General features: G+C 54.7%; 57 protein-coding genes and 1 tRNA gene. 20 read left to right on the top strand and 38 right to left on the bottom strand.

The features are described from left to right. The coding region (locus BM029_RS26130; RefSeq protein ID WP_211482512.1) for a hypothetical protein at nucleotides 1-342 on the top strand (342 nt) is incomplete at its 5' end. 31 nt (nucleotides 343-373) lie between these two features. Here BM029_RS26130 and BM029_RS19305 read toward each other — a convergent pair. Continuing rightward, entirely contained in the window at nucleotides 374-1,150 is a 777-nt protein-coding gene (locus BM029_RS19305; RefSeq protein WP_092438798.1) for an enoyl-CoA hydratase, read from the bottom strand. Between the two features lie 231 nt (nucleotides 1,151-1,381). Here BM029_RS19305 and BM029_RS19300 point away from each other — a divergent pair, with 231 nt between their 5' ends. Next, nucleotides 1,382-1,819 carry a universal stress protein gene (locus tag BM029_RS19300; RefSeq protein WP_092438796.1) on the top strand — a complete coding sequence of 146 codons (438 nt, stop codon included), beginning with the start codon at nucleotides 1,382-1,384 and terminating at the stop codon, nucleotides 1,817-1,819. A 66-nt stretch (nucleotides 1,820-1,885) separates the two neighbouring features. On the opposite strand, the gene BM029_RS19295 is transcribed toward BM029_RS19300, so the two are convergent. Continuing rightward, a complete protein-coding gene (locus BM029_RS19295; RefSeq protein ID WP_092438794.1) occupies nucleotides 1,886-3,100 on the bottom strand; it encodes a murein transglycosylase A in 1,215 nt (404 codons plus the stop codon). Between the two features lie 217 nt (nucleotides 3,101-3,317). Further along, nucleotides 3,318-3,692, bottom strand: a complete 375-nt coding sequence (gene apaG / locus BM029_RS19290; RefSeq protein ID WP_092438792.1) for a Co2+/Mg2+ efflux protein ApaG — start codon at nucleotides 3,690-3,692, stop codon at nucleotides 3,318-3,320. Between the two features lie 162 nt (nucleotides 3,693-3,854). On the opposite strand from apaG, the gene rpe reads away from it, so the two are divergent. The 3 genes from rpe to trpE all read left to right on the top strand — a co-directional run bounded on the left by rpe (nucleotide 3,855) and on the right by trpE (nucleotide 6,962). After that, nucleotides 3,855-4,520: a ribulose-phosphate 3-epimerase gene (rpe, locus tag BM029_RS19285; RefSeq protein WP_092438790.1), complete on the top strand. Its 666-nt coding sequence runs from the start codon at nucleotides 3,855-3,857 to the stop codon at nucleotides 4,518-4,520. Between the two features lie 20 nt (nucleotides 4,521-4,540). After that, nucleotides 4,541-5,227, top strand: a complete 687-nt coding sequence (locus tag BM029_RS19280; RefSeq protein WP_371329143.1) for a phosphoglycolate phosphatase — start codon at nucleotides 4,541-4,543, stop codon at nucleotides 5,225-5,227. A gap of 220 nt (nucleotides 5,228-5,447) precedes the next feature. Continuing rightward, nucleotides 5,448-6,962, top strand: coding sequence for an anthranilate synthase component I (trpE, locus tag BM029_RS19275; protein WP_092438786.1), 1,515 nt, complete (start codon nucleotides 5,448-5,450; stop codon nucleotides 6,960-6,962). A 24-nt stretch (nucleotides 6,963-6,986) separates the two neighbouring features. On the opposite strand, the gene BM029_RS19270 is transcribed toward trpE, so the two are convergent. Then, nucleotides 6,987-7,187 carry a DUF1059 domain-containing protein gene (locus BM029_RS19270; RefSeq protein WP_092417043.1) on the bottom strand — a complete coding sequence of 67 codons (201 nt, stop codon included), beginning with the start codon at nucleotides 7,185-7,187 and terminating at the stop codon, nucleotides 6,987-6,989. Between the two features lie 494 nt (nucleotides 7,188-7,681). Here BM029_RS19270 and BM029_RS19265 point away from each other — a divergent pair, with 494 nt between their 5' ends. The 3 genes from BM029_RS19265 (at nucleotide 7,682) to trpC (ending at nucleotide 10,214) form a co-directional block, all read left to right on the top strand. After that, nucleotides 7,682-8,251: an anthranilate synthase component II gene (locus tag BM029_RS19265; protein ID WP_092417044.1), complete on the top strand. Its 570-nt coding sequence runs from the start codon at nucleotides 7,682-7,684 to the stop codon at nucleotides 8,249-8,251. A 79-nt stretch (nucleotides 8,252-8,330) separates the two neighbouring features. After that, nucleotides 8,331-9,374, top strand: coding sequence for an anthranilate phosphoribosyltransferase (gene trpD, locus BM029_RS19260; protein ID WP_092438784.1), 1,044 nt, complete (start codon nucleotides 8,331-8,333; stop codon nucleotides 9,372-9,374). Between the two features lie 36 nt (nucleotides 9,375-9,410). Then, nucleotides 9,411-10,214: an indole-3-glycerol phosphate synthase TrpC gene (gene trpC / locus BM029_RS19255; protein ID WP_092438782.1), complete on the top strand. Its 804-nt coding sequence runs from the start codon at nucleotides 9,411-9,413 to the stop codon at nucleotides 10,212-10,214. A gap of 12 nt (nucleotides 10,215-10,226) precedes the next feature. On the opposite strand, the gene BM029_RS19250 is transcribed toward trpC, so the two are convergent. After that, complete coding sequence (locus tag BM029_RS19250) at nucleotides 10,227-11,030, bottom strand: MetQ/NlpA family ABC transporter substrate-binding protein (RefSeq protein WP_092438781.1); 804 nt, start codon at nucleotides 11,028-11,030, stop codon at nucleotides 10,227-10,229. A 232-nt stretch (nucleotides 11,031-11,262) separates the two neighbouring features. On the opposite strand from BM029_RS19250, the gene BM029_RS19245 reads away from it, so the two are divergent. Together BM029_RS19245 and BM029_RS19240 are read left to right on the top strand one after the other, a co-directional pair. Then, nucleotides 11,263-13,152, top strand: a complete 1,890-nt coding sequence (locus BM029_RS19245) for a S9 family peptidase (protein WP_371329142.1) — start codon at nucleotides 11,263-11,265, stop codon at nucleotides 13,150-13,152. A 325-nt stretch (nucleotides 13,153-13,477) separates the two neighbouring features. Next, nucleotides 13,478-14,458 (top strand): LacI family DNA-binding transcriptional regulator, encoded by a 981-nt coding sequence (locus tag BM029_RS19240; protein WP_092438777.1) that lies wholly within the window; start codon nucleotides 13,478-13,480, stop codon nucleotides 14,456-14,458. A gap of 59 nt (nucleotides 14,459-14,517) precedes the next feature. Here the strand turns inward: BM029_RS19240 and BM029_RS19235 are convergent, their stop codons facing one another. The 3 genes from BM029_RS19235 to BM029_RS19225 form a co-directional block, all read right to left on the bottom strand. Beyond that, on the bottom strand, nucleotides 14,518-15,159 hold the full coding sequence (locus tag BM029_RS19235; RefSeq protein ID WP_092438800.1) for an FMN-binding negative transcriptional regulator: 642 nt from the start codon (nucleotides 15,157-15,159) through the stop codon (nucleotides 14,518-14,520). 107 nt (nucleotides 15,160-15,266) lie between these two features. Next, a complete protein-coding gene (locus tag BM029_RS19230) occupies nucleotides 15,267-15,698 on the bottom strand; it encodes a GNAT family N-acetyltransferase (RefSeq protein WP_092438775.1) in 432 nt (143 codons plus the stop codon). 153 nt (nucleotides 15,699-15,851) lie between these two features. Next, entirely contained in the window at nucleotides 15,852-17,117 is a 1,266-nt protein-coding gene (locus BM029_RS19225; RefSeq protein WP_092438773.1) for a dicarboxylate/amino acid:cation symporter, read from the bottom strand. 267 nt (nucleotides 17,118-17,384) lie between these two features. Between BM029_RS19225 and BM029_RS19220 the strand changes: the two genes are divergently transcribed. Both BM029_RS19220 and BM029_RS19215 read left to right on the top strand, forming a co-directional pair. Next, the gene (locus BM029_RS19220) at nucleotides 17,385-17,684 is read left to right on the top strand and encodes a hypothetical protein (protein ID WP_139217292.1); all 300 of its coding nucleotides are present in this window, start codon (nucleotides 17,385-17,387) and stop codon (nucleotides 17,682-17,684) included. Between the two features lie 37 nt (nucleotides 17,685-17,721). Next, a complete protein-coding gene (locus BM029_RS19215) occupies nucleotides 17,722-18,945 on the top strand; it encodes an ABC transporter substrate-binding protein (RefSeq protein ID WP_244545127.1) in 1,224 nt (407 codons plus the stop codon). A 73-nt stretch (nucleotides 18,946-19,018) separates the two neighbouring features. On the opposite strand, the gene BM029_RS25715 is transcribed toward BM029_RS19215, so the two are convergent. Continuing rightward, the gene (locus BM029_RS25715) at nucleotides 19,019-19,435 is read right to left on the bottom strand and encodes a DUF6404 family protein (protein ID WP_139217291.1); all 417 of its coding nucleotides are present in this window, start codon (nucleotides 19,433-19,435) and stop codon (nucleotides 19,019-19,021) included. Between the two features lie 221 nt (nucleotides 19,436-19,656). Between BM029_RS25715 and BM029_RS19210 the strand changes: the two genes are divergently transcribed. Together BM029_RS19210 and BM029_RS19205 are read left to right on the top strand one after the other, a co-directional pair. Beyond that, entirely contained in the window at nucleotides 19,657-19,962 is a 306-nt protein-coding gene (locus tag BM029_RS19210) for an NIPSNAP family protein (RefSeq protein WP_092438766.1), read from the top strand. A 67-nt stretch (nucleotides 19,963-20,029) separates the two neighbouring features. Then, nucleotides 20,030-20,257, top strand: a complete 228-nt coding sequence (locus BM029_RS19205) for a hypothetical protein (RefSeq protein ID WP_092438764.1) — start codon at nucleotides 20,030-20,032, stop codon at nucleotides 20,255-20,257. 60 nt (nucleotides 20,258-20,317) lie between these two features. Here the strand turns inward: BM029_RS19205 and BM029_RS19200 are convergent, their stop codons facing one another. Continuing rightward, nucleotides 20,318-21,181, bottom strand: a complete 864-nt coding sequence (locus BM029_RS19200; protein ID WP_092438762.1) for an alpha/beta hydrolase — start codon at nucleotides 21,179-21,181, stop codon at nucleotides 20,318-20,320. An 836-nt stretch (nucleotides 21,182-22,017) separates the two neighbouring features. On the opposite strand from BM029_RS19200, the gene BM029_RS19195 reads away from it, so the two are divergent. Continuing rightward, on the top strand, nucleotides 22,018-22,449 hold the full coding sequence (locus BM029_RS19195; protein ID WP_139217290.1) for a hypothetical protein: 432 nt from the start codon (nucleotides 22,018-22,020) through the stop codon (nucleotides 22,447-22,449). A 172-nt stretch (nucleotides 22,450-22,621) separates the two neighbouring features. Here BM029_RS19195 and BM029_RS19190 read toward each other — a convergent pair whose 3' ends face one another. After that, nucleotides 22,622-23,407, bottom strand: a complete 786-nt coding sequence (locus BM029_RS19190; RefSeq protein ID WP_092438758.1) for a hypothetical protein — start codon at nucleotides 23,405-23,407, stop codon at nucleotides 22,622-22,624. A gap of 253 nt (nucleotides 23,408-23,660) precedes the next feature. On the opposite strand from BM029_RS19190, the gene BM029_RS19185 reads away from it, so the two are divergent. Then, nucleotides 23,661-23,969, top strand: coding sequence for a panthothenate synthetase (locus BM029_RS19185; RefSeq protein ID WP_092438756.1), 309 nt, complete (start codon nucleotides 23,661-23,663; stop codon nucleotides 23,967-23,969). Between the two features lie 113 nt (nucleotides 23,970-24,082). Here the strand turns inward: BM029_RS19185 and BM029_RS19180 are convergent, their stop codons facing one another. Further along, a complete protein-coding gene (locus tag BM029_RS19180; protein WP_092438754.1) occupies nucleotides 24,083-24,499 on the bottom strand; it encodes an Imm51 family immunity protein in 417 nt (138 codons plus the stop codon). A gap of 157 nt (nucleotides 24,500-24,656) precedes the next feature. Next, entirely contained in the window at nucleotides 24,657-24,932 is a 276-nt protein-coding gene (locus tag BM029_RS19175; RefSeq protein WP_092438752.1) for a hypothetical protein, read from the bottom strand. A 485-nt stretch (nucleotides 24,933-25,417) separates the two neighbouring features. Between BM029_RS19175 and BM029_RS19170 the strand changes: the two genes are divergently transcribed. Further along, on the top strand, nucleotides 25,418-25,864 hold the full coding sequence (locus tag BM029_RS19170; protein WP_092438749.1) for a hypothetical protein: 447 nt from the start codon (nucleotides 25,418-25,420) through the stop codon (nucleotides 25,862-25,864). A gap of 325 nt (nucleotides 25,865-26,189) precedes the next feature. On the opposite strand, the gene BM029_RS19165 is transcribed toward BM029_RS19170, so the two are convergent. The 6 genes from BM029_RS19165 to petA form a co-directional block, all read right to left on the bottom strand. Beyond that, nucleotides 26,190-26,265 (bottom strand) — tRNA-Thr (locus BM029_RS19165). Nucleotides 26,266-26,290: 25 nt separating this feature from the next. Then, the gene (locus BM029_RS19160; protein WP_092438747.1) at nucleotides 26,291-26,800 is read right to left on the bottom strand and encodes a ClpXP protease specificity-enhancing factor; all 510 of its coding nucleotides are present in this window, start codon (nucleotides 26,798-26,800) and stop codon (nucleotides 26,291-26,293) included. Between the two features lie 93 nt (nucleotides 26,801-26,893). Then, complete coding sequence (locus BM029_RS19155; protein WP_092417069.1) at nucleotides 26,894-27,505, bottom strand: glutathione S-transferase N-terminal domain-containing protein; 612 nt, start codon at nucleotides 27,503-27,505, stop codon at nucleotides 26,894-26,896. Between the two features lie 84 nt (nucleotides 27,506-27,589). Beyond that, nucleotides 27,590-28,354 carry a cytochrome c1 gene (locus BM029_RS19150; protein WP_092438745.1) on the bottom strand — a complete coding sequence of 255 codons (765 nt, stop codon included), beginning with the start codon at nucleotides 28,352-28,354 and terminating at the stop codon, nucleotides 27,590-27,592. A gap of 30 nt (nucleotides 28,355-28,384) precedes the next feature. Next, entirely contained in the window at nucleotides 28,385-29,788 is a 1,404-nt protein-coding gene (locus BM029_RS19145; RefSeq protein WP_092417071.1) for a cytochrome b, read from the bottom strand. Between the two features lie 2 nt (nucleotides 29,789-29,790). Continuing rightward, entirely contained in the window at nucleotides 29,791-30,411 is a 621-nt protein-coding gene (gene petA, locus BM029_RS19140; RefSeq protein WP_092438743.1) for a ubiquinol-cytochrome c reductase iron-sulfur subunit, read from the bottom strand. Nucleotides 30,412-30,703: 292 nt separating this feature from the next. Here petA and mscL point away from each other — a divergent pair, with 292 nt between their 5' ends. From mscL to BM029_RS19125, 3 genes are all read left to right on the top strand, one after another. After that, nucleotides 30,704-31,114 (top strand): large conductance mechanosensitive channel protein MscL, encoded by a 411-nt coding sequence (mscL, locus tag BM029_RS19135; protein ID WP_092438741.1) that lies wholly within the window; start codon nucleotides 30,704-30,706, stop codon nucleotides 31,112-31,114. Nucleotides 31,115-31,365: 251 nt separating this feature from the next. Beyond that, nucleotides 31,366-31,950 carry an RNA polymerase sigma factor gene (locus BM029_RS19130; protein WP_092438739.1) on the top strand — a complete coding sequence of 195 codons (585 nt, stop codon included), beginning with the start codon at nucleotides 31,366-31,368 and terminating at the stop codon, nucleotides 31,948-31,950. Continuing rightward, entirely contained in the window at nucleotides 31,950-32,675 is a 726-nt protein-coding gene (locus tag BM029_RS19125; RefSeq protein WP_092438737.1) for an anti-sigma factor, read from the top strand. The genes BM029_RS19130 and BM029_RS19125 overlap by 1 nt, the downstream gene beginning before the upstream one ends. 58 nt (nucleotides 32,676-32,733) lie before the next feature. Here the strand turns inward: BM029_RS19125 and BM029_RS19120 are convergent, their stop codons facing one another. From BM029_RS19120 to phnA, 19 genes are all read right to left on the bottom strand, one after another. After that, on the bottom strand, nucleotides 32,734-33,900 hold the full coding sequence (locus BM029_RS19120; protein ID WP_092438735.1) for a phospholipase D-like domain-containing protein: 1,167 nt from the start codon (nucleotides 33,898-33,900) through the stop codon (nucleotides 32,734-32,736). A gap of 95 nt (nucleotides 33,901-33,995) precedes the next feature. Continuing rightward, complete coding sequence (locus BM029_RS19115; RefSeq protein WP_092438733.1) at nucleotides 33,996-34,802, bottom strand: endonuclease/exonuclease/phosphatase family protein; 807 nt, start codon at nucleotides 34,800-34,802, stop codon at nucleotides 33,996-33,998. Between the two features lie 21 nt (nucleotides 34,803-34,823). Further along, entirely contained in the window at nucleotides 34,824-35,288 is a 465-nt protein-coding gene (gene nudB, locus BM029_RS19110) for a dihydroneopterin triphosphate diphosphatase (RefSeq protein WP_092438731.1), read from the bottom strand. A 205-nt stretch (nucleotides 35,289-35,493) separates the two neighbouring features. Further along, complete coding sequence (gene aspS, locus BM029_RS19105) at nucleotides 35,494-37,296, bottom strand: aspartate--tRNA ligase (RefSeq protein WP_092438729.1); 1,803 nt, start codon at nucleotides 37,294-37,296, stop codon at nucleotides 35,494-35,496. Nucleotides 37,297-37,363: 67 nt separating this feature from the next. Beyond that, nucleotides 37,364-38,014 (bottom strand): DUF502 domain-containing protein, encoded by a 651-nt coding sequence (locus tag BM029_RS19100; RefSeq protein ID WP_092438727.1) that lies wholly within the window; start codon nucleotides 38,012-38,014, stop codon nucleotides 37,364-37,366. Nucleotides 38,015-38,098: 84 nt separating this feature from the next. Continuing rightward, nucleotides 38,099-38,434: an FmdB family zinc ribbon protein gene (locus BM029_RS19095; protein WP_092438725.1), complete on the bottom strand. Its 336-nt coding sequence runs from the start codon at nucleotides 38,432-38,434 to the stop codon at nucleotides 38,099-38,101. Between the two features lie 160 nt (nucleotides 38,435-38,594). Continuing rightward, the gene (locus BM029_RS19090) at nucleotides 38,595-39,656 is read right to left on the bottom strand and encodes an ABC transporter substrate-binding protein (protein ID WP_092438723.1); all 1,062 of its coding nucleotides are present in this window, start codon (nucleotides 39,654-39,656) and stop codon (nucleotides 38,595-38,597) included. Nucleotides 39,657-39,680: 24 nt separating this feature from the next. Then, nucleotides 39,681-40,463 carry an ABC transporter permease gene (locus BM029_RS19085; RefSeq protein WP_092417082.1) on the bottom strand — a complete coding sequence of 261 codons (783 nt, stop codon included), beginning with the start codon at nucleotides 40,461-40,463 and terminating at the stop codon, nucleotides 39,681-39,683. Continuing rightward, nucleotides 40,460-41,398 carry an ABC transporter permease gene (locus tag BM029_RS19080; RefSeq protein ID WP_092438721.1) on the bottom strand — a complete coding sequence of 313 codons (939 nt, stop codon included), beginning with the start codon at nucleotides 41,396-41,398 and terminating at the stop codon, nucleotides 40,460-40,462. Before BM029_RS19080 ends, BM029_RS19085 begins: the two co-directional genes overlap by 4 nt. After that, the gene (locus BM029_RS19075; RefSeq protein ID WP_092438719.1) at nucleotides 41,391-42,476 is read right to left on the bottom strand and encodes an ABC transporter ATP-binding protein; all 1,086 of its coding nucleotides are present in this window, start codon (nucleotides 42,474-42,476) and stop codon (nucleotides 41,391-41,393) included. Before BM029_RS19075 ends, BM029_RS19080 begins: the two co-directional genes overlap by 8 nt. A 422-nt stretch (nucleotides 42,477-42,898) precedes the next feature. Beyond that, a complete protein-coding gene (locus BM029_RS19070) occupies nucleotides 42,899-43,522 on the bottom strand; it encodes a methyltransferase domain-containing protein (RefSeq protein ID WP_092438717.1) in 624 nt (207 codons plus the stop codon). Nucleotides 43,523-43,524: 2 nt separating this feature from the next. Then, a complete protein-coding gene (gene ubiB / locus BM029_RS19065) occupies nucleotides 43,525-45,102 on the bottom strand; it encodes a ubiquinone biosynthesis regulatory protein kinase UbiB (RefSeq protein WP_092438715.1) in 1,578 nt (525 codons plus the stop codon). After that, nucleotides 45,099-45,683, bottom strand: a complete 585-nt coding sequence (locus BM029_RS19060; protein WP_092438713.1) for a ubiquinone biosynthesis accessory factor UbiJ — start codon at nucleotides 45,681-45,683, stop codon at nucleotides 45,099-45,101. Before BM029_RS19060 ends, ubiB begins: the two co-directional genes overlap by 4 nt. 100 nt (nucleotides 45,684-45,783) lie before the next feature. Next, a complete protein-coding gene (locus BM029_RS19055) occupies nucleotides 45,784-46,722 on the bottom strand; it encodes a Tim44 domain-containing protein (protein WP_092438711.1) in 939 nt (312 codons plus the stop codon). A gap of 8 nt (nucleotides 46,723-46,730) precedes the next feature. Further along, nucleotides 46,731-47,465 carry a bifunctional demethylmenaquinone methyltransferase/2-methoxy-6-polyprenyl-1,4-benzoquinol methylase UbiE gene (gene ubiE, locus BM029_RS19050; protein ID WP_092355829.1) on the bottom strand — a complete coding sequence of 245 codons (735 nt, stop codon included), beginning with the start codon at nucleotides 47,463-47,465 and terminating at the stop codon, nucleotides 46,731-46,733. 110 nt (nucleotides 47,466-47,575) lie between these two features. Continuing rightward, nucleotides 47,576-49,291 (bottom strand): group II intron reverse transcriptase/maturase, encoded by a 1,716-nt coding sequence (ltrA, locus tag BM029_RS19045; RefSeq protein WP_092438709.1) that lies wholly within the window; start codon nucleotides 49,289-49,291, stop codon nucleotides 47,576-47,578. A 1,259-nt stretch (nucleotides 49,292-50,550) separates the two neighbouring features. Continuing rightward, nucleotides 50,551-51,939: an FAD-dependent oxidoreductase gene (locus tag BM029_RS19040; protein ID WP_092438707.1), complete on the bottom strand. Its 1,389-nt coding sequence runs from the start codon at nucleotides 51,937-51,939 to the stop codon at nucleotides 50,551-50,553. A 38-nt stretch (nucleotides 51,940-51,977) separates the two neighbouring features. Next, nucleotides 51,978-52,529, bottom strand: coding sequence for a phosphonate degradation HD-domain oxygenase (locus BM029_RS19035; protein WP_092438705.1), 552 nt, complete (start codon nucleotides 52,527-52,529; stop codon nucleotides 51,978-51,980). 5 nt (nucleotides 52,530-52,534) lie between these two features. Beyond that, a partial coding sequence (phnA, locus tag BM029_RS19030) for a phosphonoacetate hydrolase (protein ID WP_139217289.1) occupies nucleotides 52,535-53,432 on the bottom strand: 898 nt, incomplete at its 5' end.

Here is a 53,432-nt window from a genome sequence, read left to right as displayed (position 1 = left end):
TTAAGTTATACGTCATCCATTTACATGAATGACGCTGCACTTCCATCAAACGCCCACACTTATCGACTGTTAATTGTTAAAGAACCTTCTACTTCGCGTCACCAGAACCCCGGTTCGCGTCGCTGTCAAATCGTTTTGTTTGTCAGCAGCAGAGAGATGAGATTATGTGGCGTTTCGCGTTTTTCGTCAACTACTTTTTTACTACTCACCGAAAAACTTTTTACTGCCACCACAACTTCTTCACCCGCTTTATTCCCTCAAACTTCGCTCCCCAAAACAGCCTTTTTACCTCTCAGCTGCTTCGTTTATTTCGCGTCGTTCTCAACGGGAGGCGAACTATAGCAAACCCCTTCGCCCCATGGCAAGCGATTTGTTAAAGATTCTTAAAAACGGGTAAACGTTTCCCCAGGAATGCCTGCATGCCCTCCTTTTGATCCTCTGTGGCGAAGGTGCTGTGGAACAGCCGGCGCTCATAGTTGATACCCTCAGCCAGAGTAGTTTCATAGGCGCGGTTGACAGATTCCTTGATCATCATAACTGCCGGCAACGACATGGAGGAAATCACGATCGCCGCTTCCATTGCCTCTTGCAACAGCCGCTCCAGTGGAACCACACGCGACACCAGGCCGGCGCGCTCGGCTTCGGCGGCGTCCATCATGCGGGCGGTCAGGCACATGTCCATCGCCTTGGACTTTGATACTGCGCGCGGCAAGCGCTGGGTGCCGCCGGCGCCGGGAATGATGCCTAGCTTGATTTCCGGCTGGCCGAATTTTGCATTATCGGCGGCAATAATGAAGTCGCACATCATCGCCAGCTCACAGCCGCCACCTAAGGCGAATCCTGCGACAGCAGCAATCACCGGCTTGCGCACGTTGCGAATCGTTTCCCAGTTACGGGAGATGAAGCCCCCCTTGAATGCATCCATATAGCTCAGCTGAGCCATGCCGCCGATGTCGGCGCCGGCCGCAAATGCCTTGTCGCTACCGGTAATGATGATGCAGCCGATTTCAGGATCAGCATCGAATTTCATTAAAGCGTCGCCCAATTCGCTCATCAGCGGATCGTTCAAGGCATTCAGCGCCTTAGGACGATTCAGATGGATCAGACCAACTTTTCCCTGTGTTTCAACCAGAATATTTTCGTATGTCATTGCAGATCCCATTTACGTGAGTCGAATAAACTTAATTGTAGCGCCGCTGGATAAGGGATAGGATGACTGTAAGACAGATACTTAACAGTCTTTTAAGGAATCTTCCAACTTTCAAACTGTCTATATATATGTACGGGTATATAAGTAAGAAATAAGGCAATATATTACCGACTACCGACAAGATCGCCCGATTTTGACCGACATCCCTTTTTCATCAGAAGGAGGCAAGCCATGTTCAAAACCATTCTTGTACCTACCGACGGTTCACATTTGTCGGAAAAGGCCATCAATACAGCGATAGAATTTGCCAAATTCAGCAGCGGTAAGATAATCGCCCTCTCAGTCGCCGAACCTTATCCGTTCTCGCCGATGGCAGAGAGCACCATGGCGACCGACCCCGGTACTTATGAAGAAAACATGTTGGCGCTGGCAAAGCTCAACGTCCAAAAAGTCGCCGATGCCGCCAGTAACGCGGGCGTCCCTTGCGAAATGCTGACGGCCCAAGCCTTCAATCCAGACGAAGAAATCATCAGCGCAGCAGAAAAGTATCATTGCGATGCGATTTTCATGGCTTCGCATGGGCGCAGCGGCCTGAGCCGGCTGTTCTTGGGCAGCAAAACCCAGCGGGTACTGGCGCACTCGACTATCCCGGTACTGGTTCTGCGCTGAGTTTTTCGTCGGCACAACAGCTCGACGCCAAACGGCGTCGAGCCTCATCAGCCATTTCCTAATTCGTTAGCGCGCAGCTGCCAGTTTTGGCAACAACAGCCACATCATGCCGCGCTGCTTCATCTTGCCGGCTTTATCACCCGCCTCATTGCCAAAACCCCAGAAGAAATCGGCTCTTACCGCCCCTTTAATGGCTCCTCCGGTATCCTGCGCCACCATCAGCTGCTGCAACAGTGCATTGTTATTCGGCTGAGTGGTCGCCAGGAACACCGGCGTGCCGAGCAGGACGAACTGCGGATCCACGGCGATCGAACGCAGCGGCGTCAGCGGCACACCTTGCGCCCCCTTGGGTCCGACGTTCGGATCGAGCACTTTCTCTTCTTTAAAGAAGACATAACTAGGATTCGCATTCAACAACTCTTGCTGCCGGCCCGGATTGGCAGCCAACCAGGCTTTGATCCCTTGCGCCGACGCCTGGGCCAGGGTCAGCTCGCCCTTATCGACCAGATAACGGCCAATCGACTTGTAGGGATAACCGTTTTGATCGGCATAAGCGACGCGTACTACGCTGCCGCCGTCATTCAGCTGGACCCGGCCGGACCCCTGCACCTGCAGGAAGAATGCATCGATCGGATCGTCCACCCATAAGATTTCCTTACCGGCCAGCACCCCGGATTTGTCCAGTTCCGCACGGCTCGGATACGGCAGCACTTTGTTACCCACCAGGCGGCCGCGCAAACGCAAACCCTTCAATTCGGGATAAACGCTCGCCAGATCGACTGTGATCAAATCGTCCGGAGCCCGGTAAATAGGCGTTTGATACGGGCCACCGCGCTTTCGGGCGCCTTTTAATAAAGGCTCGTAGTAACCGGTTACCAGGCCATTATCGGTGCCATCGGCATTGATCACCTGGTAAGGCGTAAAGAAGGACTGGAAAAACAGGCGTATTGCATCGCCATTGTTGCCATCCAGGCCGGCGGCAACGGCGCACGGCTCTTTCCAGTCGCTTTTGCGCGCCAGGGTCGAACATGAAGTCAGGAAAGCCGGCAATGCCTGGCGCAAATCGTCGCTACCCCAACCTGGCAAGGCGGCAAAGGTGGTGGCGCGCAAATTGGCGCCGGGCGGAGCAGATGGCGCAGCCGGCGTGCCGGGTTGGGGTGACGGTTGCGCTGTTTGCGGCGCCGGTGGTGTAATCGGGGTGGTGGTGCAGGCAGCTAAACTGAGTCCGATGATTAAGGCAGTTAAGGCAGAAGCAGGTAGACTGATACGTTTAAATAGCATTTAGGATTCTTTATGTGGTTAGTGGCTCTCGAAGCGTGCTTCGCCTTCTTTGTCTTCGCATTCATTGTCTGGTGGACCATGTTTTCCGGCCGTAAGCCGGATCGAAAACCGCCGGCAAAGTCATTACCACCAGAAGACAAGGGCAAGGACCAATAGATTCAATCTAAATGCGGTCAATCTAAATGCGGTCAATTTAAATACGGTCAATCCGAGTACGTCAATGTAGCGTGCGCGGCAGGGACAGGATGAATTCCGGGATCCGTGCCTCGAATTGCTCGCCGTCCTCGGCTACGCAGAAATATTCGCCCACCATCGAACCTTGCGGCGTCGCCATCGATGTACCGCTGGTGTATTCAAACTTCTCACCCGGCTGCAGCAACGGCTGGTGGCCGACGACTCCCAGGCCGCGCACTTCCTCGACATGGTTGTTGCCATCGGTAATCACCCAATGGCGTGAAATCAATTGGGCAGCGATTTGCCCGGTGTTCTTGATCGTGATCGCGTAGGCGAATACATAGTGCGAACTGTCAGGTTCAGATTGTTCTTCCAGATACTGGGTTCTGACAGTAACGGTAAATTCATAGGCGGCCATGCTGGTTTCCTCGATTGACCTAGCCTGTCGAGGACAGGCGTAGTTGTGACTAGAGAGCCATTGCACACGAATTTACCCCGGGACGCAAGCTGCCAGAAGCCAGGTGCAAGGCTAAAGGGTAAAATAGCGCTCTTTTAGCGCCCTTTCCTGGATTTGCACGCCATGCCAACCTATCGTATCGCTCCCAGTATCCTTTCCGCCGACTTCGCCCGCCTTGGTGAAGAAGTACGCAATGTCGTCCGCGACGGCGCCGACATCATTCACTTCGACGTGATGGACAACCATTATGTTCCGAACCTGACCATCGGGCCGCTGGTATGCGAAGCTATCCGGCCGCATGTGCAAGTGCCGATCGACGTCCACCTGATGGTAAAACCGGTAGACCGCATCATTCCCGATTTTGCCAAGGCCGGCGCCAACATTATTACTTTCCACCCGGAAGCATCGGACCACGTCGACCGCTCCCTGCAACTGATCCGCGACAACGGCTGCAAGGCCGGCCTGGTGTTCAATCCGGCCACGCCGTTGAGCTACTTGGATTACGTCATGGATAAGATCGACATTATCCTGATCATGTCGGTTAATCCCGGCTTCGGCGGCCAGTCGTTCATCCCAGAAGCGCTCAAGAAAATCGCCGAAGTACGCCAGCGGATTGACGCTTCGGGCCGCGAGATCATGCTGGAAGTCGACGGTGGCATCAAAATCGACAACATCGCGGCAGCGGCAAAAGCCGGCGCCGATACCTTTGTCGCCGGCTCGGCCATCTTCGGCAAATCGGACTATAAAGCGGTAATCGACGCCATGCGGACCCAGTTGGCAGCAGTATGAATACAACAGCCGCGCCCGAAATCGTTGCCCTGAAGGGTATCGCCGCCGCCATCATCGACCTCGACGGCACCATGCTGGATACCGCGCCGGATTTCCATGTCGCCGTCAATCGCATGCGGGCCGAGCTGGAACTGGCGCCACTGCCGCAAAAAACGATTATCGATTTTGTCGGCAAAGGTAGCGAAAACCTGATCCGGCGCGTACTCGGTGTCGATTATCCGCCGGCGGAAGTGGAGCAACGTTTCGACGCGGCGCTGGATTCCTATCAAACCCATTATGCTGTCGTCAACGGCAGCTATGCCACGCTCTATCCAGGCGTGGTGGATGGCTTGCAAGCGATGCAGGATAAAGGTTTGCGACTGGCATGCGTCACCAACAAACCGCTGGCATTCGCTGTGGCGCTGTTGGAAAAAACCGGTTTACGCGACTATTTCGAAGTGGTCTACGGTGGCGATTCGTTCCCGCTGAAAAAGCCGGACCCGATGCCGCTGCTGGCAGTGTGCGCCGATTTCAAGCTGCAACCGGCGCAAGTGGTCGCCATCGGCGACTCCAGCAACGACGCCCAGGCCGCGCGTGCCGCCGGTTGCCCGGTGTTTAACGTACCTTATGGTTACAATCACGGCGAGTCTATACAAGACGTCGATTCCGATGGTATAGTCGCTTCGCTGCTTGTTGCAGCACAAATATTGGCCACTGAATCGACTTGAATCGATTTATTTAAGACTGCGCTATCTCTCATGTTTCTCGACAAAAAACATCAAGTCCCACTAGCCGCCCCTGAGGCCTGGCTATGGCGACGCTGGCAATCCTGGACTAACTAAGTAAGTCCGCCGATCGCTGCTGCCTGCTATTCAACAAAAATTGATCGCAAGCAACGTTTTTTGTAGTACACCACCGCTGTTTTACAATAGCGACCTGGAGAGAACCATGACCGAACTCGAATTCAAATCGCTGGCCAACCAAGGCTACAACCGTATCCCACTGATCGCAGAAGCTTTTGCCGATCTTGAAACGCCGTTGACGCTGTACCTGAAACTGGCGCAAACCCAGAACACGGGCAAAAACACTTTCCTGCTTGAATCGGTAGTCGGCGGCGAACGCTTCGGCCGCTACTCCTTCATCGGCCTGCCTGCATCGACGCTGTTGCGCAGCTACGGCACGCGCATCGAAGTGCTCAAGGATGACAAGATCATCGAAAGCCGCGAAGGCAATCCGCTCGATTTCATCGCCGAATTCCAGTCGCGCTATAAAGTGGCGCTGCGCCCTGGTTTGCCGCGTTTCTGCGGTGGCCTGGCCGGTTATTTCGGTTACGACACGGTGCGCCATATCGAAAAGCGCCTGGCAAACTCGACGCCCAAGGATGATCTCGGCTTGCCCGACATTCAATTGCTGCTGACGGAAGAACTGGCGGTAATCGACAACCTGTCCGGCAAACTGTACCTGATAGTGTATGCCGATCCGACCCAGCCGGAAGCCTTCTCCAAAGGCCGGCAGCGCCTGAAAGACTTGCGCAACATGCTGCGCCGTCCAGCCGATGCACCGGTTACCTCGGCTTCGGTACGCACTGAAACTATCCGCGAATTCAAAAAAGAAGATTATCTGAAGGCCGTCGCCAAGGCCCAGGAATATGTGATGGCCGGCGACTTGATGCAGGTCCAGATCGGCCAGCGCATCAAGAAGCCCTATGTCGATTCGCCGCTGATGCTGTATCGCGCCTTGCGCTCGCTGAATCCTTCGCCGTACATGTATTTCTACAATTTCGGCGATATGCAGATTGTCGGAGCATCGCCAGAAATCCTGGTGCGCAACGAACAAACCTCAGCGCCCAAGGCGGACGGCGAAGCCAAACGCAAAGTCACCATCCGTCCGTTGGCCGGCACCCGCCCACGCGGCGCTACGCCTGAGCAAGATGCGCAACTGGCCACCGAACTGCTGGCCGACCCGAAAGAAATCGCCGAACACGTGATGCTGATCGATCTGGCGCGTAACGATATCGGCCGTATCGCCGAGACCGGCAGCGTCAAGGTCACCGATCAGATGGTGATCGAAAAATATTCACATGTGCAGCACATCGTTTCCAACGTCGAAGGCGAGCTCAAATTCGGCTTGTCGAACCTGGATGTACTGAAAGCCACGTTCCCGGCCGGCACTCTGTCCGGCGCGCCTAAGGTGAGGGCGATGGAAATCATCGACGAACTGGAACTGACCAAGCGCGGCATTTACGGCGGCGCCTGCGGCTACCTGTCGTTCGGCGGTGAAATGGATGTCGCCATCGCGATCCGCACCGGCGTCATCAAGGACGGCATGTTATATGTGCAAGCGGCAGCCGGCATCGTCGCCGACTCGGTGCCTGAAATGGAATGGCAGGAAACTGAAAACAAGGCGCGCGCAGTATTGCGCGCGGCGGAACAGGTACAAGACGGTCTGGACGGGGAAATTTAATCCGGAGCAATGCTGCCCTCTTGGTCAGATATTCAGTGGTGGAGTGCCTTCCTTGAATAACTGCCCGAGTTGGCTACGCAATTCCGGGGTGTCCTTGTGGCCGTGAACGCTGACTGCGTGCTGGACTGCCGCCGCCAGCAATTCTTCATCGTTATCTGCGGCGATCGCCACTGAACAGTTGCTATCGCTGGGATATTCGCGGCAATCGATGTATTTGCGTGACATGGTGAACTCCTTCATTGCAGCAATGTAATTGCGCAAATCCGATGCACACAAACGGCCTGCTGCTAGCTCGCTTGAGAATAAAGCTTAGGAATCAAAGACGCATTTGTCAACGTAGCACCGAAAACCGGACCGATCCTGACATTGTTCGAGATTCCTCGATTTTCGTTTTTTATGATCATGATTATTGCCACCCCTTGCCGCCATGACGCTATACTTTGCATCAACGACATGTGCTTGCACTGATACCTATCCCCATCGATGAATACATCCCGCCTCACTGCCAACTTTATCCAGCTTGCGATTCCGCAGCTGCGATGGCGTCCCTAGATCAAGGTTGGTGGAAAGCCAAAACCACACTACGCTCTATAATTAAGAGCTGATTTAGTGTTGCCCGCGGGATTTTTGCATTGGTGTTGTAACAACAAAACAACATACCGTGCAAACAAGCATGCTACGGGCAGACTCCCAAACAAAATCAATGGGTTAGAACTACTATGCTGCTAATGATCGACAACTACGATTCCTTCACCTACAACCTGGTGCAATACTTCGGTGAACTGGGTGAGGATGTGCGGACGTTCCGTAATGACGAAATCACGCTCGATGAAATCAATGCGCTGAAGCCGGACCGCATCTGCCTGTCGCCAGGCCCGTGCAGCCCGAAGGAAGCCGGGATTTGCGTCGACCTGCTGCAGCAATTTGCCGGCAAGCTGCCGATCCTCGGCGTTTGCCTTGGCCATCAGGCCATCGGTGAAGCATTCGGCGGCAAGGTGATCCGCGCGCAGAAGGTGATGCATGGCAAGACCTCGCCGATTACCCATACCGGCGTCGGCGTATTCAAGGATTTACCCAATCCGTTTACAGTGATTCGCTACCATTCGCTGGCCATCGAACGCAGTTCGATCCCGGCTTGCCTGGAAATCACGGCATGGACCGAAGACGGCGAAATCATGGGCGTCCGGCACAAGGAATACGATATCGAGGGCGTGCAATTTCATCCGGAATCGATCTTGTCGGAACACGGACACGCCCTGCTGCGTAATTTCGTTCAAAGAACTGCCTGAGCCTTTAGCGCCGGCGCACCGGTAACTGAACCGGTGTCGCCGCTCTAATTCGTAAATCGTATTTCGTAGCAAGGAAGCCATGTCAATCTCCGATCAAGAAGCTCTGTTGCGCTGTATCGAGCATCGTGAAATCTTTCACGATGAAATGCTGTCGCTGTTCCGTCGCATCATGAAGGGTGAAATGTCGCCGCTCATGATTGCGGCGCTGACCATGGGCCTGCGCGTCAAAAAAGAAACCATCGGCGAGATCGCCGCAGCGGCGCAAGTCATGCGCGAATTCGCCACGCCCGTGCCCTGCCGCGACACCGCCAACCTGGTCGATATCGTCGGCACCGGCGGCGATGGTGCGCAAACCTTCAATATTTCAACCGCCTCGATGTTTGTCGCTGCCGCAGCCGGCGCCCGTGTGGCCAAGCATGGCGGCCGTAGCGTATCGTCATCGTCCGGCAGCGCCGATGTGCTGGAATCGTTCGGCGCCAATATCAACCTGACGCCGGCCCAGGTGGCAGAATCGATAGAGCAGACCGGCATCGGTTTCATGTTCGCGCCGAATCACCACGCGGCGATGAAACATGCCGCACCGGTGCGCAAAGAATTGGGTGTGCGTACCATTTTCAATATCCTCGGGCCTTTGACCAATCCGGCCGGCGCGCCGAATATCCTGATGGGCGTGTTCCACCCCGACCTGGTCGGGATCCAAGTGCGCGTGCTGCAACGCCTGGGCGCGCAACATGCCATCGTGGTGTGGGGCCGCGACAATATGGATGAAGTCTCGCTGGGCGCCGGCACCATGGTGGGCGAGCTGGTGAACGGTGAAATTCGCGAATACGAAATCCATCCTGAAGACTTTGGCATGCAAATGATTGCCAGCCGCAATCTGAAAGTATCCAATTCGACAGAATCGAAACAAAGGGTGTTGGAAGCACTGGAAGACCAGCCTGGCCCGGCGCGCGATATCGTCGCCATCAACGCCGGCGCAGCGTTATACGCGGCCGGTGTCGCCAGTTCGATTGCCGATGGATTGGATAAGGCGCGCGCTGTTCTCGCTTCGGGTGCGGCGAAAGCCAAACTCGATCAATTCGTGCAAGCCACGCAAGCCATCACCGCCGCCGGCCGATCATAACCGCGGTTAGAGAAAACGCAGTAAAGGATAAGTGCCATGTCAGATATTTTGAATAAGATCCTCGCCGTCAAAGCGGATGAAGTTGCCGCGGCAAAAAAACAGCAAGACTTCGCCAGCCTGCGCCGTGACGTCGAGTCCGATGCAGAAGCACGCGCTGGTTTGCGCGCTTACGAAGCAGCCCTGCGGGAAAAAATTGCAGCAGGCCATGCCGGCGTGATTGCCGAAGTAAAGAAAGCGTCGCCGTCCAAAGGCGTGATTCGGGCAGATTTCCGCCCAGCCGAGATTGCCGTCGACTACGCAGCGCACGGCGCGGCTTGCTTGTCGGTGCTTACCGATATCCAGTTTTTCCAGGGCGCCCCCGAATACCTGCAACAAGCGCGCGCCGCGTGCGCGCTGCCTGTCCTGCGCAAAGATTTCATGATCGATCCGTATCAGGTCTATCAAGCCCGCTCATGGGGCGCCGATGCTATCTTGCTGATCGTCGCCGCCCTGGATCATGGCTTGATGGCGGAAATGGAGGCTGTTGCCCATGAGCTGGGCATGAGCGTGCTGGTGGAGGTGCACAATGCGGAAGAACTGCAAGCGGCGCTAAAACTGAAAACCGCCCTGCTCGGCATCAACAACCGTAACCTGCGTACTTTCGACACTTCACTGCAAAACACGCTGGACTTGCTGCCGCAGATACCGGCGGACAAGCTGGTCGTGACTGAGTCCGGGATTCACACCCGGGACGATGTCAAACTCATGCGCGACGCCAACGTCAACGCATTCCTGGTGGGCGAAGCATTCATGCGCGCGCCACAGCCAGGTGTCGAGCTGGGCCGCCTGTTCGATAATTGAGGAGAGTGCGGATCAGAATGCGGGAATCAGGGAGCCCTTGAATTCCGCTTCGATAAACTGCCGCACCTGCTCCGACTGGTAGGCTTTGACCAGTTTCCTCACCCAGGGCTTGTCTTTGTCTTCCGCTCGCGTAGCAATCAGATTGGCATAGGGTCCTTTGGCATCCTCAACCGCAATTGCATCGCGCTGTAATGACAAACCCGCTTTCACCGCGTAATCGTTATTCACCGACGCCGCCGCCAGATCATCCAGCGAGCGCGGCAATTGCGCGGCATCCAGTTCCACCAGTTTCAGTTTCTTTGGATTCGATATCACATCCAGCGGCGTCGCATTAATACCGTTCTCGCCAACCCCCGCCTTCAATTTGATCAACCCGGCTTTCTGCAACAACAGCAAAGCGCGATTGCCGTTGGATGGATCGTTCTGGATGCCTATGCTGGCGCCTTGCGGCAACTGATCGACGTTCTTGTATTTCTTCGAATAGATTCCCAGCGGCGCCGTGATGGTCAAGGCCACCGGCACGATCTTGTAACCCCTGGCTTTGATCTGGCTATCGAGGAAAGGTTTATGCTGGAAAGCATTGGCATCCAGATCGCCGGCAGCCAACGCTTCATTCGGCTGCAGGTAATCGCTGAAGGTGATGATCTGGATATCCAGGCCCTCGCGCGCCGCCACTTTCTTTACCACTTCAAAAGTCTGCTCGGCATTGCCGACCGAGACGCCCACCTTGATCCGGGTCTTGTCCTGCGCATGGGTAACAGTGACGCTGGCCGCCAGCAACAGTAGCGGCAATGTCTTGAGGATGAGGCGACGCATTTATTTCTCCGTGGATGAGGTGCTGACAATAGAACACGATCTTCACACAGCTCCCCGCGATTGCTAACGAACGATTTCGCATGTCGATATGTCCTAGGCATATGCTTCAGATGCTGACTGATCGAGAGTCATTTCCAATTTATCCATATAATGGAAATTCAATAGAACCGGCTCGAAAACAACACGACTACACCCACGACCGAAGTATTTTTGGAGGTTTTTGATGCGTTCGATTTATCAAGTGGTTACCGCAACATGTTTCAGTTTTTCCATACTTGGCGGGGATGCACTGGCGGCAAGCCAGCAAAAGCAGTATTCAGTGCGCGACTTCTTCCGCAATCCCGAGCAAAGCGGATTCCAGATTTCCCCCAACGGTAAATACATCAGCTTCATGCAGCCTTGGGAAGGACGCATGAACATCTTCGTCAAAACCGTCGATTCTGATGCAGCGCCGCAGCGCATCACCTCGGAGAAAGCACGCGACATCAGCGGTTATTTCTGGAAAGGCGACGACCACCTCCTGTTTGCCAAGGATTTCGGCGGCGATGAAAATTTCCATGTGGTATCGGTAGGCCGCGACGGCAAGGGTCTCAAAGACTTGACGCCGTATCCAAAGGTGCGAGCCCAGATTGTCGATGACCTGGAGGATAACAAAGAAGAAATACTGGTCAGCCACAACAAACGCGACGCAGAAGTGTTCGATGTTTATCGTGTCAACGTCAGGACCGGCGCCGAAAAACTGATAGCGCAAAACCCTGGCACCATCCAGTCATGGATTACCGATCACGATGGCAAAGTACGCGCCGCGACCACTTCCGACGGCGTCAACACCAGCCTGTTGTATCGCGCTACGGAAAGCGAACCGTTCAAAACCGTGCTGACGACTTCCTTCAAGGATTCGGTCAGCCCGTTGTTCTTCACCTTCGACAACAAGAAACTCTACGCATCGTCCAACCTCGGCCGCGACAAGCAGGCTATCGTCATCCTCGATCCGGAAACGGCCAAGGAAGAACAGGTGCTGTACGAAAATCATGAAGTCGACGTCGACGGACTTTCCTACTCGAAGAAACGCAAGGTGTTGACCGATATCAGCTACACCACCTGGAAAACCCAATACAAATTCCTCGATCCGCAAAGCGAAGCCTTGCACAAAACCTTGCAAGAAAAGCTGCCTGGCTATGAAGTCATCACGCAGTCGCACACCAAGGACGAATCGAAGTGGATAGTGGCGGCCTACAATGACCGTACCCAAGGCAGCCGCTACCTGTTCGACAGCAAGACTGGCGCACTGACCAAGCTGGCCGATATAAATCCGGCCATCGCCGAACACGATATGGCGGTGATGAAGCCGGTGCAATACAAGGCGCGCGACGGCTTGCTCATCAACGGCTATCTGACGCTGCCTCTCGGTAAAGATCCTGAAAACCTGCCGGTGATCATCAATCCGCATGGCGGCCCGTGGGTGCGCGATGTGTGGGGCTACAACCCGGAAGTGCAACTATTGGCAAACCGCGGCTACGCCGTGCTGCAGATGAACTACCGCGGTTCGACCGGCTACGGCCGCGAGTTCTGGGAAGCGTCGTTCAAGCAATGGGGCAAGACCATGCAGGACGACATCACCGATGCCGTGCAATGGCTGGTTCAACAAGGCATCGCCGATCCAAAGCGGGTAGCGATCTACGGCGGTTCGTATGGCGGTTATGCGACGCTGGCCGGAGTCACTTTCACGCCGGATCTGTACGCGGCGGCGGTCGACTATGTCGGTGTTTCCAATATGTTCACCTTCATGAAAACCATCCCGCCGTACTGGAAACCGTTCCTCGACCAGATGTATGAAATGGTCGGCGATCCGGTCAAGGACAAAGAGTTGCTGACGGCAGTCTCGCCGGCCTTGCACACCGACCGCATCAAGACCCCGTTGTTCGTTGCACAAGGCGCCAACGATCCGCGCGTCAACAAGGCTGAATCCGACCAGATCGTCGAAAGCCTGCGCAAGCGTGGCGTGCCGGTCGAATACATGGTGAAGGATAACGAAGGCCACGGTTTTCACAACGAGGAAAATCGCTTTGAATTTTATACCGCGATGGAAGGATTTTTAGCTAAGCACCTGAAGCCGCAATAAAGATCCGGCACTAGGGCCGAATAGCTGACCATGAAAATGGCGGATGACCGGAAACGGTCGTCCGCCATTCTTGTTTGCAATATTATTACTCGGAAAATCGATATTCCGGTCTTGTCGACAAATAGGGATTTAGTATGTTTATTAAAACGGTGAATGTAATAAATATAGAATAAATTCTTATATAACAATGTGTTACGAGATTTTATCTGCGAGGCGAATTGTAAATTTATTTTTTTTACTATACAGTGCTACCGAATCAAAACAATCCTGGGAAGCAGTGGCGCCAACTCAGGAAAATGCATGCGTCAACCCGTGGGAGGGAATCATGAGACCAACAATTCGGGATATCGCAGCGGTAGCAAAAGTATCCATCGGCACCGTATCGCGCGCCCTGAAAAAGCAGCCTGGCTTGACCGAAGAAACACGCCTGCATGTACAGAAAATTGCGGCCCAACTCGGTTACAACGAATCCAATCTGCGCCACGGAAGAATCCGGCGCCTGACCTTCCTGCTACATCGCCAGTACAGCAATTTCGTCGCCAGCCCGTTTTTCTCGCATGTGTTACATGGCGTGGAAAGCGCCTGCCGCGAACGCGGCATCGTACCAACCGTGCTGTCCATCGGCCCCGCCGACAATGTAATGGAACAGATCCGCCTGCATGAACCAGACGCGTTGGCAGTAGCCGGATTCATGGAACCGGAAGTACTGGAATTACTGACCCGGACCGGCAAGCCGGTGGTATTGATCGATTTGTGTGCGCCAGGCTTCCGCTCGGTCATTTCAGACAATCTGGGCGGCGCACTGGCCGCTACCCGCCATCTGATAGAACTCGGCCGCCAACGACTGGCCTTCATCAGCGGGCCGTTGTCTCACTACAGCGTTTCGCAACGCGCACTAGGTTACCGGCAGGCGCTATTCGAAGCAGGCCGCTTGTTCGACCCGCGTCTGGAGATCACGCTGCCGGCAGACCCGGAACTCCATCTGCATGCGGCCGCCGCGATGCAGCGCTTGCTGCAATCCGACACGCCGCCCGATGCCGTGTTTTGCTATAACGATGTCACCGCACTAGCTGTCATGAATGTTTGCCAGGCGCGCGGCCTGAGAATTCCTGAAGATATTGCGATTGTCGGCTTCGACAATATCGATGCCGCCACCAGCTCCACCCCGCCGCTTACCACGCTGGCGGTAGACAAAGAAGCCATGGGCCGGATGGGTATCAAGTTATTGCTGGAAGATACTCCGGCACAACCCCAGGTGGTGTTGCCAGCGGAGCTGGTCCAGCGTGCCAGTACACTTGGCAGCTAATCCGCCACCGTCATGAACATGACTGGATTGTTTTGCCATTGCGGCGCTGGCGGTGTGGCTTAATCCTTAGTTTTGCCTGCTGCAACCAGCGCAGCCATGGCCAGCGACTCTTCGCTGCCTTGCGCACGCAAGCCCTCAATCACCGTTGCCTGATTCTGCGCCGGCTGGTTCTGGCTGACCTTCCACTTGCCGGACAAGCGTGTAATCACAATCTCGATGCCGACAAGCGCGCCAATCAGTTTTTCCGTGTACTCATGCGGCGCGTCGGAAAACTTCCAGGGCGCCGGGAAAGCAGCTTCATTGTGCGCGGTAAGCGCCGCCAGATGCGCCGGTAGCCAGCTGGCGTCATCGATGATGCGCAACGTGCCGTAGGCATGTGCGACGGCGTAATTCCAGGTCGGCACCACCTTGCCGGTGTCGGCCTTGGTCCCATACCAGTTGGGCGTGATGTAAGCTTCAGGGCCATGGAATATCGCCAGCACTTCGACTTCTTTCTGGAAATCCTGCCAGACTGGATTGGCGCGCGCCACGTGCCCGTGCAAAGTACCGAAAGGCCCCGCCTCCGCCGACAACAGCAGGGGAATGTGGTTGGCGTTGATGCCGCCCGAGGAAAGTGTCACCAGCGTCGACAGCGGCCGCGCACGAATCAGTTCGTGCAGGACTTCGATTCTCGGCTCGTCAAATTGTTTGGGTATGTACATGATGGTATGGTGCGGCGCGCCGGTGTGAAGTGTTGAATTGACGAATTGACTATCAGCTATGCGACTATAAACCATGCAAAGGTCTGCGGCTTGTACGGTGGAACAAATCAGCTTCCGTTCGCGTACACATCCGGTGCAAAACGCTCCATCAGCGCTTGCGGCTTGAGCGGTGCTGTGAAGCCGAACTTCGCGTACAGGCCGTGGGCGGTGCTGGTCGCCAGCATGAACCGCCGCAGTCCCTGCAACCGGGGATGCGCCGTGACCGCAGCCATCAGCTCGGCGCTATAACCTTTGCCGCGATGCTCGGCCAGCACGAAGACATCGACCAGATAGGCGAACGTCGCGTAATCGGTGACGACGCGTGCGTAAGCTACTTGCGCAGGACCGGAAAACAGGCCGAAATTCAGGGAGTGGCGGATCGATTCTTCGACCGTGGCGAGAGGGATTCCGCGCGCCCATGCCGACTCTACAGATAGAAAGCGATGAATCAATGGCACATCCAATTCAGCTGGTTCGTTGGTAATACGCAGTTTTTCCATCAGACGATTCTTTCCCGTTATTTTCCGGTTACTTTCTGCTTACTTTCTGATTAATTGCGGAGAAATACATGCCAGTAAATTAGCATACTCTCGAATGAAAAACAGCGCCTTGTCGGCGCTGTGTCTGAAGTCTTGTGTCTGAAGCGTTATTTCTCAGGTCGTGCTCTCGAGCGCTGACCGGGCAACGTCCTCATCCAACTCTCCCTCCCACTTTGCAATCACCGATGTCGCAATACCGTTGCCAATCACATTAGTGGCAGTACGCCCCATGTCGAGGAACTGATCGATGCCGATGATCAGCAGGATGCCGGCTTCCGGCAAGTGGAACATCGGCAGGATAGCGGCAACCACCACCAGCGAACCGCGCGGCACCCCAGCCATGCCCTTGCTGCTGACCATCAACACCAGCAACATGGTGAGTTGCTGGGCAAACGACATTTCAATGTTGTAAGCCTGTGCCACGAACAAGGCGGCGAATGCCTGGTACATCATCGAACCGTCGAGGTTGAATGAATAACCGAGCGGCAGTACAAAGCCGGTTATCTTGTTATTGACGCCGAATTTTTCCAGCTGCTCCATCGTCTTCGGATAAGCGGCTTCGCTGCTGGCGGTGGAAAATGCCAGCATGATCGGCTCTTTCAACAAGCGCAGCAAGGTGAAGATCGAATCGCGCAGGAATATATAGCCGATCGCGATCAACAACGCCCACAGCGTGGCCAGCCCGGCATAGAAACCGCCAAGGAACTTGGCATACGTCGCCAGCACGCCAAAACCCTGCACCGTAATCACAGCAGCGATCGAGGCAAACACACCTAGCGGAGCAAAGCGCATCACATAGTCGGTGACTTTCAACATGACGTGCACCAGGCCGTCGATGGCAGCAGTCACTACTTTTGCCGATTCACCTTTGACAGAAGCCAGGCCGAAGCCGAAAAACAGCGAGAACACGAGGATCTGCAAAATTTCGTTTTTCGCCATGGCGTCGACGAAACTGCTCGGGAACACGTGCGAGATAAAGTCTTTCAGATTGAAGCCGCTGGTATTCAGCTTGGTGTCAGCACCCAGCGCCGGCAGCGGCAGGTTGAGCGCATGGCCAACCTGGAGCACGTTGACAAACAACATGCCCAATGCCAAAGACAGCAAGGAAGCGATGACAAACCAGCCCAGGGCCCGGATGCCGATGCGGCCCACCGAACTGCTGTCCTTCATGCCGGCAATCCCGGATACCAGCGTGCCGAACACCAAAGGCGCGATGATCATCTTGATCAAGCGCAAAAACACATCGGTGATGATGGAGAAGTAAGCGGCGATTTCCTTTGCTGCCGCTTCGTCCGGTGCGAGATTGTGGCAAATATAACCGACCACTATCCCCAGAACCATGCCGACCAGAATCCAAGTCGTTGCCTTAATTTTTCTCATTTGCGTATCCTGCCGTTATTAACCATACAACCATACAAAAATACAAAAAAATACAAACCCGTCGATCCAAAAATATTCTTAAGCTTGAGCGCCTTGTGAAGTCCATGTTGCGCAGTCCAAGTTGCGTAGTCCAAGTTGTTGTATATCGACATGCGCCGATCAAAGTCAGCGGCACATACAGAAGAGTTTGCAAGCAACAACGTGAATTTTGCGGAAATGGCAATATTTGCGAGGCAAAATAAAAAGGCCCTCATGATGGAGGGCCTTATGAAACCTGATGCCGGCTGCGGATTGAACCTGCCGCTCTCTGCCCGCAAGTCCGCATCAGAGCTCAAACTGGTGCGCATGTTACCTCACAAAACGCCCCCCAATCAACATAAAAAAGGGCTGCAATCCGAGGCAGGGACAATGCCAAGGCATTTTCCGCTCATGCCATTTTCGCAATCAAACGCCGTATCCTTTGTTCCCCATCGAGCTATCTCCGTCAATTTCGCGCTATCACGTTGTATTTTGATTTTGAAGCATCAAAATCCCATACGTATCATCACCCTGATGTATATTTCCTGACAGAAACTTATAACAACGATTCATCAAGGAGATAGCGATGCAAAAACGTAGTACGTGTAGCGTCATTTTTTGCCTTACCGCATTAGGTGCATCAGGATTCAGCGCAAGCGCATTGGCGGAATTACCCCCGATTAAAATCGGTGTCATCGGACCCATCACAGGACCTTCGTCAGACATGGGGCTGAGCATGATCGGCGGCGCCAGAGTCTTCCTGGCCGACATCAACCAGGTCGGCGGCGTCCTCGGCCGCAAGATCGAACTGGTCGAGCGCGACGACCTTGCCAAGCCGGACGTCGGCGCGGCCATGGCCAAGGAAATGATCGAGAAGGATCATGTCATCGCCGTAGTCGGTTTTGGTAATACCGGTGTCGCCCTGCCTGCGGCGAAACTGTTCCAGGAAGCGAAGATCCCGTTGATCGTCACCGGCGCCACCGGCGCTACGATTACCAAATCGTTCATGCCGCCGGCCTATCCCGTGAACTATATATTCCGCACCTCCGCCAGCGACGCGCTGCAGCCGATCGTGATCCTCAACGATGTGATCGATCGCCGCAAGATCGACAAGATCGCAGTGCTGCACGACGACAGCCCATACGGCCAGTTCGGCAAACAAAGCATGATGACGGAGCTGGAGCGGCGCAAGATCAAACCGGTGCTGGTGGAAAGTTTCAAGGTTGGCGATCAAGACATGACGACGCAACTGCAGCATGCCAAAGATGATGGCGCACAAGCCATCGTGATGTACTGCCTTGCCCCCGAAGGCGCGATGGTGGTGAAGAGTGCAGAAAAGCTGAAAATGAAATTGCCGATAGTCGGGCCTTGGGGCATGTCGCAGCAAACCTTCATCGACAAGGCCGGCCAGGGAGCAGAAGGCGTGCGCAGCTCGGTGACATTCATCGAAAACGAATTGAGTTCGGTCAGCAACCAGTTCTCGTTGACCTACCGCAATGTGAACAAGACCAATCACATTCCGTCTGCGGTGGCTGCGGCTCAAACCTATGACGCACTGCGCCTGATTACACTGGCGATATTCCAGGCCAATTCGGTGGATGGCGTAAAGATCAAGGATGCGCTGGAAAATCTGCAGGTGCACACTACATCTACCATCGTCTCGCGCTACTTCAAACCGTTCTCGCCGACCGACCATGAAGCGATCGCCCTGAATATGATCGTCATGGGTGAAATTCGCAACGGCAAGGTGGCTTACGCCTATAGGGAAGATGCGAGCAGCGGATCGATTGCACGTACCAAGAAAAATTAGTCTGCGAGATTGCCTGCATTCCCCAAAATGAACAAGGCCCACATTGCCGTGGGCCTTGTTTCAATTCCCCATCTTACGATGCGGCTTTGATTTGCGACCACAATGGCAGATTACATGTACGCGCCCTGATGTGATAACAGAGCGCCATGGACACTCCGAAAATCAGGCCACCCAGGATTGATGCGAGAACGGCGCCAGCTCCGGACATTTCTCCCCGTGACCATACAAGAAACCACATCGCGAATCCCCAAACAACAGCGAACCATCCTCCCGTGAACACAACATTAAATCCGAAGCTGGCAAAATGCGGCGGTGGAATTGAAACGCCGGCACGCCAGAACATGCGATGAAAAAAAGGGGCGTAGTTGCTGCGCCAGATACCCGTGGTTTTCAGAATCCCCAGCGCGGCATTGACTTCAAGTGGGTAGGACAAGGAAGCACCTATAGAGTTATGTGGACCATCCTTCAAACAATCATGGGAATCCGCCACAAATTTCAGCTATGAATCCAATCTTGACCAAGAAGACTATACACAAACACATACAATTATTTCATGCCCTTTGAAAAATAACTGGTGACGTGAATAATCACGATGCATTCAACGCCACGGCATGACGTAGTCGTGCTGCTGTCCAGTTATGGCATCATGTGACGATCGTTTTTCCGCGTCATTATTGTTAGTATCATCCACATCTGTCATGAAGGATTTCCATGGTTACCTGCTATTTGCGCTACATCATCGATCCATACAAACTCAATGAATTCGAGCATTACGGAAGAATCTGGATTCCGCTGGTCGAGAAATTCGGCGGACAACACCATGGATATTTTCTCCCTTCAGAGGGAATCAATAACGTAGCGCTCGCGATGTTCACGTTTCCCTCGCTCGCGGCGTATGAAGAGTACAGGATAAAATCAATGCAGGACCCGGCCTGCCAGGCCGCATTCAAGTATGCCGAGGACACGCGTTGCATCATCAGCTACGAGCGCAGTTTCTTCCGTCCTGTGTTCAAGTAAAGCGCTCTCCATATAAAGCCTACAATTAACTTGCGTGTATTTCGACGCGTTAAAAAGGGGCAATATCATGAGCACAATCAATCTGACCTGGACAGTCGTCAGCGATCCCGATTCTTTCGTAGCATTCCAATATTACGTAAAAGCCGGAGAGGTGTTTGACGCTCATGATTACGCAGTGACCTACAGGCTAGATCGCGCCGACCTCGATGCCGACGACCTGCGCGCCACGCAAGATGCTGCCGCAAAGCTCAACGCCGGGGAATGCCTGATGGTTTCTCATTCGATTGCGACATAACCGTTAGATGCAACAGTTAAATGCGCTAGACTCGCGCTTATAACGACGTCCTGCCGCTCCCTACCGTTGATTGACGGTAAGACTCTCGACGACCCTGTTGAATTTCGCAGTCAGGAAATCGGCAATGCGGTTCTGCGTTGCTTCGAGATAGGGAATGTTGTGGTGATCCGAGTCCGGGATGGTTTCGTCCTGCGGCGCGTTTGCCAACTTGGTCACCAGCATGTCGGTATGCGAGGCCGGCACCACGTCGTCAGATGCAGCGCGAATGATAAACGTCGGCGCGGACAACAAAGGTGCATGCTTGACTGAATCGAAGCGATGCTTGAGGACGAAGGCCGGCACGGACGGGAAGCGGCGTTTTGCCAGCGCCAGCAGCGAGTCATAAGGCGTAATCAACACCACCGCCGCGACCGGCCGGCGCGCTGCGACCTGTACCGCCACACCAGAGCCAAGACTGCGCCCGACCACGGCGATTTGCCCGGCGTTGATATGGCGATGCTCGGCAAACCAGTCGAACAGCATCTCGGCGTCTTCTATCATTTTCAACTCACCGGGAATACCCTCTGAATCCCCGTAGCCGCGATAGTTGATGGCAAGCACTGTCATATTGGGGAACATGCGCCAAGCATCGCGCGCCACCCACGAGACTTCCTCTGAGCGGCCGCCGAAATACACCACAGCTGGATGCGGACCGGGCACGCGCGGCGTCAGCAACCATCCTGAGAGCCGGGTACCGTCGGTGCTGCGCAACACGACAAGCCGAGACCTGTGCCCGATGCTATGGGGATGCTCGACTTCCTTGGTGCGGACCGGTTTGAAAATCAGTTTGCGCTGGCTAACCGCGACTGCGGTGGTAAAAATCAGCCACCCGAGGGCGACGATGCCGCCCATCCCGGTCACTTTTTTATATTTGATGCGTGCCATAACGCGAGTGCAACCGCACGGGGCACTACCCTATGCTGCGCACACCCCCCTTACTATTTATTGTAATCCTTCAATTAATTGTCGTCTCTATCATTTTGTAGTCAAGGATGCGATGCGTCAAATTAACCACAATCTGTGTGGTTAATTTGTGCGGTTCCCGTGAAATGCGAATGTCCAAACTGATGCATCGGTGATTATTCACCAGCGTCATCGATGCGTCGCAGAAATAGATATTCGATTGCGATTCTTCACATCTCATATTGCCGGATTCAAACTCGCCCGCAGCAGGAAGTTCAACTTGAATATGGCGCAAACATATCCTATTGTGGCTTGGCGGTACAACGATTAAACATCGCAAATCTGCGAGAAAATTCAAAGTGAAATAATGATGGATGCCAACGAATGTATCGATGACCTTTCACTTTTATTTTCGCTCATCACTCCGGTACCTGGCTGGCACGGATCCACTAGTGAACGATAAATAATTCAAGCAGATCAGCATTCTTCCAGCCTCGAAAAAAATCCTTTCAACTGTCACGCAGTCAACCAGTGGGCCAGCATGAATTGGCTTCCGGAAAATCATTTCCCTGCGCATTGAGGTATAGGTCTTCTTACCCACAAGGAAGAATGTACCAGCCTCTTCTAGCTGTCTGGCAGACGCCGTCAGAATGACATTCCAAAAACTACTTTGGCCGATACCGGGCCATCACTCTTGAGAAACAAAAATTCTTGAGGAAGAAAATATCCAATGTTCTCTCGGTTCGGCGCCAGGAGAACCACGCTCTTGACGTATGTGATGCATTTTATATTTGGCGAAAACAGAAAGGATGTCCATCATGAAAAACCTTGTCTTAATTTCGGTTGCAAGCCTGTTCGCATTGGCAGCCTCGGCACAAACAGCGACAGACAACCAGACTGTGAATGTCACTGGTCCGACACTCCGAATTGATCTTCCCAGCCAGTACCATCGAATGCACCCGGATGAATTCTATGACTATATTCGGTCGTACAGTCTTTCAAACGGCGCGACACTTGCCGTGTTCTACCGAGGGCGGCAGATGTATGCGGAAGTGGGAGATCTGGGACGGCACGAAATTGTCGCCGCAGCACCAAATGTTTTCGTTGCACTGGACAAGCAATTGAAGATGACGATCAATCTTCGCGGGGATACCGATGCGAGCGGAGAGCTGATCATGGTCGTTCCGCGCAAGCAACTTGCGAACGGTAGTTTGGTCGGCGGACAACGATTGGTCGCTTCGTTCCGCTAGATAGACATCACCGGCAAGGGATTCACCACGAGCTGCGAACAGGATCTGATCCTCAAAAAGCACTCCCGCTTACATGACAGTGAATCCCGAATCTACCGATCATTCGACTGGAGACGATTCCTTCGAATCAGGCCAAAGCCAATTTCAGCTATAGCATCAAGTCATCATAGGGTTACTGGTGTGCGGCTGTCGGCAAGTCAAGTTGTTCCAGCGATATGCGCTTGTTTTCATCCGATTGCCACACGACGTTGGCATCCACGGCATATAGCCAGCATGGCGCCTTGGCCTGCGAGTGACACTCGGAGAGCGCCTTGCGCATAGCCATTGGATCATTGCTTAACCAGCTCCAGCCGCCATTTGAACTAACGGCGAATGCCTTGGGCGGCAGTGCCGACAAATAGACCATATATCTTGCGCGCGCTCGTGCTCCGACAAACGGAATAGCATCGGGATCGTGAATATCTGCAAACGACGACGGTGCAGGAACAAAGTCCGATTGCTGTGTGGAGCCTGATGAAGCAGAGGTGCTTACGCCCTTTTGAGAAGCCTGAGGGGTTCCGGAATTCCCCGCCGAAAATATTTCACTCAATCGGTCAAGAATCACATTCTCCCAATTGGTGGCGAACACTGTCGTTGCCAACGCCCTCTTCGACACCACCTCCACTTTCGTCTTGTCGCCGGCCCCGGCTGGCTCAATAAACATGGCAACGTTTTCGCCGTAGCTGAATGCAGAAATTCCCCGTTGCGCAAGAGCGTAACCATCATTTCTGTTATCCCCCACATAATCAAGACCAACCTCCTTGACTGCTCTTGGCAAAACTGCCCAAACTGCACCCTGCTTCACGTCGTACACCCGCGCGGCGCCAGTCCCTTTTGCAGATCTGGCATCTGACAAAGTGGTACATCCCGTCACAGCCAGCGTTCCCAGAATGATGAACAGCAGCGCAATTTTTCTCAAAGTTACTCCCCGATTTTATGAAATCACGTCGACCCGGGAGCATTCTAATGCTTGACGGAAAATCTTGGCGCAATACAAGAAGGCAGCAGTGATTATTAGCCCCACCCCAAATCAGGCAGCTCCAGAAAACAATTAGGTTAGTGCCAAATGACAGGTAGCTAAATTGACCAGAAAACCTACAATGGAAATTGCCTTTACGGCAGCAAATCAAAATCTTTGGTGGAGATGTTACGAAAATTTCTGAGGAGAAATCATGCGAATGCTATTGAATATCAAACTCCCTAACGCTGAGTTCAACGCTGCTGTCAGGGACGGCTCCGTTGGCAAGAAAATGAGCCAGATCATGGATGAGTTAAAACCGGAAGCGGCTTACTTCACCGAACAGGATGGACAACGTTCAGGCCTCTTGATCGTCGACATCGATGACCCGGCGAAAGTTCCTACGCTTGCCGAACCATGGTTTCTAATCTTTAATGCCAACGTGGAATTAAGAATACTCATGACGCCGGAGGATTTGAAAAGAGCCGGGCTTGAAGAGTTGGGCAAGAAATGGTCGATGTAGCGTTTGGAGGCGACTCTGATGCTGAATAGCGAATCGCGGAACAAAAGAAAAAGGCCCACATCATTGTGGGCCTTTTAGATTGTGGGTTTTGGCTTACAGCATTAAGCATGCGGCTAGTGCTGCAACTTAGCACGAAACAGAATATCTCTAAGAATGTGGTCATCGTCGAAAGCGATTTTTAACGCATAGCCTAACACCGTCAAATTCATTTTTGTTCCGTACGTTGCAAAATGACCGGCGTCGGAATCGAACGTGAATTCGTTCGCTAATTGATGAAATTGTTCCTTAACGATTGCTTGCGCAACTGAGTTCCAGTCGCAACCGTTACCGACCCAACCTTCCTTCGCTCGTTCCTTAAATATGGGCGCCTTAGCTTCAAAATCAGGGGCGAACAAGACTAAAGCCGTGCAATTACCTTCAATAAGTACAAATGGCCAAAACGTTGTAATGTCAGCGGACTCTTTTTCTTTTTGTTGTGGACAAAATCTTGCTGACTCTTGGGCCAGATTGGCTATTGAGTCGATCTTCATTGAATACCTCCACTGGACGCAGCTATCCGGCCCGTCCTTTGCTCAGCTTCAACACCACGGATCAGGCATTGATTCGTGATGCTTTGTTACGCCATATTGTCAATGACTTGTAGGTATTGAACTCCTGGACGTATAGCCGATGTTTTACTTCGCCAAGTTAATGAATGGCAACCAGTGAAGCTGCATATTCCAAAGGCTTTTTGTATTCCGGCAGGCTGTAATGCGCGTCATTGCCCATTTTGGTTAGCCGGCTTTTGAAGGCCAAGAGATTCGCCGTCGCATCGGATCGCTGACGAAGGAGGAAATAACATGCTTCGCTGATGACAGATTTAATGGGTGAGTCAACATTTTGTCCGTACAGGGCAAGGACTGCCAGTGCTTGAATTTTATTGACGTATTCGCTAATCATTTCTTCTTCGATATGCACGTCCATAGCGAACTCCCAAGGCCGAAACAATAGATAAAATGACATTAATTCATCTTAGTAATCGGAATGAAATTTGTCCATGGTTCTGATCGGCTCTAGCAAAATTTATAAATACCATATGGCAATGCACGTCAATTCTCTAGCGACATCGCTTGACCCCGCGAGCGTGCAAAATGCGGAACCGAAATTGGCATTCAAAAAAACGCATTAATTTTTGTGGCGTTATATCCAGGCATTTTTTAGAAGAGCTGCGTCACCGCGTCCGCCTCCCAGTTGGTAACGAATGACGCTCAGTGCAATGAGTATCCGCCCTGGGCGCCATCACGTAATTTCCACACGGAAATTAAATTATTTGCGGAAACGGCAACCGGGATACTGTCATTGTTGATAGGTTGCAACTAATTTTTGGAGACCTACACTTACTTGGTCGGACACGGCACTTACTTGAGCGCCAAGCCACCGACTTAACCACTACACCAAAGGAAACTATCATGACGTCAAATTTGTCTCCGATTCATTCCGGCGAATCGCGAGTAATCGCGTCGGAAAACCAGGTGAAAGACGCGTTGGAGGTCAACTGGGCACAGTACGACGGTGAACGTGTCATCGCCAGCAACGGTGGTGCGATTTATCTGGTCAAAAATGGTCAACTCCAGTGGATCCCCGATCCTGCTACTTATAATAATTTATTCGTATCTTGGAACGGTGTCGTCGTTAGCGACTATCTGATAAACAGCATTCCTCACGGTCCCGCACTGGCTACGGGCGCCATACTGGCCAAAGGGGGTTCTGCCACGGTGTATTTGATTACCAATAATCAAAAGCAGGGGATACCGGACATGGCGACTTTCAACAAGTTCTATTTCAATTCGAAGACGATCGTTACTCTTCCGCAGATCGTTGTCGATTACTTGCCCACTGGGCCAAACGTCGGCTAATCAACATGCAGAATTAATAGCGGTGCGCGACCTCCCTCCGAAGGTCACGTATACCGACGCATTGTCGTGCCAAGCGACACTGAACCGAGAAGCAAAAAAAGCCCGCATTCGCGTACATGATTTCTAACGCTGCGTTTGAGATGACCTGCGTGAAAGGCGGCCCAGCATCTACTGCATGTTGACCGGCAGCTTTCTTGGCCTCGAAGGGCCACAAAGGGTCGGCAGCTGTCTTGGGTGCGCATGCGCTTTAGAACTTGTTCCGCAAAAAAATGCGATTGCGGAACAAAAAAGAAAAGGCCCACCGAAAGGTGGGCCTTTTAAATATTGGTGCTGGCTGCAGGACTTGAACCCGCCACCCCCTGATTACAAGTCAGGTGCTCTACCAGATGAGCTAAGCCAGCTAAACTGCGAAGTCCGCAATTATACCTATTTAATTCGAGTTAGGGTAGGTCTTCCACCTTTTTTTGGTGGTTCTGGATCTTTTTCTGGATCCGTATCGGACAAACCCTGTTTTGCATCGGTGGTTGACGATGGTACTGAGGACAAAATCGGCGTAATCGTGGCAGTTTGCTCGGTGTCTGGCTCTTGCTCCGCGGTTACTTCGATATCCGATTCAGCAGCCGGAACCGACGCTTCGAATGCCATGCCCTGGCCGTTTTCACGCGCATAAATCGCGATGACGTTTTCTACCGGCACGGAAATCTCGCGCGATACACCGCCAAAACGTGCATTGAAATTAACGAATTCGTTGTCCATTTTCAAACCGCTGGTAGCTTCGAAACTGACGTTCAATACGATTTCGCCATTCTTCACGAATTGCATCGGCACCCGCGTGTGCGCATCTACCCTGGCCGCCAGATACGGGGTGTAGCCATTGTCGGTGCACCATTCATAAATGGCGCGCAACAAATACGGTTTGGTAGAGGTTTCTGACATGGGAAGCAATGGTACAAAAGGTACAAAATTTAAGCATGGGCCGGCGCGCACCGCCTAAACCAAGGCGGGAGCACACCGGTTATCTACACGATCTTAACGACGCATGACCTTTTCGGACGGCGTCAGCGCTTCGATGTAGGCCGGGCGCGAGAATATACGCTCAGCATACTTCATCAGCGGCGCAGCCGTCTTCGACAGCTCGATACCGTAGTGATCCAGGCGCCACAGCAATGGCGCGATGGCTACGTCCAGCATCGAGAACTCGTCGCCCAGCATGTATTTGTTCTTGAGGAACAAAGGCGCCAGCGTAGTCAGGCGATCGCGGATTTCATTGCGTGCCTTTTCGTGGCTCTTTTCTGCGGCTTTGGCTTTCTCGTTCTCCAGCGTGTGCACGTGGATGAACAATTCTTTCTCAAAGTTGAACAGCATCAGCCGCGCACGGGCGCGCATCAGCGGATCGGCCGGCATCAGTTGCGGATGCGGGAAACGTTCGTCGATGTATTCGTTGATGATATTGGATTCGTACAGAATCAGGTCGCGCTCGACCAGGATCGGCACTTGACCATAAGGATTCATGGTCGAGATGTCTTCCGGCTTGTTGAACAAGTCGACATCGCGAATTTCAAAGTCCATGCCCTTCTCGAACAGAACGAGACGGCAGCGTTGTGAAAATGGGCAGGTTGTACCCGAATAGAGAACCATCATTTTTATAGTTCCTTAGAAACAAAAGGGTGAGACCCGATACGGCTCACCCCAAAACGCATACCCGCAAAATCGCGGGTATGAAAATTACTTGACGTCTTTCCAGTATGACGCGTTGAGACGCCATGCCAGAACGAAGAACATGCCGAGGAACAGCAGGACCCAGACGCCGAGGCGCTTGCGGGTATTCTGAGCAGGCTCGCCCATCCATGCAAGATAGGACACCAGATCGGCAACGGCAACATCGTATTGGACCTTGTTCATCTTGCCCGGCTTGACTTGCTCGAAACCGACAAACTTGTGTTCGGTCTTGCCCTCTTCGTGCGGATCTTTCACGTCTTCGTATTTGGCAGTACGAATCCCTTCAAGTTCCCACAATACGTGCGGCATGCCGACGTTAGGGAAGACCATGTTGTTCCAGCCGGTTGGACGGCTGTCATCTTTGTAGAAAGTACGCAGATAGGTGTACAGCCAGTCCGGGCCGCTGCCGGCGCCGGATGCCTTGGCGCGGGCAATGACGGACAGGTCTGGCGGCGTCGCCCCGAACCACTCTTTGCCGTCTTTCGGCGACATGGCGATAGTCATCAGGCCACCCACTTTATCGGTGGTGAACAACAAGTTGTTCTTGATCTGGTCTTCAGTCAGGCCGATATCGCGCAAACGGTTGTAACGCATGGACGATGCGGAATGGCAGTTCAGGCAGTAGTTCACAAACAGCTTGGCGCCGCTTTGCAGCGCCGACAGGTTGTTGCCCTGCTCTGGCGCGGTATCCAGCGGGTAGCCGCCCTCTTCGGCAAAAGCAAGCGCGGGAAGCAGCACCAGGGTCGCTATTAATCTTTTTAGCAATGTCATGTCTCTTATCCTCAGGCTTAGTGCGGGTGCTTAGTGCGGATGATATACAACACGGTCCGGCACCGGCTTGAATGTACCTGCAGCGCTCCACCATGGCATCAACAGGAAGAAGCCGAAGTAGATAAAGGTGCAGACCTTCGACACGTAGCCGCCGATTGCCGATGGCGGTTGCACGCCAAGGTAGCCGAGCACCACGAAGGTAATCGCAAACAGGATGTAGATATATTTGTGCCAGCTCGGACGATAGCGGATCGACTTGACCTTGGAGTGATCCAGCCAAGGCAAGCCGGCCAGGATCATGACCGAAACACCCATCAGCACGACACCGAAGAACTTGGCGTCGAACACGAACATGGCGCCGATGATGGCCAGGCCGATGACAGTGGCGGCGACCTTGATCATGCCGCTCAGGCTGGACTTGAGCCACAGCAGCGCAACGAAGGCGGCGACGCCTGCTTGCAGGTAGACGATGAAGTCCGAAGTAACCGCACGCAAGATCGAATAGTACGGTGTGAAATACCAGACCGGTGCGATATGCGGTGGCGTCTTCAGCGAATCGGCCGGGACGAAGTTGTTGTACTCGAGGAAGTAGCCGCCCATTTCAGGGCCGAAGAACACCACGGCGCTGAACACGATCAGGAACACGGCAACCGCCATCACGTCATGCACCGAGTAGTAAGGGTGGAACGGTACGCCATCCAGCGGTACGCCTTTAGAATCAAGGTTGTCCTTGATTTCAATGCCGTCAGGATTGTTGGAGCCGACTTCGTGCAAGGCGATGATGTGCGCTACCACCAGGCCGATCAGGACCAGCGGAATCGCGATCACGTGGAACGAGAAGAAGCGGTTCAGGGTTGCATCGGAGACCACGTAGTCACCGCGAATCCACAGCGACAGATCAGGGCCGATGAAAGGAATCGCACCGAACAGGTTGACGATAACCTGCGCCCCCCAATACGACATCTGGCCCCATGGCAGCAGATAGCCCATGAACGCTTCACCCATCAGGCACAGGAAAATGCCGACGCCGAACAGCCATACCAGCTCACGCGGTTTGCGGTACGAACCGTACAGCAGGCCGCGCACCATGTGCAGGTAGACCACGATGAAGAAGGCCGAAGCACCGGTCGAGTGCATGTAGCGCACCAGCCAGCCCCAAGGCACATCGCGCATGATGTATTCGACCGAGGCAAACGCCAGGGCGGCATCAGGCTTGTAATGCATGACCAGGAAAATCCCGGTGACGATCTGTATCACCAGCACCAACAGCGCCAGCGAACCGAAGGCATACCAGAAGTTGAAATTCTTCGGTGCGTAATATTCGGACAGATGGGCTTTCCAGGTGGATGTCAGCGGGAAACGCGCATCAACCCAGTTCAAGGCCTTGTCGGCGATGGGAGCATCGGCCGGCAGCTGTTTTTCGTGGAATGCCATGGTTAAGCCTCACCTTTCTCGTCTTTACCAATAACGATCTTGGTATCGGACAGGTACATATAGCGTGGCACGTCGAGATTGTTTGGCGCCGGCTTGTTTTTGAAAACACGGCCTGCCAGGTCGAATGTCGAACCGTGGCAAGGACAGAGGAAACCGCCTTGCCAGTCCTCCGGCAATGAAGCCTGCGCGCCTGGAGTAAATTTTGACGATGGCGAGCAACCCAGATGCGGGCAAATACCAACCAGCACCAAGGTTTCTTCATGGCCGACGTGGCCGCGATTGTTCGCCTTGTTCTTGCAGTAGTCAGGCAAGTCCATGGTGTAGGGCTTGAGTGACTCGGGGTCGGCAACTTCAGAGGCGGTATGTTCCAGCCCCTTCATTTGTTCCGGCGTGCGCTTCATGATCCAGACTGGCTTACCGCGCCATTCGAAGACTTGCATTTCGCCCGGCTTGATGCCGGAAATATCCACTTCCACTGGTGCTCCTGCGGCTTTTGCGCGCTCGGACGGCTGGAAGGTGGACACAAAGGCCCCTGCCGTAGCTAAACCAGCCACGCCCCCCGCCGCACATGTAGCCACGAGCAAACCACGTCGACCGGAATCGACCTGCTTTTCGATACTCATACCAACCCCAATCAGTCAAAATACGAAACTTGCACGGAACTTCTAGCAACCCTAGATTATATCGAAGCTAAAGCCTGTTTTAAAGGAAATACATGCAGCGATGCACAAAATCAACTAATTCCGTTCAAACTGCTGCTAAATCTGGCACAATTCCCTTAAGAGACGTGTTCTTGCACCGCAGCAAGTTTCAGCAAGGACGGAAAATGACAAGATTTGACAACTTTGTCCTTTTAATCGGCTCGCGTTCGCAGTATCTTCCCATCTATCAACATTGATTTGGAGAATTAACACTATGAGCATGATGGAAGAATTCAAGACCTTTGCACTCAAAGGCAACGTGATGGACTTGGCGGTCGGTGTGATCATCGGCGGTGCATTCGGCAAAATTGTCGACTCTTTGGTGCAGGACATCATCATGCCGGTCGTCGGCAAGATTTTTGGCGGCCTTGATTTTGCCAATTACTACTTCGGGTTGAATGGCCAGGCTGCTGGACTGACGCTGGCGGAAGCAAAAAAAGCCGGCGCTGTGTTGGCATACGGTAATTTCATCACGATCGCGCTGAATTTCATCATCCTGGCGTTCGTGATTTTCCAGATGGTCCGCATCATCAACAAGTTGCGAAATGCAGCTCCACCGCCACCTGCTGCCGATCCGGAAAACATAGTGCTGCTGCGCGAAATTCGCGACTCGCTGAAGAAATAACATCAGCCTGCCGATTCCTCCTTAAAAGCCCGCTCGCATAGCGGGCTTTTTTGTGAGATGGGCACTTCGGCTATCGCGGTAACGCGTGGGCATCTGTACTCACCCTACTGTTCTTGGACAGCGCCCCGCTCGGAGTTGCGCCATAAGTTCCCATGCGTTAATCTGCGAAATGATCGGCTTGGTTCCACAACAATAAAATCTGCGCGCGATGGAATAACGACAGCGTCCAAGGTGTGCATAAAGGAAGTCAATTGCCCTCTACAGACTTGCAACCGGAACAACTGAAAATCTGGCTTGCTGCAGTCGTTCGGAAAGACGCCGTCGCCTTTCGTGCTCTCTATGACGCGACATCATCGAAACTGTTTGGCTTCGCCCTGCGTATACTAGTTAAGCGAGAGTGGGCGGAAGAAGTCCTGCAGGAAAGTTTCGTCAATATCTGGAACAACGCCGACAGCTACCAGGCCAGCCTGGCGGCGCCGATGACCTGGATGACCACTATCGTACGGAACAAGGCATTCGATTTTTTACGGCGCACGGATAGCACCGTCGAGATCGACGCAGACACATTCGACAAGGAAGTCATGAACGCAATGGAGAACGCCGGCCCGACACCGTTGGAAGCGCTGCAACTGACCGATGATGCAAAGGCGCTGGCGACATGCCTGGCCCGCCTGGAAGCCATGCACCGGCAGGCTATTGCCTTATCGTTTTATCATGATCTCTCGCATAGCGAAGTCGCAGCCCAAATGCAATTGCCGATCGGCACCGTGAAGACCTGGATCCGGCGCGGACTGGAGCGTCTGAAAATTTGTCTCGGCAAGCTCGGGAGCGTCTGATGGAAATTCATCGCAACCCAGCCTTGGTGGATAAACTGGCAGCCGAATACGTGCTCGGCACCTTGCGCGGCGGCGCCCGCCGTCGCTTTGAAAACTCACTGCGCCGTCACGTCGAACTACGGCTGGCCGTCGCCGAGTGGCAGGATCGCCTGCATCCGATGGCGCAACTGGCGCCGGCCGCACAGCCGTCAGCTGAGGTCTGGCCGGCCATCGAAGCCCAGCTCGGCTTGCAAAGCAATCCACGGCAGCGCAAACGCTCAATCTGGTTTGAATTGCGCGAAGACCTGAGTTTCTGGCGCGGGCTTGGTTTGGTCTCGACCACCGCCGCCATCATATTGACCTCGCTGCTACTGTCCAGGCAGGAACTGCCGGTGCCGGCAGCGCCGGCCACTTCGTACATCGCCATGCTGAGTAACGACCAGGCTCAGCCGATTGCGGTAGTTACCGGCGATGCGCCAGGCGGCAAGTTGGTGGTCAAGTTGGTGACACCGCAGGCGATTGCTGCCGACAAAAGCCTGGAATTGTGGGCGGTACCGAAAGACGGGCCGCCACGCTCGCTAGGCTTGCTGGCGGCAGATGGCAGCATCACCCTGGCTTTGCCAGCCAACGCCACGCCGCAAACGATTCCGTTGCTGGCCGTGACGCTTGAACCGAAAGGCGGATCGCCGAACCCTAACGGCCCTACCGGTCCTATCGTGTTCAAGGGCGCCTGGGTTCAGATATAACGGCTGGCCTGGATAGAGAGAAGACGATGCGGCAATCGCCCATCGCCTTCAGGCTTTATCATCGCTCGCTATTGCCGATGGTGATAATCCGCATCAGGGATCGATACAGAAAAAAAGCCGTGCCGTGCCAGACCCGTGCGCGCCAGGACTGATTGGCGAATGCACTGGCTACCATCGGCGTGCCATCGGCGATTCCACTTTCAATCTGTTGCCGCAACGCGCGCGAAAACTCGGCGTCCCGGATCACCACGTTTGCCTCTTGGTTAACAAACAGGCTCAAGCCGTCAAAATTACTGGAGCCGACGGTGGCCCAGTCGTCATCGATCACCGCCACTTTTGCATGCAAGGCGGTTTTGCGGTATTCGACAATCTTGACGCCGGCCTTCAGCAGCTTCGGATAATAGGAATGGCTGACTGCATCCTGCAAACGAAACTGACCGACTCCCAGCAGCAAAGTGACATCGACGCCGCGCCGCGCCGCTGCTTCCAGGCCGCGCCGCAATTTCCGGCTAGGGGCAAAATACGGGCTGGTCAGCAAGGCGCTTTGCCGGGCATGGCCCAACGCCTGCAAATAAGCACGCTGGATAGTGCGGCGATTGCGCAGATTATCCCGCAGCACCAGCCCGGCCGCCGCCGGGCCATGTGCTGCGCCGTTGGTGATGACGCGGGTTCGCTTGAATTGCTTGAGGCGCGCCAACAACTTCATCTCGCCCAGACGCATCCATTGCGCCTCCAGCTCGCCATGAATCGTCTTCACCAGCGAGCCGCTGATACTCACCGCAAAATCCCAGCGCGGCGCCGGCAAGGGCGCGCGCTGGTCATCGTCGGAAACCATATCGTCGATGATATTCAAGCCGCCGACAAAACTGATCTGCCGGTCCACCACGCACATCTTGCGATGCATCCGCGCCACGCCACGCCGAAACCAGGGATTGAAGGCGCGGTACATCACGCCGCTGGTCAGGAATTCCTGCTGCAGCGACATCGAACGCCTTCGGCCAGTGCCCAGCCAATCGGCAATCACCCGGACTGCGACACCACGCCGCGCCGCGTTCGTTAGCGCCTGCTGTACCAGCAGCGCAGTTTCATCGGCGGCGAAAATATAGGTTTCGAGATAGATTTCGATGCGGGCGGCATCGATGGCGGCAATCAGCGCCGAAAAAAAAGCAGCGCCGTTGTGCAACAGCGTGATGTGGTTATCTGCGCTAAAGATTACCGCGCGCATATAACGAATAAAGGGAGAGATAAAGAAAAGAACAAAGGGGTGACGACATCCGGCCTGTCTTTCTGAAGTCATGGTTGAAGCTGACAATGCCACGATTATCGCAGCTTGAGCGTCGCCACGATAGGCGCGTGATCCGACAATTTTGCCCATTCCGCGCCATGCAGGACTTCAGCTGATTCTACCGTAAAGCCACGCAAATAAATCCGGTCCAGACGCAACCAGGGAAAAGCCGCCGGGAAAGTACGCGCAGGCTTCAATTTTGGCGTGCGCCCCACCAGTTGCTGCAAATAGGAACCAACGCCTTGTATCAGGCTACCGGTGGCGATCCGCTCATCGAATATTTCGGCGACATCGAGCCGCGCTCTCAGCAACTCACTCAGACGATTGCCCCAGTCGTTGAAATCGCCTGCGATAATCAGCGGCGCGCCAGGCGGCGATGAGCTGCGCACCGCTTCGATCAAGGCGGCAGTCTGACGACGCCTGCCGCCGCCGAACAAACCCAGGTGCACCACGTAGCAGTGAATATCCTGGACTTCGGTTTTCAATACGCAATGCAAAATGCCGCGTGATTCATATGCGTGGTCCGACACATCCTGATTGCTTTGCGAGCCGATTTCAAAACGGCTCAACAAGGCATTGCCATGATGGCCGTGATCGTACACGGCGTTCATGCCGTAGGCGGCGTGATGCGAATCACCTGCGAGGAAATCATGCTGGGCCTGATCCGGCCAGTGCGCCGCATGGCGTGCCGCCATCAGATCATGCCTGCCCTGCACCTCCTGCAAGAAAAACACATCGGCCTCCATCTGCGCCAGCGCCTGCTTCAATGCATGCACGCGCGGCCGGCTGCCCAGCGAAGACACGCCTTTGTGGATGTTGTAGGTTGCGATGCGCAGTTTCATGAAACTCTTCGGTGATGCCAACTACTTGTTGATCTGGCGCGGCAGTTGCAGGATCGCTTCGGCGTTCGATGGTGAAAAACACGCGTCCGCTGCTGCGCGATAAGGTAGCCACTTGTACTGCAAATGTTCGCGCGGCGCGAGGGTAATCGGGATACCGTTCGGCACCAGCAAACCAAACACATGCTCAGTATTTTTAGTTACTCCAGGCGCATAGCGATGGCGCCAGACCGGATAAATCTCATACACGTTGGCAACACCCCAGTCGTGCAGATTCGACACCGGCACTGCGCCTGGCTCGGCGGCCACAACGATGCCGGTTTCTTCCTGCACTTCACGCATTGCCGTCGCGTCCAGAGCTTCTTCCGGAAAATCCTTGGAGCCGGTTACCGATTGCCAGTAATCCAGCTTATCGGCCCGCTCCATCAACAAGACCTGTAGATCTTCTGTATAAATGACAACCAAAACCGATTCGGGAATTTTATACATGCGCTTCTTTTAATATTGCGTGTAGGGTGGGCAAGCTTTTTGCCCACGCGTTATCGATGACCGGTGCGAATGGCCGAATTCCGCGTGGGCAAAACAACTTGCCCACCCTACTCAATTCAGAAAACACCACTATAAACCGGTTTTGCCCGGACATAAAAAAAGCGCGGAAATCCGCGCTTCTTTTTATACTGCTTTTACCAGGAAATTAAACCACCTTGGCTTCCGGCGCGCGCAAACGGATATGCAATTCTTTCAATTGCTTTTCGTCCACAGCCGATGGCGCATGCGTCAACAGACATTGCGCGCGCTGGGTTTTCGGGAAGGCGATGACGTCGCGAATCGATTCGGCGCCGCACATCATGGTCACGATACGATCCAAACCGAACGCCAGGCCGCCATGCGGTGGCGCACCGTATTGCAAAGCGTCGAGCAGGAAGCCGAACTTGAGCTGCGCTTCTTCGGCATCGATCTTCAAGGCACGGAACACCTTGCTCTGCACATCGGCACGGTGGATACGGATCGAACCGCCGCCCAGTTCCCAACCGTTCAAGACCATGTCGTACGCCTTGGCAATAGCCTTGCCCGGATCGGTTTCGATGAAATCTTCGTGGCCGTCTTTCGGCGAAGTGAACGGATGGTGCAAGGCATTCCAGCGATCGCCGTCTTCATCGTATTCGAACATCGGGAAGTCGACCACCCACAATGGGCGCCATGTATCGTCGAACAGACCGACTTTCTTGCCGAAATCGCTGTGGCCGACCTTCACGCGCAACGCGCCGATGGCGTCGTTGACTACCTTGGCCTTGTCGGCGCCGAAGAAAATCAGGTCGCCGTCTTCCGCACCGGTTTGTTCGAGGATCTGCGCCAGCGCTGCGTCGTGCAGGTTCTTGACGATAGGCGATTGCAAACCGTCGCGACCCTTGGCTTTTTCGTTGACCTTGATGTAAGCCAGACCCTTGGCGCCGTAGATCGCTACGAACTGGGTATAGGCATCGATTTCGGAACGCGGCATAGCGGCGCCGCCAGGCACGCGCAGGCCAACCACACGGCCGTTTTCCATATTCGCTGCACCGGAGAACACCTTGAAATCGACGTCTTTCATCACTGCGGTCAGATCGGTGAAGGCAAGCTTCACGCGCATGTCCGGCTTGTCCGAACCGTACAGTGCCATCGCGGTGGCGAAATCCATCACCGGGAACGGGTTAGGCAAGTCGATATCCAGCGCGTTCTTGAACACCAGGCGGATCATGCCTTCGAACATGTCGCGGATTTCCTGTTCCGACATGAAGGAAGTTTCGCAGTCGATCTGTGTGAATTCAGGTTGACGGTCAGCGCGCAGATCTTCGTCGCGGAAGCATTTGACGATCTGGTAGTAACGGTCGAAGTTGGCCACCATCAGCAATTGTTTGAACAATTGCGGCGACTGCGGCAGCGCAAAGAACTGACCGGCGTTGACGCGTGAAGGCACGAGGTAATCGCGGGCGCCTTCCGGGGTCGACTTGGTCAGCATCGGTGTTTCAATATCGATGAAGCCGTTAGCATCGAGGAACTTGCGCACTTCCATCGTCACCTTGTAACGCAGGCGCAGGTTGTTTTGCATTTGCGGACGGCGCAGGTCCAGCACGCGGTGCGTCAGGCGAGTGGTTTCGGACAGGTTTTCGTCGTCCAGCTGGAACGGCGGCGTGACCGACGGGTTGAGTACTTCGAGTTCATGCGCCAGCACTTCGATCTTGCCGGATTTCAGGTTGCTGTTACCGGTGCCGTCCGGGCGCAGGCGCACCACACCGGTGATACGCAGGCAGAACTCGTTGCGCACTGCTTCCGCGTTCTTGAATACTTCGGCGCGATCCGGATCGCACACCACCTGCACCAGGCCTTCGCGGTCGCGCAGGTCGATGAAAATGACGCCGCCATGATCGCGACGACGATGCACCCAGCCGCACAGGCTGACGGTTTGGCCGAGAAGTACCTCAGTGGTGAGGCCGCAGTATTGGGTTCGCATGGACATATTCAGTTTTTCGCAGTTCAGATGTTGTAGATATTAATTAGTTGTAAGTGTGACTTAGAGGCGTGGCTTAGTTGCCAGCTGCCGGGCTATTGCCTGGCGGCGAGTCGATGACCAGCTTCCTGTCAGGCTGTTGCTCAGGCGCGACCACACCCATTGAAACAATGTACTTCAAGGCTTCATCGACGCTCATGTCGAGTTCGATGGTGTCTGCGCGCGGTAGCATCAGGAAGAATCCGGAAGTCGGATTGGGCGTAGTCGGCACATACACGCTGACGTAATCGCCGACCAGATGGTTTTTTACATCGCCGCCCGGAATCCCGGTCAGGAACGCAATCGTCCACGATCCCTCGCGCGGGTATTGCACCAGCAAGGCTTTGCGGAAAGCATTGCCGGACGATGAAAACAAGGTATCCGACACTTGCTTGACGCTGGAATAGATCGAGCTGACTACCGGAATGCGCGTCAGCACCGCTTCCCACACCGACACAATCTGGCGGCCGATGAAATTGCGTGTCGCCAGGCCGGTCAGGAAAATCACCAGCAAGGTCAGGATCGTGCCGAGCCCGGGAATATCATGCCCCAGCAGCGCTTTCGGCCGCCATTGCTCCGGCAGCAGCAGCAGCGACTGATCCATCGTGCCAATGATCAGATTCAGCACCCATAGCGTGATAGCCAGGGGGACTAAAACCAGCAGACCGGTGATGAAATATTTACGCATGGCTTTCTTTGTGGGACAACGCGTACCAAGTACGCGCGCCTGGTTTTCAACTTGCTGAAATTACTTCGGCGACCTTGCGCGACCTTACGTCGCGGCAGCTGGCGTGCTGCTAGCTGCTGCTGGTGTTGCTGCCGGCGCCGCCGACGCAACTGCAGCAGCCGGAGCGGCTGTTGCGGCAGGTGTGCTGCCGGCCGCTGCCGGCTCAGCCGCGCTTACCGGCGGCACTGTCGCACCTGCGCCGCCACGGAAATCGGTCACGTACCAGCCGGTGCCTTTGAGCTGGAAACCAGCTGCAGTCACCTGCTTCTTGAACTCGGCTTTGCTGCAGGTCGGGCAGACCGTCAGCGGCTCGTCGGACATCTTTTGCAGTACATCTTTGGCAAAACCACAGGCTTCGCAGCGATACGCATAAATCGGCATGGTGAAACTCCGCAAATATCTTACAAAACCCTGAATTATAAAGGTTTTTTCGGGTAAGTACGGGCTTAGTGCCGGCTGAGCCGATGGCTTGTGGCGGCGGCGCCATTAATTGGCGTCGCCGTTGTTAATTTTGCATCACGTAAAACCGTGCACGGAAGAACTAGCGCGCGCGAATCTCAGTCCACATACGGTTCATGGCGCGCCGTTGCTTGCTGTTCAAGTCTTTCAGCATCTCCAGCTTGGCAAAACCTGCCTTGTCCGGGAAAATCGCCGGGTTGTTGGCGATTTCAGGCTTGATATACTTGGCAGCATCGGCGTTCGGATTGCCGGAACCGATCAGATTACTGAGTTCGGCAGCATTCTTGCCATCCAGCATGAAATTGATGAACTTGAGCGCCAGGTCTGGCCGCGGCGCCGCTTTGTGGATCACCATGCTATCCAGCGCCAGCACCGCACCTTCTTTCGGCATGGCGTGGCGGATATGGAATTTGCGGCCGGCTTTCTGGGCATCGACATCTGCCTGGAAGATGTCATTCGAATAACCGTGCGCCAGCCAGATATTGCCGACCGTTAATTCTTTGATATAACTGCTGCCGTTGAACGCCGCCCAGTAAGGTTTAGCCTTGAGGATCACATCCTTTGCTTGCTGCCAGTGCGCCTCGTCGGTATCGTTGGCGGAATAGCCTAGGTATTTGAGCGCTGCCGCCATCAGTTCATTGGCGGAATCTAGCACGGTTACCTTGCCTTTGATCTTGACCAGGATCTTGGGATCGAAAATCGCCGCCCAGCTATCAACCGGAATCCCCAGTTCCTTCATCTTTTGATCGTTGTAACCCATCAAGGTCACGGTGTAGGCATAGGGTACGGAGTACTTGTTGCCCTTGTCGAAATCGGTATTCAGGTAGGCCGGATTGACGTTCTTCAGGTTCGGCAACTGGCTCTTGTCGAGCGGCAGCAGGGCTTGTTGCTTGATCAATGCGTCCAATGCATTGCCAGTCGGCACGATGATGTCATAGCCTTTTGCGCCGGCGGCCAGCTTGGCCAGCATTTCTTCATTGTCGCCATAATAAGTCTGCACCACCTTGCATTTGCAGAAGGCCTCGAAACGCTGCACGGTTTCCGGCGCAATGTAATTGTTCCAGTTATACAAGCGTAATTCATCGGCAGCCTGGGCCGAGAAGCTGGCAAACAAGAGAGTCGCGACGGTAAGCAGTTTTTTCATGGCAATCCTGATATGCGGACGAATTTACGAAGAACGGATGGCGTTTGGCGCCAGCTTGGAAGCGATGATTATAAGCAGCAGGGTCAACCCCATCAATAAGGTAGAGACTGCATTTACCTCCGGTGTGACGGCAATCTTGATCATCGAATAGATCTGCAGCGGCAAGGTGGAGGCGTTGGCGCCGGCGGTAAAGAAGGTAATCACGAAGTCGTCGATCGACAAGGTGAACGCCATCAAGGCCCCCGCTACGACACCTGGCATGATCAACGGCAGCGTAACCAGGCGGAACGCTTGCATCGGCGTCGCGCCGCAATCGCGCGCCGCTTCGGTCAGGCTTTCATCCATGCCAGACAGGCGCGAGCGCACCACAATCGCTACAAAACCTATGCAGAACGCGATATGCGCCAGGGCGATCGAGACCAGTCCGAGGGTGATATTTAGCATCACGAAGAAAATCAGCAGCGACACGCCAACCAGGATCTCCGGGATCGCGATCGGCGTCAGCACTAGCAAGGGCAGCAATTTCAGCTTGTAGCGATGCATGGCAAAACCAGCCATGGTGCCCAGCAATGTAGATGCGGCGCTGGCGACCAGCGCGATCATCAGGGAATTGCCGGCGGCTTTCAGCATCTCGTCGTTATGAAACAGCTTGCGATACCAATCCAGTGTGAAGCCGACCCACTCGGCATTGAGTTGCGAGTCGTTGAAGGAGTACACCACCACGATGATCAACGGCACGTACAGGAAAGCGTACACGGCCAGCGCTACCAGCCACAAGCCGAGCGGACGTCGGATTACTTTAGTCATGCGGTTCTCCTCGGCTTTGCTACCAGCACCGCAATGCCGGCGGCGATCAGGGCCGCCACCGTGAGGACGATGGACAACACGCTGCCGAACGGCCAGTCGCGGGTTTCGAGGAATTGCTGTTTGATTACATTACCTATCATGTCGCTACCGGTACCACCCAGGATGTCAGACACCGCAAAAATCCCCAGCGCCGGGATGAAGACCAGTGCCGCACCGGCGTAGACGCCGGGCAAGGACAGCGGGAAAGTGATGCGCCAGAAACGCTGCCAGGCCGAAGCACCCAGATCCTGCGCGGCGTCGACCAGGGCCGGATCGTGCTTTTCCAGATTGGCGTATAGCGGCAAGACCATGAATGGCAGATGCACATAGACCAGGCCGACGATCACCGAAAACGCCGTAAACAACAGCCGTACCGGCTCGATACCGGCCAGCCCCAGCACATAGTTGACGGCCTGGGTCAGGCCGGACTGCGGGCCGAGGATGATCATCCAGGCATAGACGCGGATCAGGAAGTTACTCCAGAACGGCAGGATCACCAGCAGAATCAGCAGATCGCGATATTTCTTGGGGCTGCGTGCAATCAGCAATGCCAGTGGATAAGCCATCAGCAGGCAGCAGAAGGTGGTGATTACTGCGTACATCAGCGATTTCAGGAAGATCGCCGTGTAGATGAAATCGGAAGTGTAGCGCTGGAAATTCTCCAGTGTCAGGTTCAGCTTGCCGGCCTCGTCGAAGACCGGCGCCAGGCCGCCGTAGTCGCCGGCATAACGGATCGAGGCGAACACCATGATCAGGCTGGGGATGGCGAAGAACAGCAGCAAGTAGAACAGCGGCGGGCCGCTGATCAGCCAGCGCGCCATGCGGCTGCGTTTCTCTGCTGCCTTGGACAGCTTCTTTGCCGCCTCGCTGGCAACCGCATTGACAACCTTACTCATACAAGAAATGCCCTGCGTCGAATTGCCAGGCGATATCCACCATATCGCCGACTTCAAAGAATTTAGCGCGGCCGGCCGCCGAATTCGCCAGCAAGGCCTCGATCGTGGTGCCGCCCTCGGTCTGTACGATGTAGACGGTGACGTCGCCCAGATACAACAACTCTTTGACGAAACCCTTGAAGTGGTTTTCGGCGGTGTCGGTGCCGATCTCGGCGCTGATGTGGATTTTTTCCGGTCGCAAAGCCAGAGTGCCTTTACGGCCGGTTGCCGCTTCAGGAGGCACCGCACTATTGACCAGGCCGAGGCCGGGCACGTCCAGTTGCATGGAAGCGCCGTCGATACTGGCAATCTCGCCGTCCAGCAAATTACAGGTGCCGATGAAGTCGGCCACAAAACGGGTGCGTGGATAACTGTAGATGCGTGAAGGCTCGTCCAGCTGCTCGACGTTGCCACGGTTCATGACCGCGATCCGGTGCGACAGCGCCAGCGCTTCACCCTGATCGTGAGTAACATAGACGAAAGTGATGTCGACTTCTTTTTGTAAATTGATCAACTCGATCTGCATCTGCTCGCGCAATTTGGCGTCCAGCGCTGACAGCGGCTCATCCAGCAGTAGCAGCTTGGGGCGCGACACCAAAGCGCGGGCGACAGCAACCCGTTGCCGTTGACCACCCGACAATTCATGCGGGAAACGGGCGGCGAAACCGGTCAGACGTACATCTTCCAACGCCTCTTCGACGCGGGAGCGGATCTGGTCGGCTGGCACCTTGGCCATTTTCAGGGGGAATGCAATATTGGCTGAGACCGTCATGTGCGGAAACAGCGCGTAGTTCTGGAATACGGTGCACACCGGCCGCTGCTCCGGCGGGCTGCCTACCAGATCGACGCCATCCAGCAGGATCTGGCCGGAATCGGGCAGGTCGAAACCGGCAATCATGCGTAGCAAAGTGGTTTTACCGCAGCCGGAAGGGCCTAGCAAAGTAAAGAATTCGCCGGCTTCAATCGACAGGCTGATATTGTCAACTGCGGCAAAGTCGCCAAAACGACGACTGACATTACGGATTTCGAGCAGCGCCATATGTCTTCAGATCCAGGAGGGCGAAAAACCGCCAATTGTAGCAAGGTGACTGCAATTTATGTGAAAAAAGCCAGCGCAGGGGGGCATATCGTGCCCACGCGTTACCGTGATATCCGGAGTGCAGGCTCGCCATTCAGTTGCGAATCGACGACATAGTGATCTGGAGTCGGAGTCAACTTTCGCAGGCTTTATCGCGAAACTTGACTCCGACCCCACGTCACGGTTCGGAGAAAGGCAATTCACTTATTGCAGGTTTGTTTCTTTGCGCTTTACGACTTCTGCTCCGTGGTCCACTAAGCGGGGTCAGAGTGAAGTTTCGGCGATAAAGCATACCGAAAGTTCACTCTGACCCCGGTTAGTTCGTGCTGCTTGTCGCGTAGAGCGTACAAAACATTCAAAAAGAGGACATTTCCATTTTGCCTTTACACACCCTGCGCGCGCCGTCGCCACTCCATCCAGCGTTCTTTTCCAGCAAACACGGCGATGGAGTCGGTCACTTCCCGCTCGTCGATCAGCTCAAAATCGATATGCAATAAGCGTTCCAGTTCGGCCCGGCTGATGCCGAATGGCGGGCCTTTCGGGTTATCGTCGAAAAAGAAGAAGCCGGCCAATGTCGCACCTGCCGGCAACAACTCGGCCCAGCGGCTGACAATGGCGGCGCGTTTAGCCGGCGGCAAGGCGCACAGGAAGGCGCGTTCGTAAATCAGCTCCAGCGGCTGCGGCGGCTGATAGGTAAAGAAATCGGCTTGCAACACGCGTTCCGACCATTTTCCCAGCACCGTGCGCGCTGCGTTCACGGCAGCGTCGGAAAAATCGATGGCGATCACATCCCAACCAGCGTCCGACAGTAACGCGACTTCATAGCCGCTGCCGCAACCCGGGATCAAGGTCGTTACCGGTTTGCTGCGGGTCAGATATTGCTGCAGCGCCTGCGGCACGCCGCCGTTATCCCAGGGGATGAAATCCTGCTCGAAACGCTCGCTCCAGAAATCCGGATGGGATGGATCACGATGGGCAAACTTGGGAGTGGTATCGGATTTAGCCATACTCACCACCCAATCATGTGTCCGAAGCGCAGATACAAGAGCGTCAACAGGACCCCTGCCGCCAAGCCGCCGCCGACATACACCAGCATGCCGAGGAAGCGGTTGGTCTGGCGCTGTTCTGCAATCAGCCGCCACATCATTTCGTTGCCTTGCTCAACCATAGGCTCCACCACCTGGGTCAACGCCTGATGCGCCAGGCGCGGCAGTTGCGGCAGCAGCTTGCTGTAGCGCGGCATTTCGATCTTCAACTGCTGGATCAGGCCGCGCCAGCCCATTTGCTCGCTCATCCAGCGTTCCAGATGCGGCTTGGCGGTTTTCCACAGATCGAGCTCGGGATCAAGTTGGCGACCCAGACCTTCAACGTTGAGCAAGGTTTTTTGCAGCAGCACCAATTGCGGCTGCACCTCGACATTAAAGCGACGTGAAGTCTGGAACAGGCGCAACAGCACCTGGCCGAAGGAGATATCCTTCAGCGGCCGGTCGAAAATCGGCTCGCAACAGGCGCGCACTGCGGATTCCAACTCGTCGACCCTGGTTTCCTTGGGCGCCCAGCCGGATTCGATATGGGCTTCTGCCACGCGTTTGTAATCGCGCTGGAAAAACGCCAGGAAATTTTGCGACAGATAGTCTTTGTCGAAATCGTTGAGCGTGCCGACGATGCCGAAATCAAGTGCGATGTAACGGCCGAAGGTGGCCGGCGCAACCGACACCAGGATATTCCCGGGATGCATGTCGGCATGAAAAAAACCGTCACGAAATACCTGGGTGAAAAAAATCTCGACGCCATCGCGCGATAGCTTGCCGAGATCGACGCCGGCATCGCGCAGGCGATCCAGCTGCGAAATCGGGATACCGTGCATGCGCTCCATCACGATCACCGACGATGAACAATAGTCCCAGTACATTTCCGGCACCACCAATAAATGGGAGTCGGCAAAGTTACGGCGCAGCTGGCTGCCGTTGGCGGCCTCGCGCATCAGGTCCAGCTCGTCATGCAGGTATTTATCGAATTCGCCGACTACTTCGCGCGCCTTCAGGCGGCGGCCGTCAGCCCACAGTCTCTCGACCAGACCGGCGGCGAGGTGCATCAGCTCCACGTCTTCGTCGATCGACTTTTTCATGCCGGGACGCAGCACCTTGACCGCTACCTCCTTGCCGTTTTTCAGCGTCGCAAAGTGCACCTGCGCAATCGAGGCCGAAGCCACCGGCTCACGCTCGAAGCTTGCGAACAACTCATCCGGATGGGCCTTCAATGATTTTTCGATCTGCGCAATCGCCAGATCCGAGCTGAACGGTGGCACCCGGTCCTGCAGGCGCGACAGCTCGTCGACCATGTCGCCGGGCAGCAAGTCGCGCCGGGTCGACAGCACTTGTCCGAACTTGACGAAAATCGGTCCCAGCTCTTCCAGTGCCTTGCGCAAACGTTCACCGCGCGGCGCCGAAATATCGCGCCAGAAAATCAGGGTATCGATCAGCTTGGAGATGCGCGGCGTATCAAAGCCTGACATCGCGATATCGTCCAGGCCGTAACGTATGGCAACTCGGGCAATCTTTAACAGTCGCAGAAATTTCAGAATCATGGGGCCTTCAATTTATTGATGCGTTTGGCGAGCCGTTCCAGATCGTCGCGCAACCTGGTGACATCATTCGTAAAATCGGATACCGCCTGTGGCCGCACCAACATCGGTTGTTCTTCCAGAAAATATTCGGCGACGTTTTCCGCCAGCTTCTTATGGGTAGCCAGGGCGCCGGCAACCAGCGCATTGCCACCGGCCACGATGCGCACGGCGGCGATATCGCCGACCAGTTTGCTCAGATCGTGTTCGGCATCCCAGCGCAAACCCTGGCTGACTTGCGAAATGGCGTTGGCAAAATCGGCATCGCCATCGATCTTGACGTAGGAAAAGGCGCGCTCCCGGTTCTGCGCAATCAGGGGCAGATCGGCCAGGTTGACGCGAATCGTGACGTTCACGGCCGCATCCGGCGGCGGCGCTTGCAGCAGGCCGTCGGCGCTGACCTGCCAGCTCAGTTTGACTGCACCGCCATCGAAGCAGGCGACTTTATCCGCGTGCGAGACCAGGATGCGCTGCGCCCACGGTTCTTGCGCCAGCAAATGATTGATGGCGGCGGTGATCGGCGTGAAATTGATTGGAGGAGTCATCGTCAGAAAGCAAAACCGCCCGTGACTATTCACGGGCGGTCCCAAGTTTATCAGTTTGTCAGGCCTAAAGCCCGCTTACAACCTTAGCATTTATGCACTCTTAGGCATTGACCTGCTGAATCCCGGCCAAAACCCAGCCGCCCTGCCCCGATTGCGGCTTGGACAGGTTCCAGACTTCGGTGAACGGTTCCGCCGATGCTTCCGGCACCTCCTTGATCAAGCCGGTGAATTTGACGCTGGCCAGATAGTCGTTGCCGACGGTTTCTATGCCCATCAACTCGCCGTCCAGCTGCACCACATCGGTATTGTTGGGCGATGCGCCGCGCTCTTGCAATTGCAGGCGCAGTTCACCGAACATTTCCGGCGTGGTGAATTCGCGGATGTCGTTGATATCTGCCTTATCCCAGGCGGCTTGCAGGCGAATGAAGTAAGTCTTGGCGCTACGCACGAAACCAGGCACGTCGAAATCGGCGGGAATGCCCCACGGTGCGCTGTGGCCAGCCGCGGCCGAATCCGCCTGCAATGCGGAAGGCTGGAACGAAGGGCCGGAATTGATGCGGGAACCGATTTCAGGCGTAAAGCCGGGCGAGCTGCTGTCGAAACTGGCGGCAGGTGAATTTGCACCGGAATAGGCAGCAGGTGCGGGTGTATTGCTGGCCCTTCGCATTACCAGTCGCACAACAAAAATTACGGCGACTGCCAGCAGAGCAATCATCAGGAAAGAACCGAATGCGCCGCCCATGCCGAAGTGCGACATCAACGCTCCCAGGCCGAGACCCAGCAAAGCGCCGCCCAGGATACCCTTCCAAGGGCTGGCCGGTTTAGGCGGGACCGATTGCGGGGTAGCAGCAGGTGCTGCCGGTTTGGCCTGGTTCGTATTGCCGAAATTCTGCGTCGGCTGGCTTGGCGCCTGGCGCGAAATCCCGGACGACTGTTTGCCGAACGAACCGCCGCCACCCAGGCGACGCGCATCGGCATTCGATATTGTTAACGACAAAGTGCTTGCTACCATCAGCAGCACCAGTAAAAATCTCTTCATGCGAGCTCCTACAGTTTTATGCCGGTATGCAAGGCCGCCACGCCGGCAGTTAAATTGAAATACTCAACCCGCGCCAGACCGGCATCCGTCATCATCTGCTTCAGTGTGTCCTGATCGGGATGCATGCGGATCGACTCGGCGAGGTAACGGTAGCTTTCAGAATCATTGGCAATTTTCTTGCCCAGCCACGGTAATACGGAAAACGAGTAGACGTCGTAAGGTTTTTTCAGCGGTTCCCAGACTTTCGAAAACTCCAACACCAGCAACTTGCCGCCCGGCTTCAAGACGCGCCGCATTTCTGCCAGCGCTGCATCCTTGTGCGTCATGTTGCGCAAACCGAATGCCACCGATACCCGGTCGAAATAGTTATCCGGAAACGGCAACTTCTCGGCATCGCAGAGTAAGGTGGGGGTGGACAGGCCGGTATTCAAGAGACGGTCGCGGCCGACGCGCAGCATGGACTCGTTGATATCGGTCAGCCAGACTTCGCCGGTAGGCCCCGCGCGCTTGGCGAAAGCCTTGGCCAGATCGCCGGTGCCGCCGGCAATATCCAGCACTTTGAAGCCGGGACGGATCGCCGCCTGGGCTATGGTGAAAATTTTCCAGACCCGATGCAAACCAGCCGACATCAAATCGTTCATGACATCGTATTTGGGAGCAACCGAGTGGAAAACTTCGGCAACTTTGTGGACTTTATCGTCCTCGGAGACGGTTTTGTAACCGAAATGCGTGGTGTTGGTCATGGTGGCAAGCTTATTTGGGAGGGTAGGAAGGACCCGTTACCGGAATCCCTCCCCCCTAAGAACCGTGCGTGCGACTTTCATCGCACACGGCTCAAGCAGAACAAAAGTTCCTATGCAGGAACCGGTTTCACAACTTTCAAAGCAAGGCTATGCACTTGCGTATGGCAATTCGGATGCAGTAGCACGCGATTTCCAAGAGCATCGGAACCTCCATCCACACGATATTCGATGTGGTGGTCATGCCATCCGGTGTCCATGTCCATCTCGTGCCCACACAACGCACACAAGCCTCGTTGGTCTACGTACATTTTAACCCACTCGGTTCGGTATCGCATGGCATTCACCATGCGTTCCTGACGAAGAGTCTCACCGTACATTTCGCACTTCGGATCATAGGGGTTGTATGCCCCCTTGATTTTCTTGTGATAATCGATGACTGTACTCGCGAGCGAGTACAGTTCCATCACATCCTTTTTGCCTTTGGCATTGATAATGTCTACGGCAAACACCCACGCCCGATTGCCGATTGACCGCCAATACTTCTGGCGAATCCAGTCTGCGCTCTTCGTTGGATGACGACGTTTCGCCCAGCGCATGAGCCGGTGAAACAGCAACCAGTCCATGCGCGTGAACGCTTCTTTAGCAACCACGGGGCTGTGATACTGCGACCAGCCCCGTAGCATTGGGTTGAGCAGGCGAATCAGATTTTCCTGCTTAACGCCGAGATTGTCGTTGATGATATTTCTGAGCTTTTCATAAAACGTTTTCACGTTTTTCTTACTAGGCTTAATCAGTAGTACCTCGGATTTCTTGCGAGAATATTTCCGAAAGTTCCACCCCAGAAAATCGAAACCGTCATTGATGTGTACGACCTTGGTCTTGGCCGCAGATAGTCGCAATCCCCTTGTTGCCAGGAATGTTTCCACCCACGGCCTGACGTCGTTTTCCAGGATCTCTTTTGAAGCTCCCGTAATGACAAAATCATCCGCGTACCGTACAACAGCAACCTTCAGTTTCTCGGCTTTGGTGATACCAAATTTCTTTCCAAGATACTGGCGAAGTTCAGTTTCCAAGCCATTCAGCGTCCAATTCGCTAATCCGGGGCTAATGATGCCCCCTTGCGGCGTACCTGCTGTGGTGGCGAGCAACTGCTGCCGGTCAACTACCCCGGATTTCAACCACTTCCGAAGGATCGACTTGTCCATACAAATGTTGTCGAGTATCCAGTCATGATTAATGTTGTCGAAGAAACCCTCGATATCCGCATCTAGTACCCATCTGGCCGAGACCTTCCGGCTTGTCAGAATAAATATTTGCGACATCGCGTCGGCGGTGCAGCGATTTTTCCGAAACCCATACGAGTTCGGATCGCTGACCGCTTCCAAAACCGGATCCAGTGCAAGCAAATACAGGGCTTGCATGGCCCGATCCTTCATGGTGGGAATGCCCAGAGGGCGCATTTTCCCATTCGATTTTGGAATATAAACCCTCCGTAGTGGCAAGGGTCGATACCGCTGCTTTTTCAACGTAGCAATTGCATCGTATTTCTGCAACGGCGTGTTCCATAATTCGCGGTCCACACCTGCCGTTCTTTTGCCTTGATTTTGGGTCACCCGTTTAACTGCCAACGCTTGCGCGCTAAACGAGTGGGTCAGCCACCTTTGCAGAGCTTTCACCCGACGCCAGTCACCAACCTGTGTTGCCTTCACTAAGCGGATCTGTATGACTCTCACGTGTTTCTGAACGCGCTTCCAATCAATGGAAGCCCAGTCCGTTGGGACGTGCGAAGACGCAGAACCCATTTCGTTGCCATGGATTTCTTTCATGCTGTTCCTCGGAGTAGTAATAATGCCCGCCGAGGACGCAGCTTGGCCCCGAAGGGACAAACTACATCCCTTCGGGGCGTTGATAAATTACACGCTACTTAAGTCGATTCAAATTGCTTTATGACTGTTTCACCGTATGGAAGTCTGCACTCTTTCGAGTCAGGACAAATTTTGAATCCCTATCCAGTTCATTACAAACCGGCATTCGCTTTTTCCATATTCCCATACCTCCTCCACCATGGGCTCCCCTTGCGGTTTGCTTGCCTTCGATGACCTGAAGGCGGTGCATGAGGCTTACCACGTTTCCTGCGACACCGACACGGCGGTCCTCTGCCGTAACAACTGTTTAGGGTCCGACTCTCCCCCAGTGGTTTAATGACGACGTATCCCTAGCCTGCACAGAGATAACCAACCACATCCCGTTTTGGGTAAGGCCATAGCAGCTTCAGCCTTTCAATGTTTACGGGGGTTCAAACGTCAGTTCACATGTGTTACCCATGCAGCATTTCCAGCCCCTCAACCGCCGTGCTGCTGGCAGTCTCTGCTCGTTCACTCGCGTAAAGAGAGCACCGCCAAAGCGGGGGTACATTGTCTTCGGAGCTTCACACCCTGCCGTCACCAGCAACGCATGTCCGAATAGGAAACAGGTGGTCGTGCACCTGGTCGCAGCACCGTCATCCAGATTACGGATAACGGGTACGACAAGGCATCGCAGAACTTCTCGCGATCTTTGTTTGCTTTCTTCCCGCCGAGCCAACGGCTCGCCTCAGAGCATCTCCGGTAAGAGACGACCTCCGTTTCAAAATTATTTTTGTAACAGCTTGAATTTTGTTGCGTGGAGGCGACACTTTGCACGTCTTGTAGACTGAAATTGCCTTTGAAGACCGATAAATCGCCGATCCAACTGGTGACTTTCGATTTCCGTGACAACCTTTTGGAGCATCATGTCTGATTGAAATACCCTGATTACGTTGGACGCAACTTGGGTATGTGATGAGTACAGCTCTGTTCTATTTTTCTCGAAAATTCCAATAATTTTCAAATAAATCAGAGACTTACCCTCAATGGCGGGGGAGATCTTTGCAGAGTGGCCGGAGCCACTTTTGGTTCTACTATTTGCCGTGTTAGCGGCAGATCGCGACACACGTGTCGCACGCAGACTTACATTATACAAGTCCCGCCAAGGGTTGCTTGGCTTGCCAAATAATCTATGGGTGATTTACCACCGGCATGACCAACCTTACATGGCGGAAAAACAACTAAGCCTTGTCAGCCTTACCCGCGGCGTTGGCCAACTTGCTCAGCATCTGGTCCAGCAACCACGGTTTGCGGTCCTGGTCTTCCGCCAGTTCCTTACGCCGGATCGCATCGCGCACTACCAGCGAACCGATGTAACGCAACGGCTCCGGCGGGAACTGACCGCGCGGGCCGGCGGCCAGCGGGCTGCGGCTCCAAGCATTGTCGATGCCCAGCACCAGCGACGACAATAATTGCCCGCCCATGTAGCTGGGGCCGACGCCATTGCCGGAATAGCCAAAGCCGTAAAACACATTCGGCATGTCGTTGAGCCGCCCGAAGAATGGGAAACCGGTTACCGAACGATCTGAAGGGCCGTTCCAGCTGGCGGTGATCGGCACCTCGGCCAGCGCCGGGAAAAATTCGTGCAGGCTGCGCTTGAGCTGTTGCTCATAGGGTGAGCGCTGATCGAATACCGGCAGGATGCGACCGCGCCAGGCGAAGGTGTTGCCGCCCTTGCCCAGCATCAGGCGGCCGTCTTGGGTAGTGCGGTAATAGAAGACGAAAGTGCGCGAATCGAGTACCGATACGCCGTCTGTCAGACCGATGCTCTGTAATAGTTCAGGACATTTTTCAGTGATCACCATATCGCTGGAGACTACCGCCAGGGTACGTTCGAATTGTGGGAAGCGGCTGGCCATCCAGGCGTTGATGGCCAACACCATCTTGTCGACCTGCAGGCTGCCGGCCGGTGTTTGCAGCGTGACCGTGGCGCCGGGCGTGAACGACAGCATCGGCGTTCTTTCGTAAATCCGTATTCCCATCTGCAGCGCCACACGGCGCAAGCCGCGCACCAGTTTTCCTGGATGCACAGTCGCCGCCATCGGCGAGAACACGCCGGCAAGATTGCGCGTCGAGCCGGAACGACGTTGTACTTCGGCATCTGGCAGCGCATGGTAGGAGCTGATGCCTTGCCGTTGTAACTCTTCCAGCACAGGATCCAAGACGCCCAGTTGCGCCTTGGCGGTGGCCGTATACAAAGTGCCGTCTTGACGGAATTCGGCGTCGATCTTGTGATCGCGGCAGAAATTGCCGATGTGATCGACTACCGCTTCAGAGGCCTTGACCAGACGTACCGCTTCGGCTTCGCCGAACAAACGGCGCAGGGTAAAGAATTTTGTGGCCCAGGTCAGCAGGCAGCCACCGTTGCGGCCGCTGGCGCCGGCGCCGCACAGATCGCTTTCGATGATGGCAATGTCTAGCGCCGGGTTTTGCTGCTTGAGCTGGATGGCAGTCCACAAACCGGTAAAGCCGCCGCCGACAATGCCGACGTCTGCCTTTTGCTGGCCTTGCAGCGCCGGGGCTAACTCACCGTCGCCGGATAGTGCATCTTCCAGCCAGAATGGGCGCATACGATATCTATTCCAGGTAAGTAATGATTGGTCGGCAACTAAGCAGTGACTAAAGCACAGGCAGACATCATTTTTGAGAAATGCTGCAAATCGGGAGTCGCCATTCCTTCCACCTTAGCCTGGTCATCCCACAGCCTCAGGCTGACCGCATCCGCGGCATAAGGGCGGGCAATGAATTTCGCCGCATCGGCGTCGGAAAAAACGCCACCTTGCAGTTCCAGGCTACGCTTGGAATCCTCTGACAAGCGCGCCCAATAAGCGCTATCCGTGGCGCATAAATAGCGCTTGGCGTCGACGTGTAAACGAATCGGCTCCAGCACCGCGGGGCTGAACAAACCGCGCAGATACGGTATCGCGAAATATTGATGGGTATCGTCGACGCCGCGTGCCGATGGCGTCTCGCCTTGCGGATTCAACAGGTGTCCGAGATCGTGCAACAACGCTGCGCAAACCAGCTCCGGCTCAGCGCCGGCCTGTTCTGCCAGGGTGGCCGATTGCAGCGCGTGCTGCAACTGGTTGACCGGCTCGCCGCTATACATCTCGTGGCCGCCGCGATCGAACAGTTCGCAAATTTGCGGGATCGTCAGCATATATATTAGGTATGATTCATTGCTAGGAAAAATACATCAAAATTGCGCAACCTGTGATCAGCCGGAATCGCGCCAAGTTTGCGGTTGAACATCAGCGGCACCTTTTGTTCCGAGATGCCGCCGTGCGAGCGCAACGGCAATTTCAATTCGGACAGATCGTGGCGGCTGGCGGAAGTGCCGATCACGGTCAGGCGTTCGCTGACGATCACCAGATCGCCGATACGGTCCTCAGGCAACTCAAAGCGCGCTGCAGCTTCACCACGCGTCAAGACCACTTCGACGCCAGGAATCGCGCTGATCTGCCGTGAAACGCTGGCCAGATCCGCACCCTCATTCAGATACACAGTAGCGTAAGAACCCAACGCGCCGTGGTGCACGACATAGGGATCGGTAATCGGCAAAATGACACGGGTTTTACCACTCCCTATCTTGGCATCCAGTACGTCCTGCAGATAAATCACGTTGGGTGTGCCGGCACTGTCGGTCTTGGCGTTCATGCCATGATCGGCAGTCAGGCCGATTACCGCACCCAGCGCGTCGAGCTGAGTCAGATAGTGATCCATCATGGCGTAGAAGGCATTCGCGCCTGGTGTGCCGGGCGCGAACTTATGCTGGATGTAGTCGGTCGTCGACAGATACATGATGTCCGGACGCTGTGTTTCCAGCAGCTTGACCCCGGCGGCAAACACGAACTCCGACAATTCGGCGCTATACACCGACGGCAATGGCATGCCGACCAGTTCCAGCAAATTCCCGACGCCGTTCTGCTCCAGCGTGGCCTGATCGGCCTTCTCCGCCGAGAAGCAAATACCCCCGCGCATTTTATGACCGAGCAAACCGCGCAATTTGTCTTTGGCAGTGATCACGGCGACCTTGGCTCCGGCGTTGGAGAAGGCCTCGAAT

It is taken from the genome of Collimonas sp. OK607, from assembly GCF_900111995.1.
GTDB lineage: Bacteria > Pseudomonadota > Gammaproteobacteria > Burkholderiales > Burkholderiaceae_D > Collimonas.
This window is presented reverse-complemented; position numbering and strand designations above follow the sequence as displayed.

Coding starts and splice junctions, on each gene's coding strand:
- BM029_RS19305 (WP_092438798.1), bottom strand. CDS start 1,150: ATGACATACGAAAATATTCTGGTTGAAACACAGGGAAAAGTTGGTCTG.
- BM029_RS19300 (WP_092438796.1), top strand. CDS start 1,382: ATGTTCAAAACCATTCTTGTACCTACCGACGGTTCACATTTGTCGGAA.
- BM029_RS19295 (WP_092438794.1), bottom strand. CDS start 3,100: ATGCTATTTAAACGTATCAGTCTACCTGCTTCTGCCTTAACTGCCTTA.
- apaG (WP_092438792.1), bottom strand. CDS start 3,692: ATGGCCGCCTATGAATTTACCGTTACTGTCAGAACCCAGTATCTGGAA.
- rpe (WP_092438790.1), top strand. CDS start 3,855: ATGCCAACCTATCGTATCGCTCCCAGTATCCTTTCCGCCGACTTCGCC.
- trpE (WP_092438786.1), top strand. CDS start 5,448: ATGACCGAACTCGAATTCAAATCGCTGGCCAACCAAGGCTACAACCGT.
- BM029_RS19270 (WP_092417043.1), bottom strand. CDS start 7,187: ATGTCACGCAAATACATCGATTGCCGCGAATATCCCAGCGATAGCAAC.
- BM029_RS19265 (WP_092417044.1), top strand. CDS start 7,682: ATGCTGCTAATGATCGACAACTACGATTCCTTCACCTACAACCTGGTG.
- trpD (WP_092438784.1), top strand. CDS start 8,331: ATGTCAATCTCCGATCAAGAAGCTCTGTTGCGCTGTATCGAGCATCGT.
- trpC (WP_092438782.1), top strand. CDS start 9,411: ATGTCAGATATTTTGAATAAGATCCTCGCCGTCAAAGCGGATGAAGTT.
- BM029_RS19250 (WP_092438781.1), bottom strand. CDS start 11,030: ATGCGTCGCCTCATCCTCAAGACATTGCCGCTACTGTTGCTGGCGGCC.
- BM029_RS19240 (WP_092438777.1), top strand. CDS start 13,478: ATGAGACCAACAATTCGGGATATCGCAGCGGTAGCAAAAGTATCCATC.
- BM029_RS19235 (WP_092438800.1), bottom strand. CDS start 15,159: ATGTACATACCCAAACAATTTGACGAGCCGAGAATCGAAGTCCTGCAC.
- BM029_RS19230 (WP_092438775.1), bottom strand. CDS start 15,698: ATGGAAAAACTGCGTATTACCAACGAACCAGCTGAATTGGATGTGCCA.
- BM029_RS19225 (WP_092438773.1), bottom strand. CDS start 17,117: ATGAGAAAAATTAAGGCAACGACTTGGATTCTGGTCGGCATGGTTCTG.
- BM029_RS19220 (WP_139217292.1), top strand. CDS start 17,385: ATGAAACCTGATGCCGGCTGCGGATTGAACCTGCCGCTCTCTGCCCGC.
- BM029_RS19215 (WP_244545127.1), top strand. CDS start 17,722: ATGCAAAAACGTAGTACGTGTAGCGTCATTTTTTGCCTTACCGCATTA.
- BM029_RS19210 (WP_092438766.1), top strand. CDS start 19,657: ATGGTTACCTGCTATTTGCGCTACATCATCGATCCATACAAACTCAAT.
- BM029_RS19205 (WP_092438764.1), top strand. CDS start 20,030: ATGAGCACAATCAATCTGACCTGGACAGTCGTCAGCGATCCCGATTCT.
- BM029_RS19200 (WP_092438762.1), bottom strand. CDS start 21,181: ATGGCACGCATCAAATATAAAAAAGTGACCGGGATGGGCGGCATCGTC.
- BM029_RS19195 (WP_139217290.1), top strand. CDS start 22,018: ATGAAAAACCTTGTCTTAATTTCGGTTGCAAGCCTGTTCGCATTGGCA.
- BM029_RS19185 (WP_092438756.1), top strand. CDS start 23,661: ATGCGAATGCTATTGAATATCAAACTCCCTAACGCTGAGTTCAACGCT.
- BM029_RS19180 (WP_092438754.1), bottom strand. CDS start 24,499: ATGAAGATCGACTCAATAGCCAATCTGGCCCAAGAGTCAGCAAGATTT.
- BM029_RS19175 (WP_092438752.1), bottom strand. CDS start 24,932: ATGGACGTGCATATCGAAGAAGAAATGATTAGCGAATACGTCAATAAA.
- BM029_RS19170 (WP_092438749.1), top strand. CDS start 25,418: ATGACGTCAAATTTGTCTCCGATTCATTCCGGCGAATCGCGAGTAATC.
- BM029_RS19160 (WP_092438747.1), bottom strand. CDS start 26,800: ATGTCAGAAACCTCTACCAAACCGTATTTGTTGCGCGCCATTTATGAA.
- BM029_RS19155 (WP_092417069.1), bottom strand. CDS start 27,505: ATGATGGTTCTCTATTCGGGTACAACCTGCCCATTTTCACAACGCTGC.
- BM029_RS19150 (WP_092438745.1), bottom strand. CDS start 28,354: ATGACATTGCTAAAAAGATTAATAGCGACCCTGGTGCTGCTTCCCGCG.
- BM029_RS19145 (WP_092417071.1), bottom strand. CDS start 29,788: ATGGCATTCCACGAAAAACAGCTGCCGGCCGATGCTCCCATCGCCGAC.
- petA (WP_092438743.1), bottom strand. CDS start 30,411: ATGAGTATCGAAAAGCAGGTCGATTCCGGTCGACGTGGTTTGCTCGTG.
- mscL (WP_092438741.1), top strand. CDS start 30,704: ATGAGCATGATGGAAGAATTCAAGACCTTTGCACTCAAAGGCAACGTG.
- BM029_RS19125 (WP_092438737.1), top strand. CDS start 31,950: ATGGAAATTCATCGCAACCCAGCCTTGGTGGATAAACTGGCAGCCGAA.
- BM029_RS19120 (WP_092438735.1), bottom strand. CDS start 33,900: ATGCGCGCGGTAATCTTTAGCGCAGATAACCACATCACGCTGTTGCAC.
- BM029_RS19115 (WP_092438733.1), bottom strand. CDS start 34,802: ATGAAACTGCGCATCGCAACCTACAACATCCACAAAGGCGTGTCTTCG.
- nudB (WP_092438731.1), bottom strand. CDS start 35,288: ATGTATAAAATTCCCGAATCGGTTTTGGTTGTCATTTATACAGAAGAT.
- aspS (WP_092438729.1), bottom strand. CDS start 37,296: ATGTCCATGCGAACCCAATACTGCGGCCTCACCACTGAGGTACTTCTC.
- BM029_RS19100 (WP_092438727.1), bottom strand. CDS start 38,014: ATGCGTAAATATTTCATCACCGGTCTGCTGGTTTTAGTCCCCCTGGCT.
- BM029_RS19095 (WP_092438725.1), bottom strand. CDS start 38,434: ATGCCGATTTATGCGTATCGCTGCGAAGCCTGTGGTTTTGCCAAAGAT.
- BM029_RS19090 (WP_092438723.1), bottom strand. CDS start 39,656: ATGAAAAAACTGCTTACCGTCGCGACTCTCTTGTTTGCCAGCTTCTCG.
- BM029_RS19085 (WP_092417082.1), bottom strand. CDS start 40,463: ATGACTAAAGTAATCCGACGTCCGCTCGGCTTGTGGCTGGTAGCGCTG.
- BM029_RS19080 (WP_092438721.1), bottom strand. CDS start 41,398: ATGAGTAAGGTTGTCAATGCGGTTGCCAGCGAGGCGGCAAAGAAGCTG.
- BM029_RS19075 (WP_092438719.1), bottom strand. CDS start 42,476: ATGGCGCTGCTCGAAATCCGTAATGTCAGTCGTCGTTTTGGCGACTTT.
- BM029_RS19070 (WP_092438717.1), bottom strand. CDS start 43,522: ATGGCTAAATCCGATACCACTCCCAAGTTTGCCCATCGTGATCCATCC.
- ubiB (WP_092438715.1), bottom strand. CDS start 45,102: ATGATTCTGAAATTTCTGCGACTGTTAAAGATTGCCCGAGTTGCCATA.
- BM029_RS19060 (WP_092438713.1), bottom strand. CDS start 45,683: ATGACTCCTCCAATCAATTTCACGCCGATCACCGCCGCCATCAATCAT.
- BM029_RS19055 (WP_092438711.1), bottom strand. CDS start 46,722: ATGAAGAGATTTTTACTGGTGCTGCTGATGGTAGCAAGCACTTTGTCG.
- ubiE (WP_092355829.1), bottom strand. CDS start 47,465: ATGACCAACACCACGCATTTCGGTTACAAAACCGTCTCCGAGGACGAT.
- ltrA (WP_092438709.1), bottom strand. CDS start 49,291: ATGAAAGAAATCCATGGCAACGAAATGGGTTCTGCGTCTTCGCACGTC.
- BM029_RS19040 (WP_092438707.1), bottom strand. CDS start 51,939: ATGCGCCCATTCTGGCTGGAAGATGCACTATCCGGCGACGGTGAGTTA.
- BM029_RS19035 (WP_092438705.1), bottom strand. CDS start 52,529: ATGCTGACGATCCCGCAAATTTGCGAACTGTTCGATCGCGGCGGCCAC.